The following is a 57,671-nucleotide window of genomic DNA, read 5'->3' on the forward strand; positions in this document are numbered from 1 at the left end:
CTTCGCCTTGGCAAGGCGACGCTCTACCAATTGAGCTACGTCCGCATGTTCAAATGAAATTTTTTTGGTGCGGTCGAGAGGACTTGAACCTCCACGGTGTTGCCACCACTAGAACCTGAATCTAGCGCGTCTGCCAATTCCGCCACGACCGCATTTAAAATTCAATCTCTCGTTTTTAAAAACTGGTGAGCCATGAAGGACTCGAACCTTCGACCCTCTGATTAAAAGTCAGATGCTCTACCAACTGAGCTAATGGCTCTCGAAAAATGGCTGGGGTACTAGGATTTGAACCTAGGAATGACGGAGTCAAAGTCCGTTGCCTTACCGCTTGGCTATACCCCAATAGCCATGAAGTAAAGATGGTGGGGAGAGACGGATTCGAACCGCCGAACCCGGAGGGAGCAGATTTACAGTCTGCCGTGTTTAGCCACTTCACTATCTCCCCAAGCTTGTCCTTCAAAAGTAAACCTTATTCAACTTTCAAAGAAAAAGTGGTGCCGGCAATAGGACTTGAACCCACAACCCCCTGATTACAAGTCAGGTGCTCTACCAATTGAGCTATACCGGCGTGTTTTGTATAAATGGTGGCTCGGGACGGAATCGAACCGCCGACACGAGGATTTTCAGTCCTCTGCTCTACCGACTGAGCTACCGAGCCTCAAGCGTAATTGTTTCGCCATCGCTTGAGAAAAATGGCGGAGCTGACGGGACTCGAACCCGCGACCTCCGGTGTGACAGACCGGCGTGAACTCCAACTTCACCACAGCTCCATGTAAAACATTCAGTTGTTAAAAGTGGTGGAGGCTGACGGGATCGAACCGCCGACCCTCTGCTTGTAAGGCAGATGCTCTCCCAGCTGAGCTAAGCCTCCAGGACCCCTGCGATTGCAGGGTGTTTTGCTAGGTGACCCGTAGGGGATTCGAACCCCTGTATGACAGCGTGAAAGGCTGCTGTGTTAAACCGCTTCACCAACGGGCCGTTTCAATGGCTCCTCGGGACGGACTCGAACCGCCGACCGATCGGTTAACAGCCGATTGCTCTACCAACTGAGCTACCGAGGAATAATCATATTTTAGAATGGTGGAGCTGAACGGGATCGAACCGATGACCTCCTGCTTGCAAGGCAGGCGCTCTCCCAACTGAGCTACAGCCCCATTCTAGCGCTTTCATGACTCGGTTGTCACATCAGCTATGTAGGTGGTGGGCCTAGGCTGACTCGAACAGCCGACCTCACGCTTATCAGGCGTGCGCTCTAACCAACTGAGCTATAGGCCCGTGATTACTTCCGGAACTTTAATCTATCACACTTTCAAATTCATTGCAATAGAAAATTTGATTTTTTTTATTGCGTGGGTGAACTTTTTTGTAAAATTCGAGTTTAACAAAAGCACAATCTATTATAAGTCATGTTCATCGTATATTTCAAATGTGTTTTCAGAATTTCATTAAGAAAAAGCTTGCCCGGTAGAGGACAAGCTTTTTCTTCGTTCCAAATTTAAATATCAAGATCGCGTACGTTTGCCGCGTATTGTTCAATAAACTCCCTGCGAGGCTCTACTTCGTCACCCATCAGTGTCTCAAACACCATATCGGCATCCATAGCATCCTCGAGATCAACCTGAAGCAACGTACGGACTTCTGGGTCCATCGTAGTCTCCCACAATTGATCCGCGTTCATCTCACCTAGTCCTTTATAGCGTTGGACGTTAGGTTTCGGTTGAGCCTTCAAGGTAGCGAGCACCTCATCACGCTGCTTGTCGGTATAAGCATAATGCAACGTCTTCCCTTGCTTGATGCTGTAGAGAGGCGGCTGCGCAATATAAATATACCCCGCTTCAATCAACTGTTTCATGTAACGGAAGAAGAACGTCAGCAGAAGCGTACGAATATGTGATCCGTCGACGTCGGCGTCCGTCATAATGACGACTTTGTGGTAGCGTGCTTTTGAAATATCAAAGTCTTCACCAACACCTGTTCCCAAAGCCGTAATAATGGCACGGATCTCGTTGTTGCCGAGAATTTTGTCCAGACGTGCTTTTTCTACGTTCAATACCTTCCCGCGAAGAGGAAGAATAGCTTGGAAATGACGATCGCGTCCCATCTTCGCAGAACCGCCCGCAGAGTCACCCTCTACAATGAACAGTTCAGATTCAGATGCGTCCTTGGAAGAGCAGTCCGCCAGTTTACCCGGCAAAGCACTTACTTCCAGCGCGCTCTTGCGGCGAGTCATTTCACGTGCTTTACGAGCTGCCTCACGGGCACGAGATGCCATGAGCGCTTTTTCCACAACTTTTTTGGCTACACCCGGGTTTTCTTCCATGAAGGTGTTAAAACGGTCACCGAAGACAGACTCGGTAATGCTACGCGCTTCCGAGTTGCCCAGCTTCGTTTTTGTTTGTCCTTCAAACTGAGGCTCTTGAATTTTTACGGAGATAATCGCGGTAATGCCTTCACGCACATCGTCCCCGGAAAGATTCGGATCCTTTTCCTTCAGGAAGTTAAACTTGCGGCTGTAGTCGTTGATAACACGTGTAAGAGCGGTTTTAAATCCGGTTTCGTGAGTACCACCCTCATGCGTGTTGATGTTATTGGCAAAAGAGTAAATGTTGCTCACATAGCTGTCGTTGTACTGAAGGGCAACCTCCACGACAAGACCTTCTTTTTCCCCTTCGCAATAAATCACATCATCATGCAGGGCTTCCCGGTTTTTATTCAAGTGTTCTACGAACTGGATGATACCGCCCTCGTAGTAGAAGGACTCTTCCTTCTGCTGATCTGGACGTGTATCTTTGAGCGTGATACGCAATCCTTTGTTCAGGAACGCCAGCTCGCGAATACGTTTTTGCAAAATATCGTACTCAAATACGGTTGTTTCGGTAAAAATAGTCGGGTCGGGCTTGAAGGTTACTTTTGTTCCCGTTTCATCGGTCTCGCCTACGACAGCAAGATCGGCATTCGGTGCGCCTACAGTAAAGCGCATGTAGTATACCTGATTATTTTGTTTAACCTCGACTTCCATCCATTCGGATAGCGCGTTCACTACCGAGCTACCTACCCCATGAAGACCGCCGGACACTTTGTATCCGCCGCCGCCGAATTTACCACCGGCGTGCAATACAGTCAAAACGGTTTCAACTGTGGATTTCCCGGTCTTTTCATGAATGCCAGTCGGGATTCCTCGACCGTTATCGGTTACAGATACGGAGTTGTCTGGATGAATGACCACCAAGATCTCGTCGCAATAACCGGCCAGCGCCTCGTCAATGGCATTGTCGACAATCTCCCATACCAGGTGATGCAAACCTCGGCTGCTGGTCGACCCGATGTACATGCCGGGACGTTTCCGAACTGCCTCTAACCCTTCCAGTACCTGAATCTGACTCGCATCGTAGTTTGTATCTTTCGTCGTCACTTGATCCACTACTCTGTCAACTCCTCCACTTCAGCTTGTACAAAGGGAAACTGATCCAAGCTGTCCACGAACTGAGCGCGTCGCTTCAGCGTCAGAGAAGAAATAGGTGAACAGTAAATGGCGTTCTGGGTGATTACATAAGACTTCGTTTCTTCCTCACTATGATCAACAACTGTCTTACTTTTTTCAAGCAAGAACGCTTTATTGATTTTTGAGGATTTCACAGTCTGATGATCGAGAATGGAAATGACTTCCTTCGTGCTCACCACAGTATCTCCACCAATGTGAATAAACATCCCTGTACCCCCTACCTTTCTCCGGAGATTTTCCCTTCCCTCACGTAAAAACGAGAGGCTTGCTGGAGAACCTGATGCTTTAAGCCTTCCACACCTGTGGTACTTACAAACGTCTGCACTCGATCCTGGATGGTTTCGAGCAGCAATGTTTGCCGATGTTCATCCAACTCTGACAAGACATCATCCAACAACAGAACGGGGTATTCTCCCACTTCTTCTTTAATCAGCTCAATTTCGGCTAATTTAATGGACAGCGCACTGGTGCGTTGCTGTCCCTGGGAACCATACGTTTGCACATCCATGTTGTTCACTTTAAGTGAAAAATCATCACGGTGTGGCCCAATTAGGGTGCTCCCCCGCATGATTTCCCGGTCGCGAACCTCTTCGTAGGCAGCAAGCATTTTATCTACAGCCTGATCTATCGTCATCTCTTCTGTAACGGGAGATGAGTTAACGTAATGCAAAGAAAGTCTTTCCCTGCCATCGGTAATGCCGGTGTGGATTTCCTGTGCCCACGTCTCCAGCTTCCGAATGAACTCAAAACGCTTACGTAACAATTTTACCGCTAAATCGGCTAATTGGGTATTCCAAATTGCCAGCATTTCCAGCGAGTTACTTTTTTTCATGGCCAAATCCTTTAAAAGCTGATTTCGCTGGGCCAGCACTTTGTTGTAATTGCTCAAATAATAAAGATACGTAGGTGAAACCTGACCGATTTCCATATCGATGAAGCGTCTGCGCTGGGCAGGTGCGCCTTTGACAATGGAAAGATCCTCGGGTGCAAACATGACGACATTCAATGCCCCCACATAAGCGCTCAGCTTCTGCTGTTCCATTCCGTTGATTTTGGCCCGCTTTCCCTTGGTTGTCAACTGCAGCTCTAAACGAACAGAACCGTAGCGACGAAGAACATCGCTACGGATCGTGGCATAATCGGCATCCCAGGAAATAAGCTCCTTGTCGCGGGGCGTTCGGTGGGATTTGGCGAGTGCCAAAACATAGATCGATTCGAGAGCATTCGTTTTCCCTTGAGCGTTGTTGCCAATAAACAACTGGATGGGACCGTCAAACGACAGAGACATCGTTTCGTAGTTGCGATAATTGGTTAGCGACAGGTTCTTGAGAAACAAGAATCACGCTCTCCTCTCAGGGGCGTACCACTTGATAGCGACCATAGCCTTCAATCGCCACTTCATCGCCAGGATATAGCTTGCGTCCACGTCTGTTGTCCAGCTCTCCATTGATCTGGATCGGAACCTCAGCCAAAAAAGCTTTGGCCATTCCCCCCGTGTCAATAATTTCAGCCAGCTTCAAAAATTGGCCGAGAGCAATATAGTCTGTGCTAATGGAAACCTCACGCATGGCTTGGCTCCTTTCTTTTACGTAAAAACAAATTAGTACGTACGAACCGGTAAAATCAAATGGAGCATCCAGTCATGATCGGTCGGACGAATCACAAATGGACTCATCGGGCCGCTAAAGCTCGCTTTGATTTCCGCGCTATCAATTGCTCGCAGCGCATCGATCATGTATTTGGCGTTGAAGGAGATTTTCAATTCTTCGCCATTCATTGCTTTTGGCATCAAAATGTCCGTTACTTTCCCGATCTCAGGTGCATTGGACGTAATTTCGACGGTTCCATCAGGCATCGTAACGAGCTTGACTACGTTCGATTTGCCTTCGCGGCTGAGCAGAGAAGCACGCTCGATGGATTGCAAAAACTCCTTGGTGCTAACGGTGATCTCCGTTTTGCTTCCTTGTGGAATAATTCTGGTCGTGTCCGGATAGGTTCCTTCCAAGAGACGGGAATAGAACAGGATATGCTTGGACTTCACCAAAATTTGATTGTCCGCAACAACGATATCCGCGAGGTTTTGGTCGTCATCTAATATTTTTACCAATTCATTGCAGCTTTTACCCGGAACAACCACGTTATGGAAAGAAAGATCCTCTGGGCATTCGACCATTGCGGTACGGCTAGCCAAGCGATGGCTGTCGGTTGCTACAAAACGCAATTTGCCTTGATCAAGCGACCACATCAAACCGGTCAAGATCGGACGCATTTCGGAAGTGGAAACACCAAAAACAGTCTGGCGAATCATTGCCTTCAGTAAATCACAGGGAACACTGAAGACTTTATCTTCTTCCAGATGCGGCAGTTGTGGATATTCGTTGGCATCCATTCCGTTAATGGTGAACTCAGCTTGTCCGGAACGAATTTTGGTTACGAGACGATCATCAACTTGAATGTCAATTTCATTGCTTGGCAGCTTGCGTACGATTTCGCTGAAAATACGTGCAGTTAATACAATGCTACCAGGTTGATGTACGGTTACTCCCCATTCTCCGGCTTCTTCTAGCGGGATTTGAACTTCAATAGACACATCAGAATCGCTTGCTGTCAGTGTCAAACCTTCATCGTCGGTTTTGATTTTAATCCCGGTCAAAATTGGAATCGTAGTTCTGCTAGAAACTGCTTTGCTAACATGCGATACGGCATTCGACAGCTTTTCACGCTGAACGGTAATATGCATCGACGTGAGCCTCCCTCTCCGGCGCCATTATTTTTGTTTGGAATCTGCATAATGGCTGCGCCTTTATCATAACTTATTAGGATAAATCTTTTTAACAGAAGTAGTAATAGGGCCTGTGGATTTGTGGATATGTGGGTCCATTACGTAAAAGAGAGCCTATACACATGTGGGTAAGTTGTGTATAGGCTTTTTGCGTTATGCACAGGTTTAATGGTTTGCTTTTAACTTTTCAATGAGCGATTGAATGGTTGTTTGCATATGAGGGTCATTTGCCAGCGCACGAGAGATTTTCTCATGGGCATGGATGACTGTCGTATGGTCACGGCCGCCAAATTCATCACCGATCTTCGGCAAGGAGGCATCCGTCAGCTCTCTGGAGAGATACATCGCAATCTGACGTGGGAAAGCGACGGTTTTTGTCCGTTTTTTCGCCTTGAAATCCTCTAGTTTCAGGCTGAACGCTTCTCCGACCGTTCGTTGGATGTCCATAATAGTAATCACGCGTGGGCGGGAGGAAGGAATGATGTCTTTCAGTGCTTCCGCTGCCAACTGCGTGTCGATATCGCGATTAATCAAGGAGGAGTAAGCAACGACACGAATCAGTGCGCCTTCCAGCTCGCGGATGTTGCTGTCGATCTGGTTGGCGATGTACGCCATTACCTCATTAGGGATATCGAGATTTTCTGCTTTCGCCTTTTTGCGCAAAATCGCAATCCGCGTTTCGAGGTCTGGCGGCTGAATATCAGTAATCAGTCCCCATTCGAAGCGTGAGCGGAGGCGATCCTCCAGTGTCGGGATCTCCTTAGGAGGTCGATCGGAGGAGATGATGATTTGTTTGCTTTCTTCATGCAAGGCATTGAACGTATGGAAAAACTCTTCTTGTGTCGATTCCTTGCCTGCCAAAAACTGAATGTCATCAATTAAAAGAACGTCAACACTCCGGTATTTATTGCGGAATTCGACGGCTTTGTTGTCACGAATAGAGTTGATGAATTCATTGGTAAATTTCTCAGACGACAAATAGACCACTTTCGCCGATGGGTTGTGTTGAATGACATAATGGCCAATTGCATGCATTAAGTGGGTTTTGCCAAGTCCGACTCCTCCGTAAATGAAGAGGGGATTGTAAGCTTTTGCAGGAGCTTCAGCAACCGCAAGCGATGCGGCGTGAGCGAATCGATTCCCTGAGCCGATGACAAACGTGTCAAAGGTGTATTTGGGATTTAAGATACTGGGTGGCTGGTCGTCCGCGACTGTTGGCGGTTCGCTCATTTTCACCCGTGGGGCAGGTTGTTCGTCCGCAAAAGCCGCATCAGGATTTTGCATCGCGACGAACTTTACTTTCATATTGATACCCGTCACTTCATATAGTGTATCGGTAATCAGTTGTGCGTACCTGGTTTCTAGCCAATCACGAGCAAAGTCGTTTGGTGCGACGACGATCAGTGCATCCTCTTCTAATGTAGTTGCCTTTGTCGCCTTCAGCCAGGTATCAAAACTGGGTTTGCTTAGCGATTTTTCTATCTTGGCGAGTACTTTGCGCCATAGTTCGCTAATCGCTGCATCCAACCAGAATCCCTCCCTCTGGACCATCCGAAAAATTGATGAAACACCGATCCATAATGATCGAGAAAAAGTGCAAAAACCTGCTATGTTGTGACTCAATTGTCAACACAGCCTTTTGGAGCGACTGTGGATAAAAAAAGTCGAAATATAGGGATTCCGCTCGTAGAAGTGAAAAAAAGCAGACGGTTATCCTCAATCCTGTGAGTAACGACATACACATAGGAAAGAATCTGTCCACAAACTTATCCACACCCTGTGGAAAAACCGATTTACGTATCGGAGTTATTCACGCTTCAAAACAAAAACATAATAACAGATATAAGGCATGGTATCAATGGTTTTTTCATACTTATCCACAAACACAACTTCTGGTACTTACCACATATTCACATCCCTATATTTTGTGTACAAGCTGTAGATAAACTTGTCGAAACCTGTTTTTGTGGATAAAATGATATCCACAGGTCTGGGAAATAGTTTTATGGGGATATTTGCCTTGGTAATGAATTTCCACTGTCACTTGACTTTTTAGGCATATGTTCTTATAATGCAAAAGAATGTCTTTGCAAGACGGAGGTGTATACGTAATGAAACCATCTTTCAATCCTAACAACCGCAAGCGCAAAAAGGATCATGGATTCCGTAAGCGCATGAGCACAAAAAATGGCCGTAAAATTTTGGCTGCTCGTCGTCAAAGAGGTAGAAAAGTTCTTTCCGCTTAGGCCACACTTTCAGTGGCCTTTTTGTTTGTCTACATGTGTCTGAAAATTCTTTGTTCTTATAAGAAGAGGAAGGCTTTCTCTGATGTGGGAACCTTTTGAGGGGTAATCGTTACCTAGCTACCGAAAATCCTACTATTTTATTGAAGAGACAGGAGGAGGGCGATGAAACAAAGCAAGGACTTCACCGACTTTTTTGTATCGTTGGCGCGCGAGTTTCTGGATGAATGGCCTCTCGCCAGCCTGGTATGTGCCTATGCTGGTGGATCTGTCGGGAGGGGAGAAGCGGACGCATATAGCGACCTCGATTTACACATCTTTGTGGAGGGAGAAGGTGATCCTTCCTGCGAAAATCGTCTGTTTAAAGGGCATGTGATACAGTTGCAGGTCCAATCTGCTCCTACAGATGAAGAAGTATACGAGAATCCGTGGGCATGGCGTTACTTAAAGGAAGCGAAGGTTGTGCTGGACCCAGGGGATCGTTTCACTTCCTGGATGAACAACATGTGCGTCTATATGGATTCCCCGGCTGGAAAAGCGAAAATGTTTGCACAGGCAAAAGCGGAGGTAGATTCGTTCCACGAAGAGGCGCAGGCTGCCTTAATGGAAGGCTTTCCTTACTCCGCTTATTTGGCTGCTTGGGCAGGATGGATCGGGGCGCTGCAAATGAGTGCTGTCTTCCAGGGACATTCATTGAGTGATGCACAGTTGTATCAGTTGGTTCAGACAGCAAGACGTTCAGATGGTATGGGTGGCTTTTTTCAGGAGACATACTTGCGTAATCAAGATGTACAGGATGCGCTCATGCTATTGACGGACTATCGGGCTCACCTACGGTCAATAAATGAGGGGATCGAGTTTGCTCTGGCGACTGAAAATGATTGGTTAGTAAAGAGGAAGGTTCAGAGATTGCAGGAGAGAAATCAGCTTGATATGGCCGGGTTTTTATTATTTTCAGAGGCGATCTGGTTATATCATAGCGTGGATTCTGATGAATGGCTGGAGAATCATTGGGCAGATCTGCCTGCCAAGCTTTCCTTGTCTCTTCCCAAATTGGGCTTTTTCCAAGCGGATGAGCAATTGCTCTCTGACCTGCGCTATGTCAGTGCAGAAATCATCGCGGAGCTCGGATAATCGCATGCATTTTTTCCACTGAATTTTTGATTTTGTTCTAAACCGAGTATACTTAGGGAAAAAAGTGGACGAAACAAGGATATACTGGTAGATGCTGTGTACGTTTTCTACTATAATTGTGATGTTAGGGGTTGTTTACCTTGCATCGTTCACACCGGCTCAAAAAAAATGAGCAATTCCAAGCTGTGTTTCAACGAGGAAGTTCTGCTGCTAATAAGCAGTTTGTCTTGTATTCAGCAAAGCAAGAGGGACAAGCGGCTTTTCGCGCTGGAATTTCCGTCAGTAAAAAAATTGGCAATGCTGTTGTCCGCAATAGAGTCAAGCGGCTTATACGCGAAGCAGTAGCTCGAATGGAGTCTGATATTCCAGTCGGTCTCGATCTCGTCATCATCGCCCGTCCGGGTGTGGAAGCGATGACGCTTGAAGCCATTGAGCAATCTCTGTTACATGTGATGAAGCGAGCCAAAGTGATCAAACAGGCACCCGTACATAATGGAAAAAGAGATGGAAAAAGAGGGTGAAACGATGATGGTGAAGATCATGGTTTGGTTGATTCGGGGATACCAACTGATGATTTCTCCGTATAAACCACCTTCATGCAGATTCGCGCCCACCTGCTCTCACTATGCAATCGAGTCGATTCGTCGATTTGGAGCGTGGAGGGGAGGATGGTTGGCCCTTCGCCGCATCTTGAAATGCCATCCGTTCCACCCGGGCGGGTATGATCCAGTCCCGGATCAGCACAAATAAGATTACCTCAATTGAAGCGGGGAAAAGGAGGATCACCCTTGAGTAGACGTACACTCAGCATTCTTATGCTGACTATGCTGGTTCTAGTTTTGTCGGGCTGTAACCCCCAAGCTGCTGCACCAATTGGCCCTGACGCAACCGGCATTTGGGACAAGTATTTTGTCTATCCACTGTCCTGGCTAATTAAAGAGAGCGCATTGATACTCGGAAACAACTATGGTCTGGGTATCCTGATTGCAACGATCATCATTCGAATCATTGTGCTTCCATTGATGGTCAAGCAAATCAAGAGCTCCAAGAAAATGCAAGAGATTCAACCGGAGATGCAAAAGATCCGTGACAAGTACAAAAATGATCCACAAAAAGCGCAAGCGGAAACGATGGCTTTGTTCCAGAAGAGCGGTGTCAATCCGTTGGCTGGATGCTTGCCAATGTTGGTACAAATGCCGATTTTGATCGCGTTCTACCATGCGATCATTCGTACGACCGAGATTAACTCGCAAACGTTCTTGTGGCTGACGTTGGGACAAAAGGACCCGTACTACATCTTGCCAATCATTGCTGCGATTACGACGTACCTGCAATCCAAGATGATGGGTCAGGCAACACAAGGAAATCCACAAATGCAAATGATGATCATCATGATGCCGCTGATGATTTTGGCGATTGCCGTTACATTGCCATCAGCGCTGTCTCTGTACTGGGTATACGGTAACCTGTTTACTATTGTACAAACTTACTTCCTGTATCGTGATAAAGGTAATATGCCTACTCCTAAGGGGGGAGCCTCCAAGTGAAAAAGGTGGTAGCTACGGCAAAAACGATCGACGATGCTGTGCAAAAAGCTTTGCTGGAATTGGGAGTGCCGCGTGAGCGGGCAACGATCCAAGTTCTAGAGGAACCAAGCAGAGGATTGTTTGGACTGATTGGGGCAAAGGACGCTAAAGTGCAAGTAGAATTTCACTTTGATCCGGTTGCACAGGGACGTGACTTTCTTCAAGACGTTTTGTCGAACATGAAGGTGAATGCCAAAGTGGAGACGCGTACAAATGAAGAGGGCATGCTGTTTGACATCCAGGGAACCAATCTGGGAATCATTATTGGCCGCAGGGGACAAACTCTTGATTCATTACAGTATCTCGTAAACGTCGTAGCGAACCGTCATGCGGACAAACATGTACGTATCACTCTGGATGCCGAAAATTACAGGCTTCGTCGCAAGGAAACATTGGAGCAGCTCGCAGATCGGGTGGCGAAAAAAGCGTTATCGACCAAACGGGATGTACGTCTGGAACCAATGTCTGCTGCGGAACGGAAAGTAATCCACGCCTTTTTACAAAAGAGAGCAGATGTGGTTACCTTCAGTGAAGGAGACGAGCCAAATCGTTATATCGTGATTGCACCGAAAGAAGCCTCTCGCTAGGCTTCTTTTTTTTGCCTGAATTCAAGTGAGCAAGCGACGACATTTTGAACAATCTCTTCAAAAAGTTGTCCACTGTGGATAATTGACCAAATGGTTGAGGATTTGCGAAAATGATTATACTGTGGATAACCAAAATGGACAGCAACCTTGGAGATAGGGTTGCTTTTTCCTATTAGGTGTTTAGTCAGACGGATTGGCTGCACTTTCTTTTGGAATTTTTCTAGACGATCTGTTATGCTAGTAAGTTAGTGGCTGACTTGTAAGAGTGGAAAGCTTGAGGTGAACAGCATGAAATTCGATACAATAGCGGCGGTCGCTACACCGATGGGTGAAGGCGGTATTGCCGTGATCCGAGTAAGCGGTACGGAAGCGATCGAAGTTGTGGATAAGATATATAAAGGAAAGCAGCGGTTGTCCACTGTGGATAGCCATACGATCCATTATGGGCACTTGTATGAGCCAAACACAGGTGAACGAGTGGAAGAGGTACTGGTTTCCGTAATGAAGGCTCCCCGTACTTTTACGAGGGAGGATGTAGTTGAGGTAAACTGTCACGGAGGAATCGTTTCCGTTGAAAAGGTTCTGGAGTTAATCTTGGATAATGGAGCAAGATTGGCGGAGCCAGGTGAGTTCACAAAGCGTGCGTTCTTAAACGGACGTGTCGATTTGTCTCAAGCCGAGGCCGTCATTGATTTGATCCGGGCGAAAACAGACAGAGCGATGAAGGTCGCATTGAATCAAGTAGAAGGGAAGCTGTCCAGGCTCATTCGGCAGTTACGACAAAACTTGATTGAAGCGATGGCCCATATAGAAGTAACATTGGACTATCCAGAGCATGACGTTGAGGAGTTTACACAAAATTTCTTGCGAGGAAAGTGCCTGGAGGTTAAAGGTGAAATCCAACGACTGTTGCAGACCGCACAGCAAGGGAAAATTTTGCGTGAAGGCTTGTCGACCGCGATTATTGGACGTCCGAATGTAGGGAAATCCTCTCTACTAAATAGTCTGGTCCAAGAGGAAAAGGCGATTGTGACTGACGTTGCGGGAACGACACGCGATGTCATCGAAGAGTATGTCAATGTGCGCGGGGTTCCTTTGCGACTCATCGATACCGCAGGAATTCGCGATACAGAGGACATCGTGGAGAAAATCGGGGTAGAGAAGTCCAGACAGCTGCTGCAAAAGGCTGACCTCGTGTTGCTCGTGATCAATTACAATGAGCCTCTCTCCGCTGATGATTATGCGATTTTTGAGGCGGCAAAAGGGTTTCATGTGATTGTGATTGTTAATAAATTCGACTTGCCGCAAAAAGTGGATTTGGAAGAGATCAAGCGTCATTTCCCTCAGCAGCCGTTGATTATGACGTCTGCGCGTGAGGAAACGGGGATCGATCTTCTGGAGCAGGCTATTGGGGAGATTTTCTTCAGTGGCCGTGTGCAGCAGGATGACCTGACCTACGTGAGTAACGCGAGACATATTCAACTGCTTCGTCAGGCAGAACGAGCCATAGATGAAGCGCTTGGTGGAATCGATGATTTAATGCCAGTAGACATGATTCAGATCGACATTAAAAAGTCGTGGGAGCTGCTTGGAGAAGTCATCGGAGAAAGCGTCGGCGAAGATTTGATTGACCAGATTTTCTCCCAGTTCTGTCTGGGTAAGTGATTAGGAGGACAAAAAATGAACGTTGTACCTGCATATGAAGCTGGCTCGTTTGACGTCATTGTCATTGGTGCGGGTCATGCCGGTGCGGAAGCGGCTTTGGCGGCTGCACGTATGGGCTGCAGTACATTACTGTTGACGATCAACCTGGATGCTGTGGCGTACATGCCATGTAATCCTTCCGTAGGTGGTCCGGCAAAAGGCCACGTCGTACGCGAATTGGACGCGCTCGGTGGAGAAATGGGACGCAATACCGATAAAACTCATATCCAGATGCGTATGCTGAATACAGGTAAAGGACCTGCTGTTCATGCTTTACGCGCACAAGCAGACAAATTTGCGTATCAGCATGAAATGAAGAAAACGATTGAAAATACTCCGAATTTGATCCTGCGTCAAGCGATGGTGGAAGAGCTGATCGTAAACGATGGGGTCTGTGAAGGGGTTATTACGCAAACTGGTGCGCGATACATGGCTAAATCCGTTGTATTGACGACCGGAACCTATTTGCGCGGAAAGATCATCCTCGGAGATCTCCAATACGAAAGTGGACCGAACAACATGCGCCCGTCCATTCGTCTGGCACATCATTTGAAGGAACTCGGTTTTGAAATGACACGCTTCAAGACAGGGACGCCTCCACGTGTTCATAGCAGCAGCGTGGATTTCTCCAAAATGGAGATTCAGCCTGGTGATCCGGTACCGCGTGCTTTTTCTTATGAAACAACGGAATTTATTATGGACCAGCTTCCTTGCTGGCTGACCTATACAAATGAAGAAACGCATGGACTCATCAATAGCAATCTGCATCGTGCACCTATGTATTCGGGAATGATCGAAGGAACGGGCCCGCGTTATTGCCCTTCGATTGAAGATAAGGTAGTTCGTTTTAATGATAAGCCGCGTCACCAAATTTTCTTGGAGCCAGAAGGACGCAATACCGAAGAAATGTATGTACAAGGCTTGTCGACCAGCTTGCCGGAGGATGTTCAGCTTTCCATGCTGCGCTCCATGGCTGGAATGGAAGAAGTCAAAATGATGCGCCCTGGCTATGCGATTGAGTATGATTCGATCGTGCCGACGCAGCTCTGGCCTTCTTTGGAAACCAAAACCTTGCCGGGCTTGTTCACAGCAGGACAAATCAATGGTACCTCTGGTTATGAGGAAGCTGCGGGTCAAGGTCTCATGGCAGGAATTAACGCAGCACGCCGCGTCCAAGGGAAACCACCCGTTATTTTGGGACGAGAAGAGGCGTACATCGGTGTCTTGATTGACGACCTTGTTACTAAAGGAACGCATGAGCCTTATCGTTTGCTTACTTCTCGTGCAGAATATCGGTTGCTGCTGCGTCATGACAATGCGGACTTGCGCCTGACGGATATCGGCCATGAAATTGGTCTGATTAGCGAAGAGCGCTACAATCGATTTAATCAAAAACGCGAGCTGATCGAGCAAGAAAAAGAACGTGTGGCAAACACACGCGTACGTCCTGAAATGGCACATGTCCAAGAGGTTTTGCGCAACGCAGGCTCTCCTGAACTGACAGATGTCATCGAGCTGGCTCAACTGCTGCGTCGTCCGGAAATCAACTACAGCCACATTGCTCAAATGGTCCCTGCACCAGAAGCACTGCCAGAGGATGTGACCGAACAGGTTGAAATCCAGATTAAATACGATGGCTACATCAAAAAGTCATTGCAACAAGTAGAGCGGATGAAAAAAATGGAGGAGCGCCGCATCCCAACGGATATTGACTACCACCAAATCTCCGGTTTGTCCAAGGAATCCCGCGACAATATGACCAAAATTCGTCCGTTGAATATCGGGCAGGCGGCTCGTATCGCAGGAGTTACTCCAGCAGACATTTCCGTGTTGATGGTATATTTGGAGTACAAACGCGTGGGAGTAGCCGAGTAAGGAGAAAAGCTATGACGAAAGAACAGTTTGCCGAGGTACTTGCAGCCCAGGGGATTTCTTTGACGGATCGTCAAAAGGATCAGTTTGATCATTTTTTCCGCCTGCTAGTCGAATGGAATGAGAAAATGAATCTAACGGGAATTACCGAAGAGGGGCAAGTGTACAACAAGCATTTTTATGATTCGATTACGCCAGCTTTTTACTTCCCATTTGACCAGGTGCAATCAGTTGTAGATATCGGTGGGGGCGCAGGCTTTCCGAGCATTCCTTTGAAAATTTGCTTCCCACATCTGAAAATGACGATCATTGATTCCCTGAACAAGCGTATGAGTTTTTTGCAGCATGTAGCACAGGAGCTGGGTCTGGAGAACGTGAATCCCGTACATGGGCGTGCTGAGGATCGTGGGCAAGAAGCGGTTTATCGGGAGAAATTTGATCTCGTAGTGGCACGTGCTGTTGCGAGACTCAATCTGTTATCGGAGTTCTGCCTTCCTTTTGCCAAAGTTGGAGGACACTTCGTCGCTCTCAAGGGAGCGGAGATTACTCCAGAGCTTGCAGAAGCGAAAAAGGCAATCAAGACGCTTGGTGGAAAGACGAGAAAGGTCGAGACATTCCAGCTTCTAGAGGAAGCGGGAGAGCGTAACATCGTCATCATGGAAAAAATAGAAGCGACTCCGAAAAGTTATCCGCGCAAGGCAGGAGTTCCTGCGAAAAAGCCATTAGTGTAGGAGTCAGTCATAAGAGAGGGTCGTAGCCACGTGCTGCGGCCTTTTTTTGTTTTGAAAGTAGTCTCTCAGGTTAGCTTCTTGGATCATGGAGTCTACAACTTGGCATATACATAGTACTAGCTCCTTCGAAAGAATGACATCGTATGAGAGGGTGATTAGACTATGCAAGCAGCAGTACTTTCGTCCTTTTTTTCGCCAGAACTCCCGACCATATTGCTTCAGCTCTTTCTTGCTTTTCTAGCAGGTGCCATCATGGGATGGGAGCGAGAGAGATTTATAAAGGATGTGAGTAGGCAAAGAGGTGCTGGTTTTCGAACGTATAGTCTCGTTTGCTTTGGTTCGTGTCTTTTTGGACTAGCTTCCATTTAACGTGAAAGAAAGTTTAAACTTTTTGGAGCGCATAACAAGGTACCTCAGCGTCCGCATCTGGCATAACCTCGGTAAAACTTTCCACAAAAACGCGGTCGCTCCTCCATGAATAGACTTCGATAGGAGTTTTTATATGGTTTTTCTTCGAGTGGCGTAAATCATGATCCTGGGAGGGTAGCTGCACAAGTCGTGACGGGCGTGGGATTTTTGGGAGCCGGAACTATTATCAAATTCAATGGTACGGTGAAAGGCTTGACGACAGCAGCAGGGATGTGGGTTGCTTCAGCCATTGGTCTAATGTTTAGTGCAGGGATGTATGTCGCTGCGATCGTTGCCGCGATTTTTTCGTACCTGACATTAGACTTTCATAGACTTTTTCCTCGATTGTTTTCTGTCACCAAGATTTCACATCCTACTGATGAGAGTATCGGAAGTGATGAGAGGCCAAAGCACCGTGACGATCGCGATTTTTATGTCGAAGATCATGATTGATGTTTCACGTGAAACGTTTTTCGTTAGCAGGAATTGGACGAATCTTGCAGAATTACATATATATAAATGAACCTGAAGAAAGCGTGTAGGGAAAGAAGATTAGGTCAAAGGCAATTTTACAAACCGACCGGATGGGCAAGAAGAGTCTGTTAAGCAGTATGTACGATAGGGCTTGTGAAGCTTTTTTAAAAGTAGACGCATGCTGTCTTTAACGATGTAAGAGGAGGACCTATGTAAAAAGAGTAGGACTGAACTCACTTACGACGCCAATATGCCATTTTTCCTTAGCAGCAACAATCAAAGAACATATTCAATCTGTCATATCCGGACAATGGATGGGCGAGGGATACAAAATGTTTCGAGGGAGATTCTGTCGTTGATTGGACAGGACCTTTTTCAGTTTCTAGGACGTATTCAAAAAGTTGTCTTTTCAGCACCAAGAAGGCGGCGAGAAGCTGAAGAAGGAGGAGCGGAATGTAGAGGAGCTACATGAGCACTGGGATTTCCAAGGTGAACACTTTCGTTGTTGCGCAATCTTTCAGGATTACTTCGTGATCAAAAATGACTTTTTGAACACCTCTTCAAAGACTTTAAAATAGCACGGATGGAACGGGTAGAAGTGGGGGATTTTTCTATGGCAGTTAAAGATTCATTTTCTCGGATTTTTGGCTTGACGGACAAGACAGATAATGAAGAAATCAAACAAATACCAGTTGAGGAGATTGTACCGAATCCATATCAGCCTCGTACTGTATTTGATGACGAGAAAATTGATGAGTTGTGTCAAACGATACGAACTCATGGGCTCATTCAACCGATTGTCGTGCGGGTTCGCGATGGTCGTTATGAATTGATTGCTGGGGAACGACGTTTGCGCGCAACTAGAAAATTGGGCATGGAGAGGATTCCTGCGATTGTCAAAGAGTTTAATGACTCGCAAACAGCCTCTATCGCATTGATTGAGAATTTGCAACGAGAAGGTTTGACAGCTATTGAAGAGGCAGTCGCATATCAAAAGCTGATTGATTTGCATAATTTGACGCAAGAGAGTCTTGCTCAACGTTTGGGCAAAGGACAATCGACAATCGCAAACAAACTGCGCTTGCTCCATTTACCGCAAGAAATTCAAGATGCATTATTGTCCAGACAAGTAACAGAGCGTCATGCAAGAGCTTTGATTCCGTTAAAAGATCCAGAATTACAAAATAAAGTCCTGCTGGAGATTTTGGAGCGGGAATGGAATGTGAAACAGACGGAAGTGCGCGTGAAGCAGCTTCTAGAATTGGCTGAGAATCCGAAATCGGAAAAAGATGCGAAGCCTCGTTGGAAAGCATTTTCAAGAGATACGCGGATTGCGATTAATACCGTTCGACAATCGATCGATATGGTGATCCAGACGGGCCTACCTGTAGAGACAGCGGAAGAAGACCTTGATGAATTCTATCAATTCACCATTCGTATTCCGAAAAACAAGGATACAGGGAAATAAATGATGGTAACAAAAAGGGCGACAAGGTCGCCTTTCTTTTTGGGCAAATGTTGATTATTTATAGGAAAATGAGGCTTTCGGTAGCTTTTAATTTCCAGAAATAAGCATCTTTCATAACAATCTGGGATAATCTGCATTTTTGAGACAAAAATAAGGCTTTTTTGTCCCACTGTCTAAAAAAAACAGCGTACGACCAAGCTGCAAATCTGATAACATGGAGAGTACCAACTTGTGCATACTTGCAGGTTTACTCGATAATAAATGAGGATAACTTTGTAGAGACTTTTTCGTCTTATCATGTACAGGCTATGTAAAGGTTGCTAAATGGCAGCGAACGAAGGAAATCGTATAAAAGATCATCGTTTTACAAGAATACGAGCAAATCGTAAATAGACTCGAATGACTAACTAGATGAGGATACAGAAGATGACTTTGAAAGACGTACTGGAGAGTGTACTGGTCAAGCCACAAGCTTTCCTACACGACAAAAAAGAGGTGGAGAAGTTGGGAAAAATCATTGCGGTTGCGAACCAGAAAGGCGGCGTCGGGAAAACGACTACGTCCGTCAATCTAAGCGCTTGTTTGGCCGCATTGGGGAAAAAGGTGCTGCTGGTTGATATTGATCCGCAAGGAAATGCAACCAGTGGGATCGGGGTAAATAAGGCAGATGTTAAGTACTGCATTTATGATGTCCTGATCAATGATATCAACCCTGTCGATGCGACTTTGCCAACTGAAATTGAAGGATTAATGATCATTCCTGCCACCATCCAATTGGCAGGTGCGGAAATCGAGTTGGTTCCTACGATTTCTCGTGAGGTTCGTCTGAAAAAGGCGCTGGAAGTAGTCAAGGACAAGTACGATTATGTCATCATCGATTGCCCGCCATCCTTAGGGATCTTGACTGTTAATTCTTTGACAGCATCTGATTCTGTCTTAATCCCAATCCAGTGTGAGTACTATGCGCTAGAGGGATTAAGCCAACTGTTGAACACCATTCGTTTGGTCCAAAAACACTTGAATTCACAGCTTGCCATCGAAGGTGTCGTGCTGACGATGCTCGATGCACGTACGAATCTCGGTTTGCAAGTGATTGAAGAAGTGAAAAAGTATTTTCAGGACAAAGTATACAAAACAATTATTCCTCGAAATGTTCGCTTGAGCGAAGCACCGTCACACGGACAAGCCATCATTACGTACGATCCACGCTCACGAGGAGCGGAAGTCTATACTGATTTGGCGAAGGAAGTGGTAGGGGTATGAGTAGAGGATTGGGAAAAGGGCTGAATGCGCTTATTACTTCCAATCTCATCGAAGAAGGGGAACAGGTAAAAGAGGTTTCCATCAATGAGATTCGTCCTAACCCTTATCAGCCCCGGAAAGAATTCGAGCAATCAGCTATCGAGGAACTAGCACAGTCGATCAAAGAGCATGGGATCATCCAACCGTTAATTGTTCGGAAAAGCATCAAAGGTTACGAGCTGGTAGCTGGGGAAAGACGATTGCGCGCTGCAAAGGTAGCGGGGTTAAAAGAGGTTCCGGTAGTAGTAAAGGCGTACACCGATCAGCAATTAATGGAGATTGCCCTGATTGAGAATTTGCAACGGGAAAATCTGAATCCTCTCGAAGAGGCCGAGGCTTACGACAAGCTGATTTCCCACCATGATTATACGCAAGAACAACTAGCACAAAAGATAGGGAAGAGTCGACCGCATGTAGCCAACATGCTGCGTTTGCTGCAACTTCCAGAGAAGATCCGAAAAATGGTCTCGGCAGCGGAACTATCTATGGGACATTCGCGAGCTTTGCTTGGGGTAACGGATAAGAAAGTACAACAACAGCTTGCAAATGACGTGGTGGAAAAAGGCTTGAGTGTTCGTCAATTGGAAGAGCTTGTGAAGCAGCTCAATGTTTCACGTGAAACAAAAAAGAAAAAGCCAGCGAAAAACGAGCCAGTTTTGATCGAGATGGAGGAACGGCTACGCAGTCGTTTTGGAACAGCGGTCAAGATTAAAAAAGGATCGAAGCGCGGCAAGATCGAAATTGACTTCTATTCACAGGAAGACTTGGAGCGAATCATCGAGATGTTGAATATAGAGAAGTAAGTCCAGGAGGTAGTCATGGCGATCATCTATTTAGATAACGCAGCTTCTACATGGCCGAAGCCACCAGCAGTCAAAGAAATGATGGCAGAGGTCATCGAGGATTTTGCTGCAAATCCTGGCCGAGGTGGACATGCACTGGCGATGAAAGCGAGTAAAGCTGTGTTTCGGACACGGGTGCAAGTGTCGCGGTTGTTTGGGATTCAAAACCCGAATAACCTCTTTTTTTATCTCAATGCTACTCAAGCGCTTAATCAGGCGATAAAAGGATTCTTACAAGCAGGCGATCATGTTATTTCTTCGTCTGTTGAGCATAATTCGGTAAGACGTCCCATTGAGTACATGCGCAAAAACAACCAAGTAGAAGCTACTTTTGTAGAGCCGAGAGAAGATCATCAATTCTATGTAGAGGATTTTGCCAAGGCAATTACGCCCGCGACGCGGTTAATCGTTGTGAGTCATGCTTCCAATCTGACAGGTGTCATCCTGCCTGTAGCCGAACTGGGAAAGCTGGCAAAAGAGCATGGAATTACGTTTTTGGTAGATGCTTCTCAGTCTGCGGGTGTTTTGCCTATCGATGTAGAGGCAATGAATATTGATATGCTTGCTTTTCCTGGGCACAAAGGGCTGTATGGTCCACAAGGTACAGGTGGTTTGTACGTGAGCAGTCATATTGATCTCGAGCCCTTGATTCATGGGGGGACAGGCAGTCAGTCTGAAGCGATCGATCAACCAACAACTCGTCCAGACCGATACGAAAGCGGGACACTCAATACGGTTGGTTTGGCAGGGCTGCAAGCAGGCGTTGATTTTGTTATGGAAAAAGGTGTGGACAACATTCGTCAGCACGAATGGGAACTGGTGAAGCAAGCGATCATGGGGTTGCAGCAAATCGAGGGAGTACATGTCTACGGACCGGGGCTTGAGACCGAACGTGTAGGCGTGGTTGCTTTTAATATCGGAGAGGTAGATGCAGCAGAGGTGTCGTTTATCCTGGATCAACAATACGGGATTGCGACCAGATCGGGTTTTCATTGCACGCCACTGGGTCATCAGACTGCGGGTACCGAACAACGTGGAGCGGTTCGAGCCAGCTTTGGAATTTTCAACTCAGAGAAAGATGTAGAAGCGCTTCATAACGCTGTTCGGGAAATAGCAGCGGCGTTTGTGTAAGGGCAAGGCATCTGTAGGGGGACAGCGCAAGTGATCTTGCTGGGAACATTGGTCAACGCCGGAGCAATCATCTTAGGGGCATTGTTAGGCAGAATGTTGAAGCGAATTCCGGAGTCGATGCGACAAACCGTCATGCAAGGAATTGCTCTGGCCGTATTCGTATTGGGCATTAAAATGTGCCTGGGTTCGGATAATTTTTTACTCGTGATTATCAGTATTGTGCTAGGAACAGTACTAGGTGAATGGATTGGGATTGAAAAAGGTCTAAACAATCTGGGGCACTGGCTGGAGAGGAAAGTCGGTGGGAGCCAAGGCAGTATCGCCACTGGTTTTATCACGGGGACGCTGGTGTACTGTATTGGTGCCATGGCTGTACTCGGTTCATTGGACAGTGGGTTGCGTAACAACCACGAAGTACTGTTTATGAAAGCAATGCTAGATGGATTCTCTGCGATCATTTTCGCATCAACGCTAGGAATCGGTGTCATCTTTTCGGCAGTGCCCGTGTTTATATATCAAGGCATGATTGCGTTATTATCTACGAGCATTTACAGTTTGGTGAGCGAAACGATGCTGGATGCCATCCTGGTAGAAGTAACGGCGGTAGGTGGCTTGATGATTATTGCCATTGGATTAAACGTTTTGGAGATCAAACAGATAAGGGTAGCCAACATGATGCCGGCATTAGTGATCGCAGCAGTCGGAGTTCCCTTTATAGATTGGATTTCAAAGCTGTTTTCATAGGTAGCATAGAGACTCTTCCTTCGGGAGGAGTCTCTTTTTATGAAAAATCAACTTTCATCGATAAAAATTGCATGCGATAATATGATACAAAAACTTGATTTGCGAGCAAGTAAGGATAAGTGGGACGGGACAGTACAAGTACGACAGCATGTTGGGGAGAGAATGATGATGTTTGGTGTAATCGTCAATCCTGTATCGGGCAATGGCACAGGGTTGAGCGTATGGAGGCAAATTGAGCCGACGCTACGACGTCTAGGAGCGCCTTTTCATGTCAGGTTGACATCAGGAGAGGGGGACGCCGAAAAATTATCAAAAGAGCTGATTCAAAAAGAGGGAGTAAAAAAAATCATTGCTGTCGGAGGGGATGGAACGGTCCGAGGCGTGATAAACGGAATATACGAATCGAATCAAGAATGCAGATTTGGATTGGTGCCGGCTGGTTCCGGGAATGATTTCGCTCGCGGGCATGGAATTCCGATGAAACCGTTACAGGCATTAGAGCGAATTCTGTCGGAAAAAGGGGAAAAGCGAATCGATCTGATTTTATTGAATGGAAAAGTAGCTGTGAATTCAATCGGAGCCGGATTCGATGCACAGGTAGCAAAGATAACGGATCAAGCTGTGTACAAAGCTTGGCTGAATCGGTACAAGCTCGGAGCGCTGGCCTACATTATATCGGTCATTCGCGTCGTACGTACGTATCAGCCACGTGACATCGTCCTGAACGTTGATGGTCATGAGGCTCGTTTAGAGGCTGTTTGGCTAGTTGTTGCTGCCAATATTCCGAATTATGGAGGCGGAATGCTGATCTGTCCCGATGCTAAACCGGACGACGGCATTGCGGACATTTGCGTAGTAAGTGGTATGAGTCGACTCGGATTGTTAGCTGCTTTTCCGAAAATATTCACAGGAGCTCACCGTCATCATCCGGGTGTCCGTTTTTATAGGGCCAAGCAGGTAACGATACAAGCAGCAGGGCAACTGCCTGTCCATGCAGATGGAGAAAGCGTAGCACCAACGCCGATTAGCGCCCAAGTGCTCGAAAAGCACCTGACGATTTTTGTATAAAAAAAATAGACCTGTCATCCGTTAAGGGAGAGAACAGATCGAAAAGCAAGTTTTCCAAAGAGGGATGGAACCTTTTGCAGGGAAAAACGGTCAATCATATAAGACACTATCGAATCGACTAGGCGTAGAAGCCAGTGTTACGGCTTTTGCCAGTCCGGAAGCTATGATATCTGCCATGTTCATGACGATGGAGAGGCGGGTATTTTGAAGGACAAAATACTCCATGAATCCTCCTACGTTGACAATTCCGGTAATGTGGAAGCAACCAACAGGAGGCAGCTCTTTTTTTACACCAGCCCCTGGTTTTAGTGGACCATTAATTACATTGATGTTTCCGACGTGGCTAAATTGACCTAAACAGGCATCGACTGCAATGAGTGTAGCTGTCGGATGATTCGCGTGGATGAGCTCTAATTTTTCCTTAAGATTCATGGCGTGTACAGGGTCCTCAAGCGTTCCGTACACCTGCAAAAAACGAGGTGACTGTGCGATGAGCTTGGTTCCTACTAATGGGCCTAGAGCATCACCAGTAGAACGGTCTGTCCCAATACATACAATGACAAGGTCGTCATCGAACCGATTTAAGCGAAAGCGCTGCGCAAGGTGACCGGCGAGGTGCTCGTCTGCGTTTTCACTGCGGTATTCCACTTTAAAAGGTGGCAAAGAATAATCCTTGCGATTATCGGATGTACTCATGGAAACCCCCACTCTTGCCGACTTGGCTGAAACCAACCTGTAAAAGGTTATATAAAAGTATTCACAGTATCGTACCGATATGACATTTTTATACCTGCTAATGGGAAAGTTACGTAGGTTTTGAAAACTCAGCGAGGCTGGCATGCATGAAAGCGAACAGGTAAAATAAGAGGAGCCTATAGCAGTTTGTGTGAAAAAGATAAGGGGGAGTGAAATGGGAGGAGAGACAGTTCTGATCGCGTTTGATTCCACGCAGCAAGCCTTGCGGGCAGAAATGCTGCTGGAGTACGAAGATATTGAGATCGATACAAGACCAACGCCGAAAGAAATAACGGCAGGCTGCGCCCTTTCCATTGAGTTCCCACTGTCGGATTACTCACGAGCAAAAGCGATCATGATGGAGCAACAAGTGGTAATACGAGGATACTTCCGTCAGTTTTTTGGCCAGTATAGCGAGGTCGACCAAAACGGGGAGCAGAAGGAGCGGGAGGAATGAATCAGGCTGGTTTTTTTGAGAGAATTTATGCCCAAGTATATGCGTATGTGACCGATGCAGATATGTGGGTAAATATAGGGATGGCTGTACTGAAAATCGTAGCGATTATCCTGTTATCGCGAATTGTCGTTTCCGTTGTGCAATCAGGTGTAAATAAAGTGTTCCAGCACCGCCATGGAAGCAAGATTCAAATGGATCAACGCCGAGTAGACACGATGCGGGTTCTTGTCAACAATGTCGTGCAGTATGGCATTTACTTTTTGGCGATTCTCATGATCTTGCAGCTGTTGGGCATTGATTTGCGTCCTGTTTTGGTAAGCGCAGGAGTACTGGGGCTGGCAGTCGGTTTCGGGGCGCAGAGTCTCGTGCGTGATATCATTACGGGATTCTTCATTATTTTTGAGGACCAATTTGCTGTCGGAGACGTCGTAACGATCAACAATTTGACGGGCACGGTGCAGGAGATTGGTCTGCGCATTACAAAGGTGCGAAGCTGGACGGGTGAGGTGCACATCTTTCCAAATGGTACGATTAATCAAGTGACCAACTTTTCTTTGCAAAATACGTTAGCGGTTGTTGACGTATCTGTAGCGTATGAAGAAGATCTGAACCAAGTTGAGTCTGTGCTCAAAGAAGTGTTGGCATCGGCTCAAACAGAATTGACGGATATCGTAGCTGAGCCGCAAATTTTGGGAGTACATGCACTGGGACCTTCCGAAGTCATCATCCGGGTTACGGCTGAGTGCAAGCCGAACACACATCACGGGGTCAATCGAAATTTGCGTGCGAAGATCAGAACGGAATTAACCAACCGAGGCATTCAAATTCCGTATCCAAAAATCGTCGCGGTGTCTGGAAAGGGAACAGTGTAGAGAGGAGAAAGAGAAATGGAACGCAAGCAATTTGGACTGGGGGATGTCGTACAGATGAAAAAGCCACATCCATGTGGCACGAATGCGTGGAAGGTCATACGCATGGGCATGGATGTGCGAATCAAATGTACGGGGTGCGATCATAGTGTGATGATTGGGCGACTAGAATTTGAACGCAAGCTGAAAAAGATACTGATTCGCGCGGAGGAAGAACCGCAAGCATAGACCATATTTCTTTGATCAACCCATCTGTCTTTTTCTACAATGCCTGTAAACGATGAAGCGACGCGTTTATATGCTTCCGGAAGCGGCTTTGTCGTTTTAGACGGGAGGGGTTCGATGAAAAAGATGAGTGTTCGGTGGTTGCAATGGGTAGTAGTGCTTGCGCTTTTCCTACTTCCATCACAGGGAGCGTGGGCAAAGTCGGCAAACGAATGGGGAGTGAGAATATCCCCGGCTAACAAATCGGCGGAAATTGACCCGGATCAAATCATTACACTGACGTTTTCGGGGCCAGTTTCGTTAAAAAGTGGGCAAGAGCTCTCTGATAAGTCTGGTCTCTCGATCATTTCGCTCACGGATGCGAAAAAAAAGAAGGTTCGTTTTACGGCAAAATGGAACCAAACAGATCGAAGCATGACGATTGATCCGGTAGGAAATCTGGAAGCAGGGGCGTCCTACCGAGTAAGCTTGTTGGCCAAAAAACTGAAGGATCGGCGAGGCAATTTGAATCCAGAGCTAACCAGCACGTTTCAAACGAAAAAACCTGTGGATAATATTGCTCCACAAGCAGTCATATTGCCCGGTCACGGGGCCAAAAATGTAAAGCTCCAGGATAAAGTGACACTCCAGTTTGCAGAAGAGATTGCTTTGGTTGGTGGTGGTGTCCTCTCCAGCAAAACGGCCGGGCCATTAGTTCGTGTGACAGATGAAAAAGGTGCTATCGTTCCGCATACCATTACGTGGAACAAAAGCAAGCGGATGCTGTCTGTGAAGCCAAAAGGAAAATGGCAGCCACATACGAGATATCAGGTAAGTCTCATTGCGGGTTTGGTTAAGGACATAGCAGGTAATGTAAATCAAGTGCAGTGGATAACTTTTCAGACCGGGTCGAAATAGTCCAAGTATGTGGGTAAAAAAAAGGATGCGCCTCTATTGGCTGCATCCTTTTTTCCTTTTGTACGATCAAATGTATCTCCCGGTGATGGTACTTAGGTTATGACTGATCATTATCCCTAGGCTGCATTGCCTTGGCTATGATCTATGTGGAATTGGAGAAGGTAAGGATGCTGAGGAAGCAAGCTTACCTTCAGATAGGCTGGATGGCAGCGGAGTAGGTTAGTCGCAGTCGCAACCTACGATAACGAGAAGGATGAACAGAACCAAGATCAGCGCGAAATCGTCGAAGCCGTTAAAGATACCCACTTGCTAACACCTCCTACCGTAGTTTCAATACTCATGCTATGTAGGAACCCACAACGGGGTATAGGCGGATGCCCCAGTTCCAAGAAAATAAGTTATACACAGCATATCCACAGAAAATGTGGACAACTTTTTACGAAGAGAAGGAGTGTCTGCAAACGTTGCAGGGAATAAAAAGTTGTTAGCAAATACTTATCCACAGGTTTATCCACAAAAGAGGATTTTCTCTGGATAAATTGACGGTTGTTATTGAATATTTGAAAAATTTTTATTAGTAAGAAGGAATTTGGCAGGTGAAAATATAATTACACACTTATAAATTTGGCAAAAATAGATAGAAGAAAAGGGGCGATTGAGATTTGAAGAAGCAAGTATTTGCATCAGTTACGGCTTTGGCCATTGCATTGTCGACAGTATCCGTACCATTCATTCCTTACAGCACGCAGGCGGTAGCTCTTGCTGCTGAAAAGCCTTCTTATCAAACTCGCGCTGAGATCCCAGATGCGTACAAGTGGAAGCTGGATCATATTTATCCGACTGTTAAGGAATGGGAAAAGGATGTTGCTAAAGTTGAATCTTTGGCAAACGCTTTCACAAAGCACCAAGGCAAGCTGGGTACTTCTTCTGCTGCAATGCAGGCGGCATTTGATGACTATGTTGAATTGATGCGCTTAAATGACAAAGCATACGTGTATGCAAACATGTCTCTCGATGTAAACTCCGCGAACCCTGATCTGCAAAAGCTGGGAGACCGCGCTGAGAAAATGTACACGCTTGTCACGGAAAAAACCTCTTGGGTACAGCCTGAAATCGTTGCGATTTCCGATGACAAAATAAAGAGCTTGCTGTCCGAAAAGGAACTGGAGCCTTACAAGCTGTTTATTGAAGACATGCTGAGAACGAAGCCGTACTCACTCTCTGCGGATATGGAACAGCTCTTGGCAAAATCGTCTCCGTTGGGCGGTGCACCGACTAATATTTACAGCATGCTGTCCAAAGACGTGAGGTTCCCTAAAATCAAAGATGAGACAGGCAAGGAAGTTCAGTTGACTCGTGCCAATTTTATTTCCTATATGGAAAGTAAAGATCAAAATGTGCGTAGAGAAGCGTTCAAAGCGTACTATGGCGCTCTGATCGATTTCCAAGACTCGTTTGCATCGACGTTGGCTGCCAAAGTAAAGGGTGATAATTTCTACGCAGCGGTACGCAATTACGATTCTGCGCTGGAAGCTAGCCTGACACCGAACAACGTACCGACGAAGGTGTATGATGAGCTGATTGACACGGTGAATGACAATTTGCCATTGCTGCATCGCTACATTTCCTTGAAAAAGAAAATGCTTGGCGTGAAGGAATTGCACATGTACGACATTTACGTGCCGATCGTTCCATCTGATGACAAATATATTTCCTTCGACGAAGGAAAGAAAATTGTAGTTGACGGGTTAGAGGTAATGGGTGATGACTATGTGAAGGCAATGTCTGACGGCCTGGATGGCGGCTGGGTAGATGTCTACTCCACAGATGACAAGCGCACGGGTGCTTACCAATGGGGTGCTTATGATACACATCCGTATGTACTGTTGAATCACCAAGGTACGCTCGATGATGTGTATACCATCGCCCATGAGATGGGACATGCCATGCAGTCCTATTACACGAACAAAAACCAGCCTTACATTTCATCCAACTATCCAATCTTCACGGCAGAAGTGGCTTCTACCATGAATGAAACCTTGCTGTTCAAGAGCATGTACGCGAAGGCGAAGACGAAGGAAGAGAAGATGTATCTCTTGAATCACTATCTGGAAAACTTCCGTTCCACGCTGTTCCGTCAGACGCAGTTCGCGGAGTTTGAGAGAGCGATTCACGAGAAGGAGCAAGCTGGGGAATCTCTGAATGCGGAAGCGATCAAGAAAATCTACCTCGATATCAACAAAAAGTACTACGGAAAAGACATGGTTTCCGATGAGGAAATCGGTATGGAATGGGCACGTGTGAGCCATTTCTACAACTATAAATACTACGTCTATCAATACTCGACGAGCTTTGCCGCTGCACAAGCATTAGCGAAGCAAATCATGGATGAAGGTCAGCCAGCAGTGGATCGAGTTCGCAAAAACTTCCTCGAAGCGGGTAACTCTGCTCCGCCAATCGAGGTGCTGAAAGCTGCAGGTGTGGACATGTCCACGTCCCAGCCAATCGAGCAAGCCATGGAAATTTTCGAAGAGACATTGAATGAGCTGGAAAAGCTGGTAAACGAGAAATAAAGACACGACAGAAGCAAAACAGGCTCCCTTCCATTAAGGATAGGAGCCTGTTTTTTCTTGTATGGATCAATAGGCAATGCCGACTCGCGACTGTATGTATTCAAAACTAGAAAGCTGCTGATACGTAAACTCTGCCGTATCGGGCACGGAAATTTGCATCCCATCTACAGGCAACTGGTGGGCTTCGACCCGGTAAATCCCCGTATACTCGCCATCAGGCAAATAAGTCGGACATACAATGGTCCAATCGAGCTCAGACTGTTCCAAGAGCGAGTATGCCTTGTGATGTTCCTCGGCAGCACGCGTTAATTTTTGTCTGGACTCACTGGATTGATAGCGGAGCAGGTCAGGAGAAACTCTGCTTTGCAAGATGCCGGCGGTGCCCACTGTAATAATGCGTGAAACGCCTTCTCGCTTCATTGCTTCAATAATATAGGGAGTTCCTTCAGATAACGTCGTCGCTTTATCTGTCCCAAGTGCGCTAATGACCGCGTCAACTTCACACATGGCGGAAGCAACATCTTTTTGATCGAGGACATTTCCGGTCAAAACGTGCAGATTTTCAGCAGCCAGATGAAGAAGCTTGTCTGCGGAGCGAACGAGAACGGTTATTTCATGCCCATCTTTTAATGCATAGTCGAGGATATGGCTTCCTACACGACCAGTGGCACCGAGAAGTAAGAGCTTCATTTTTGTAGTCACCTCGTTACCTTTCCTTTTACCGTAGCAAACAGATTCTGTTTGTCTAGTCTAGCATTTCTTTTTTTGTCCCACCACATGGAGCTAAGATGAGTACAGGAGGAGACAAGTAAAAAAAGCTTCCACAAGGAGACAATTGTAATCTGAAAACCAAATCTATATACTTAAAAGGATATCAGGATGATGATAAGGGAGTGTATATAGATGGGTGCTTCTTGCGGGATCGTCGGTCTTCCAAACGTAGGGAAATCGACATTGTTTAATGCCATTACACAAGCGGGTGCTGAATCGGCGAACTATCCGTTCTGTACGATTGACCCTAACGTAGGTATTGTGGAGGTGCCAGACGAGCGTCTGGAAAAGCTGACACAGATCGTCGTTCCGAACAAGGTAGTTCCGACAGCGTTTGAATTCGTGGACATTGCTGGCTTGGTAAAAGGTGCGAGCAGAGGCGAGGGTCTTGGTAACCAGTTCCTCGGACACATCCGTGAAGTGGACGCGATTGCACATGTTGTACGTTGCTTTGAAGATGAGAACATCACGCACGTAGCAGGTCGTGTCGATCCTTTGAGCGATATCGAGACAATCAACCTGGAGCTGATTTTTGCTGACCTGGACTCTGTTGATCGTCGTATTGATCGCATTGCACGCAAAGTGAAATCCGGCGACAAGGAATCCAAGCAAGAGTTGGACGTGCTGGAGAAGTTGAAAGCCGCATTTGAAGAGGGTCAATCTGCTCGCAGTGTTGAACTCGATGACGAAGAGCGCAAATGGATTCGCGATTTGCATCTGCTGACAATCAAGCCAATGCTGTACGTGTGCAACGTAGCGGAAGACGGCATTAACGATGCAGATAACAACCCGCATGTGCAGACAGTTCGTCAGCATGCAGCGAGTGAAGGTGCAGAAGTGGTTGTGATCAGCGCGAAAGTAGAAGCAGAAATCGCTGAGCTCGAGGGCGAGGACAAAGAAATGTTCTTGGAAGAGCTCGGACTTACTGAGTCTGGTCTCGATCGCTTGATTCGTGCAGCTTACAAACTGTTGGGATTAGTAACTTATTTCACTGCAGGTGTACAAGAAGTTCGCGCATGGACTATCCGTCAGGGTACAAAGGCTCCAGGTGCGGCAGGCGTGATTCATACCGATTTCGAACGCGGATTCATTCGTGCCGAAGTGATTGCTTATGATCATCTGGTAGATGCTGGTTCCGTAGCGGTAGCCAGAGAACGTGGGAAGTACCGTCTTGAAGGGAAAGAGTACGTAGTGGCAGATGGAGATGTTATGCATTTCCGCTTCAACGTTTAGTACGAAATTCTTGATTCGTTATAGGCGTTTTGCTATAATACGATAATGCGAGTATTTATGGAGTGCATGATTTGTGCGTTTCGTTTTAGCACTCGCTCCTTGCCCGAACAGGGCCGCTAAAGTCCATAAGGAGGTGAAAAGGTATGCGCCAATACGAAGTAATGTATGTATTGCGTCCAGACCTTGAAGAAGAGAAAGTAAAATCCAATGTAGCTCGTTACAGCGATGTTGTAACTAACTATGGTGGCGAAATCTCTAAGCTTCAAGAAATGGGTAAACGTCGTCTTGCGTACGAAATCAACAAGTTCCGTGAAGGTTACTACGTTTTGATGAACTTCAAAGCGAACTCCGATGCTGTTGCGGAAGCTGAGCGTCTGATGAAAATCAATGACGACGTAATCCGCTTTATGTTTGTTCGTGATGAGAAGTAATCATTGTCGCGATCAGAGGGGGAACCAAGATGAATAAAGTCATTCTCATCGGCAACCTGACGAAAGATCCTGAACTTCGCTACACGCCAAATGGCGTTGCCGTTGCTACTTTTACTGTGGCCGTGAATCGTCCCCGCACCAATCAAGCGGGAGAGAGAGAAACGGACTTCATTAACATTGTCGCTTGGCAAAAACTTGCCGACCTGTGCGCAAGCTATTTGCGTAAAGGTAGACAAGCAGCCATCGAAGGACGTATGCAAACACGCTCCTATGATAATAAAGAAGGTAAAAAGGTATACGTGACGGAAGTCGTTGCGGAGAACGTTCAATTTTTGGGCGGTCGAGGTAATGAATCCGGCGGAGACAATTCAGGATACGATCCAGGACCGGGCATCGGTGGCGGTAACAAACCATCCGGTCAACGAAATAATGACTATGATCCGTTTGGTGATCCTTTCGCGAGTGCAGGCAAGCCGATCAACATTTCAGATGATGACTTGCCGTTCTAGTATCGTATAACTTTCACATTCCTAAGAGGGAGGGACTATCATGGCACGCAAAGGACGTCCTAATAAGCGTCGTAAAGTATGCTTCTTTAAAGTGAACAAAATCAAGCACATCGATTATAAAGATGTTGACTTGCTGAAAAAGTTCATCAGCGAACGCGGCAAAATCTTGCCACGTCGTGTAACTGGTACTTCTGCGAAGTATCAACGTGCACTGACAATCGCGATCAAGCGATCCCGTCAAGTAGCACTGTTGCCTTACACTGCTGAATAAGTTGCAAAAGCTATAAAAAGGGGGGCACAATTGCGTGGCCCTCTTTTTTCCATAGTTTTCTATGGAGAGTGTACATGAGACATGAATAATGAGGTGCTGACATGCCGTCCAAAACGAAACACTTGGCTGAAAATGCCCTTATACTGGGTATCGCACTGGTGCTGCTGTTTCTCAGTACATATACGGTACTGGGAGGACTGGTCAGTTTCTTGATACCTCTGCCTTTTATCCTTTTGGCAGTAAATCGAACAGTACCTAACATGGTTTGGATCACCCTTGCTTTTACGTTTTTGGGCTGGATCGTTACTGGTCCGTTTGCGGCAACACTTGCTTTTTCGAGTGCGGTTTGGGGTTCAGTCATGGGGATTGTTTATGCGAAAAAAGGAGCGGCTCTTCCGGCGATTGTGGCAGGGGCAGGCGTTGCCTTTTTGAGTGTCGTTTCCATGCTGGCATTCATGGCATTCGGGATGAACGTTGATTTTAATGCCATGATTCAAGAGGTTGCTAAGCTGCGTCCAGCAATGATGCCAAAAGAGCAGTTTGATCAGCTCCTTGAACTGGGTAAAATCGTCTTGCCTACGAGTTTTGTCATGTTCAGCTTTTTATCGACCGCCATTATTCATGGATTGGCGAGTCTGATTGGACGACGTCTGCGCAGACCGATTCCAGCATTGAAGCCAATTCGGGAATGGAACTTCCCGCGTTCGTTGATTTATTACTACTTCATTGCGATGATCAGTCTATTGTTGTTTGCTGAAAGCATGCAGGGAACGTTTTGGGAAATCGCCCTGATGAACCTGAAAGTCATGCTGGATGTTATTTTTGTTTTGCAGGGCTTGAGTTTTTGTCTATTTGCTGCCTATTTGTACGGCTGGAAGAGATTGACTCCCGTGCTCATTGTCTGTCTATTTATTTTTCCACCCCTAAGTACTATACTTAGTCTAGTATGGATATTTGACCTAGGAATTCGTTTGCGTGAAAAACTGGAAACAAGAGTGAAGAGGGGCTGAGGAAATGCCCAAGTTCCTGTTAAAGCGTTGGTACGGGATGCATATGGTCCTGGCACTCAGCTTTAGCTTGCTGTTGTTGGGGATTTTGACCTTGTTCCATTGGATGTACGGGGCGATCGGCATGATTTGCTTGATTGGCTTGGTTCTTTACGCTCTTCAAGCAGAAAAGGGGTTCCAAAGAGACTTGCGCCTTTATTTGGCAACGGTCACCCATCGCGTGAAGAAGGCGGGAGAAGGCGTTATCCAGGAACTGCCGATCGGAATTCTTTTATACAACGAGGAAAAGGCAATTGAGTGGGTAAACCCGTATATGACGCATATGTCCGGGGATGAATCCATGATCGGGAAAGGCCTTCAAGAGGTATTCCCCCAACTGGTTTGGAAGCCGGAGCAAAGACGGCTGGAGTTTACTTATAACGAGCGGGTATACGAGGTCATTGTGCGGTCCGATGAGCGTCTTTTGTATTTCAAGGACATTACGGACTTCAAAGAATTGACGACTCGTTACCATCGAGAAAAGGCTGCACTTGCCATTATTCACCTCGACAATTTGGACGAGGTCGGACAAGTCATGGATGATCAGAGCCGTACGCTGCTCTCTACAAGCGTGGCTGGTGTGATTACAGAGTGGGCCAACAAACATGGCATATATCTTCGCCGAATCACGGCCGACAAGTTTTTGGCTCTGATGGAACGGGAAGCACTTGATAAATTGGAAGAATCGCGATTTGACATTCTTGATGTAGTTCGGGAGATGACGGCTGACAACAAAATTCCGATTACGCTCAGTATCGGGGTTGGAGCGGCCGCTACCACTTACATTGAGCTGGGACAAATGGCGCAATCAAGCTTGGATATCGCTTTGGGGCGCGGTGGCGACCAGTGCGCTGTCAAGATTGGCAACAAGCTCACTTTCTACGGTGGGAAATCGAATGCGGTGGAAAAGCGGACACGTGTCCGGGCTCGTGTTATTGCACATGCTTTGCGTGATCTCATTCATGAGGCGGAGCACGTCATCGTCATGGGGCATAAACAGCCTGACATGGATTCCATCGGGGCATCACTTGGTGTATTGAAGGCTGTGCAGTTGCACAACAAAACGGCTTATATCGTCATGGACGAAGGCAATCATTCTGTCGAGCGTCTGATGAAAGAGATTTATGCCAACGAAGAGTTGGCTGAGACCTTTATCACGCCAGAACAGGCGATCCGACTCATCTCTGGCCGCACATTGCTGGTAGTCGTCGATACACATCGACCATCGCTGGTGATTGAGCCGAAGCTGTTGACAGAAACGAGCCGAATTGTGGTGATTGACCACCATCGACGTTCGGAGGAGTTCATTGAGCCAGTACTCTTGTATCTGGAACCATATGCTTCTTCTACAGCCGAGCTGGTTACGGAGCTCTTGCAATATCAGAGCGAGCGATTGAATATCGACAATCTGATTGCAACGGCACTGTTAGCTGGGATTGTGGTGGATACCAAAAGCTTTGCCTTCCGTACAGGTTCGCGGACCTTTGAAGCGGCGTCTTTCCTTCGCCGTAACGGGGCCGATACCGCGGCTGTCCAGCGTCTGTTGAAGGAAGATCTGGGGCAGTATGTGAAGCGGGCAAAAATCATCATGAACACGGAAACGTACCGCGACAACATGGCGATTGCCGTAGGCGACCCGTCTGAGGATTACACTCAGGTACAGGTGGCGCAAGCTGCTGAGCAGCTACTCACTTTGTCAGGTATCCAGGCGTCGTTTGTTGTTGCAGAGCGATCCGATGATACGATCTTGATCAGTGGACGTTCTCTGGGCGACATCAATGTTCAGTCCATCATGGAACTGCTGGGTGGAGGCGGTCACCTTACGGGTGCTGCCACACAAATTCAAGGCATATCAATTAAAGAAGCTACACGTCGTTTGAAAGAAGCGATTGACTCGGTCGTATAGGCCAAAATATAAAGGGGGAAACGATGATGAAAGTCATTTTTCTTCAAGATGTAAAAGGCCAAGGGAAAAAAGGCGAAGTGAAGGATTTGTCAGAGGGCTATGTACGCAACTTCTTGTTGCCAAAGAAGCTGGTAAAAGAAGCGACAGATAGCAACGTGAAAACGCTCGACGCTCAAAAGCGCAGCGAAGATAAGCGCAAGGAGCAAGAAAAGCTGGATGCTCAGGAGCTGGGCAAAAAGCTGGAAGAGCTGACAGTGAAAGTAGTAGGAAAAGCAGGCGAAGGTGGTCGCTTGTTCGGTGCAATTTCCAGCAAACAAGTAGCGCAAGCGCTGGAAGATCAGTATAAAATCAAAGTAGACAAGCGTAAGCTCGAAATGGATGCAATCCGTGCTTTGGGCGTGACGCAAATCAAAGTAAAACTGCACAACGAAGTAACCGTGACTCTGAAAGTACACGTTGTGGAAGAATAATGTCTCAATTGTGGGGGGTGTGACGTGAGCGACCTGTTTTTGGATCGTGTGCCGCCACAGAACAAGGAAGCGGAACAATCGGTACTGGGTGCCGTGTTCTTGTCTAAGGAAGCTTTAATCACGGCCATTGAGATTCTCCGTCCGGAGGATTTTTACAAGACAGCGCATCAGCGCATCTTTCAAACGATGGTGGACCTGTATGAAAAAGGCGAACCGGTCGATCTGGTTACGGTTACAGCGGATCTACAGGACCACAAGCTGCTGGATGAGGTCGGCGGGGTTACGTATCTCACGGAAATCGCCAGTTCAGTTCCAACGGCTGCCAATATCGAATACTACGCAAAAATTGTAGAAGAAAAATCGCTGCTTCGGCGATTGATTCATACAGCTACCAAGATTGCCAATGACGGATACTCCCGTGAGGATGATGTCACGCAGATCATCGCGGATGCGGAGAAGTATATCATGGAGATCGGCCAAAATCGCAACAGTGGCGGTTTTACACCGATTCGTGATGCCCTTCTGGAAACGTACGAGCGAATTGAGTTTTTGAGTCAGCGACGCGGTGATATTACGGGGATTTCTACGGGTTATACGGATTTGGACAAGATGACAGCAGGATTGCAGCGCAGTGACCTGATTATCTTGGCAGCCCGTCCTTCCGTAGGGAAGACGGCTTTTGCCTTGAATCTCGCGCAAAACGTAGCAGCCCGTGCAGGTGAGACCGTAGCCATCTTCTCCTTGGAGATGGGTGCTTCTCAGCTAGTTCAGCGTATGATTTGTGCGGAGGGCAATCTGGATGCGTCCCGGATGCGTTCCGGTACACTGGAGGAAGACGATTGGCAAAAGCTGACGATGGCAATCGGTACGCTGGCGAAAGCGCCGATTTACATCGACGATTCACCTGGGGTTACTGTACAGGACATCCGGGCGAAATGCCGTCGCCTTCAAACAGAGAAGGGCTTGGGCTTGATCCTGATCGATTACCTTCAGTTGATTCATGGACGAGGCAAAGGAGATAACCGTCAGCAGGAAGTATCTGAGATCTCTCGTACACTAAAAGGGATCGCGCGTGAGCTGAACGTGCCGGTTATCGCCCTGTCGCAGTTGAGCCGTGGTGTAGAGCAACGGCAGGACAAGCGACCGATGATGTCCGATATCCGTGAGTCAGGGTCGATTGAGCAGGACGCCGATATCGTGGCCTTCTTGTACCGTGATGACTACTATGACAAGGAATCAGAAAACAAGAATGTCATCGAAGTCATTATCGCCAAACAGCGTAACGGCCCGACCGGAACGGTGGAGTTGGCGTTTCTGAAAGAATTCAACAAATTCGTTAACTTGGATCATCGCTTTCGGAATCAAGCAGGTTAATAGTTCGAATGGAAGAAAAGCCGGAGAAATTCCGGCTTTTTTTTCTATATTGAATTGCCGAACATATTAAGAACTAACTATATGAATGTTCGTATTTAGCGTTGACATGGGGAGTCTCGTTTAGTAAACTTAGATTGTTTCAGGCCCGAAAAGACATGATAATATCAGGAGGTGTTTTTCGATGTCAACAGTCGTTGTCGTCGGAACCCAGTGGGGCGATGAAGGTAAAGGTAAAATTACAGACTATCTAGCTGAAAGTGCAGAGGTAGTGGCTCGTTATCAAGGCGGTAACAACGCAGGCCATACCATTATTTTTGATGGTAACAAGTATAAGCTGCATTTGATTCCATCCGGAATTTTTTATAGTGACAAGACCTGCGTAATCGGAAACGGTATGGTAATCGATCCGAAAGCATTGGTAAAAGAGCTGGAGTACATTCACAGCTTCGGTTTTTCGACAAGCAATTTGAAAATCAGTGATCGCGCGCATGTGATTCTGCCTTACCACATCAAGCTGGATGGCGTAGAGGAAGATAGCCGCGGTGCTAACAAAATCGGTACGACCCGTAAAGGTATCGGACCTGCTTACATGGATAAAGCAGCGCGTATCGGTATTCGTATCGCTGATTTGTTGGATCGCGAAGAGTTTGCTCGCAAGCTGGAGCGCAACCTGGCAGAGAAAAACATGCTGCTGGAGAAGCTGTACAACACAACTGGCTTTGAGCTTCAAGAAATTCTGGATGAATACTTGGCTCTGGCAGAAATCATTCGTCCTTACGTAACCGATACATCTGTTGTCCTCAATGATTCCATTGATAGCGGCAACCGCGTATTGTTTGAAGGTGCACAAGGCGTATTGCTCGATATTGACCAAGGTACGTATCCTTACGTAACGTCCTCCAACCCAATTGCGGGTGGTGTGACTATCGGTTCTGGTGTTGGACCAACCAAGATCCACCAAGTAATCGGGGTGGCAAAAGCTTACACCACGCGTGTAGGTGACGGTCCGTTCCTGACTGAGCTGACTGATGCAACTGGTGACCATATTCGTGAGGTTGGCTTCGAATATGGTACAACAACAGGTCGTCCTCGCCGTGTAGGCTGGTTCGACAGTGTAGTTGTTCGTCATGCTCGTCGTGTCAGCGGTATTACCGGTTTGGCGATCACCAAGTTGGATACATTGTCTGGCATTGAGACACTGCGTATTTGCACAGCGTACAAATACAATGGAGAAGTTATCGAGTCGTTCCCGGCGAACCTCAACCTGCTGGCGAAATGTGAGCCAGTTTATGAGGAGCTGCCAGGTTGGACTGAGGATATCACCGGTGTTCGCAATCTGAACGACTTGCCAGAAAACGCTCGTCACTACATTGAGCGCATCACACAACTGACTGGTATCCCAATGTCGATCTTCTCCGTAGGACCAGATCGTGAGCAAACGGTTGTTGTTCGTGGCATTTACGGATAAGCTATCGACTATATAATAGAAGAAAGCTGTCGAGCATTCGGCAGCTTTCTTTTTTTTGCAAGGGACAGACACGAAACGACACCCTCTGGGCATATGGATAGACATAGGGAGAAATGGAGAGGTGAAAAGTGATGATGGGTTTTGGATTTGACCAAAAGGCCATGAAGCTGCTGGGCAAAAATGTACAGGTAAAGATGATCAATGGCGTCGTCATCAAGGGAACCATGACTCATTTCAACAATGGCTACCTATGCTTTATCACCACATACAAACAACCAAATGACGCCGAGAAAACGAAAATACGCAGACTTGCGTTAAAAGACGTTACCTCGATGCAAGAGGTGTGAGTCACAGATGTCCATAACGAAATAAGCCATCTTTCCTAGTCATTTAGGAAGATGGCTATATTTATTTTAGATCGTGCCTCCATACGATCGGATGATCTCAGTCGCAAGGTCACCTTGTTCCTCTGGTACGACTGCCGTTAACAAGACACTGCGATTCAAATTGTCATCGCCCCGATCAGCCATGCCGCTGGCGTCTGGATCTACTGCGGCCATGACGCTTGCATCCCTGCCGCTTGGGAAGTCACCTGCCAGGGTAAGGTTGCCCAAGCTGGGAAAATCTCCGGATATAGGGTTCAGGATTTGTTCATTCCCGTCACCTGGGAATTGTCCGATTCTGTCGATCTGAATGATAGAAAAACCAGCTTGTCGAAGTGCTTGTTCTGCTTTTTCGGCATCATCTTCGGTGCGAAATCCTGCAAGAATATTACGTTCCTTCACGTATATCAGCCTCCAGATATGATAAATGCTACCAATTGTTTGTACATATAGTGACTCTGTGTCTATTTTTTTATTCGACAGCAATTTACACTTGATGTTGTCGTTATTCTTATGGTAAAGTCGACATAGTTGGTTTCTTTAGGCAATTTGGCAGATTAATGGAAACTAAATTATGGGATTTACGACCTAGTCAATAAATTAAAAATTTTCAGGAAATGGAACGAGCAAGTTGTATCTGTTTTCAGGAGGGACAAGTTATGCATTGGTCGGAATGGAAGGCCAAGCTGCAAGAACGGTCATCACGAATCGTTCGGGATTGCAGTGATCTGGCGAAACGTACAATGAAACGTACAAGCTCTTATATCCAGTCGCATAAAAAACAATCGCTTTCAATTGCGGCAGGTCTAGTTTTGACGATTGCTGCTGGAGCATCTGCACAATACTATTACACAAGCAATGTCAATTCTGTCTACCATGTCAGTGTGAACGGCAAAGAGATTGGCGTGGTAAATGATCCAAATGTGATACATAACTGGACAGCATCCAAGCTGGAAGAGGAAAAGGCAAAAACAGGCCTCAACTTGCAATTGGCTGACTATATCACATTCGAAGAAGAGCGTGAATTCAAGGCACCGTTCAATAATGATGCCGCTGTACAAGCTCTTGCGTCCGTAGCGGATATCAAGGTTCAGGGCGTTAAGCTGACGATTGACGGCAAAGTGGTAGGTTACATGCCAGACCAGCAATCGGCTGATCAAGTACTGGCTGAAGTGAAGCAAAGATATTCCGGAGTTCCTGCAACGACGGGGAAAAAGGCTGTTGTAGCAGCAGCATCCACAGTCCCAGTCAAACCAAATCCGGTAAAAGAAGTTGCATTTAAAGAAAATGTAGAGATGCAAACCGAAACAGTCGATGCATCTCAAATTTTGTCTGCCGATAAACTGGAGGAGTTGCTGGTAAAAGGCACCTTCAAGGATATGAAGCACACGGTCGTAGAAGGCGATTGCATCGGTTGCATTGCGAAGAAATACGGCATTACGTCAAAAGATATTTACGCGAACAACCCAGGTGTTACGGAAAATACCGTCCTTCAATTGGGACAAGAAATCAATGTAACTGCGGTGCGTCCGCTGGTTACAGTACAAGTCAAAGAAGAAGTAGATCAACAAGAGGTTATTGCTTTTAATACCCAAATTAAAAACAATGACAAGGTTCCTAAAGGCGAAACCAAGGTCGTACAAGAAGGTAAAAACGGCAGTAAAACAGTTAAGTACGAAGTTGTGAAAGAAAATGGACAAGTAGTGAATCGCAAAGTCATCAAACAAGATGTAACTGTGCAGCCTGTAACCAAAATTATGGAGCGCGGTACAAAAGTAATTCCATCGCGCGGGACAGGCCGTTTGAGCTGGCCTGCTAGTGGGTATATCAGCAGCGGCTTCGGCAAACGCTGGGGTAGCATGCACAAAGGAATTGATATTGCCGGTGCTGGTTCTGTCATGGCGGCAGACAATGGACGTGTCACATTCGCTGGTTGGAATGGTGACTATGGAAAATCGGTTATCATCGACCACGGCAATGGAATGAAGACATTGTACGGTCACATGAGCAGCATTAATGTGAAAGTCGGCGATGTCGTTAGCCAAGGAAAGAAAATCGGCGTAAAGGGTTCTACTGGACAATCGACCGGCGTCCACCTGCATTTTGAGGTTCTACAAAATGGACGAAATCAAAACCCGATTCGTTACTTAAAATAGACAAGTAATTTCTGGAAAGGAAAGGGCAACTCTTAGGAGGGGGGCCCTTTTTTTTGTTGGCAGGGATTGAATGCCAAGCCCTTCTTTACACGGCGTACATGGTGTATTGTAGAGGAATAGTGACAGTCAAAGTGGAATCCTTGATCAGGAAGTTCAAAAAGTCGTCTTTTGAGGTTCTCGCCATTTTCTCGGTGCTGAAAAGCCGACTTTTTGAATGAACTATTTTTGGAAAAAGGAGGGCGCAGGATGGCAAAACTCCTCGTAGTTGACGATGAAAAACCGATTGCAGATATTTTGAAATTCACGTTTGAAAAAGAAGGGTATCAGGTCGTATGCGCCTACGATGGTGATGAGGCACTTGTCGTGGTTAAGGATGAGCGACCGGATCTGATTTTACTGGATGTTATGCTTCCAGGCAGAGACGGGATGGACGTATGCCGAACCGTTCGTCAAACGTATGATGTTCCGATCATCATGCTGACTGCCAAAGACTCTGAACTGGATAAAGTACTCGGGCTGGAATTGGGTGCGGACGATTACGTGACGAAGCCATTTAGTACGCGGGAGCTGGTAGCCCGTGTAAAGGCCCATTTGCGCCGTAACCGCTCGAAAGTGGAAGAGAAGGATAGCCAGCATGTACTGCGCGTGCATGAGCTGGAAATCGATTTGCACTCGTATACCGTCGAAAAGGTGGGAGAAGCATTAGAGCTGACGCACCGTGAGTTTGAGCTGCTGGTGTACCTCGCTCGCCATCAGGGACAAGTATTGACGCGAGAGCATCTCCTGCAGTCGGTCTGGGGATTTGACTATTTTGGCGATGTGCGAACGGTAGATGTGACCATCCGTCGTTTGCGAGAAAAAATAGAGGATGATCCTAGCCAGCCGAAGTACATTATTACGCGGCGTGGTTTGGGCTATACATTACGCAATCCCGGCATGGGAGGCCAGCCTGGATGAGGCGGCTGTTCAAAACCGTTCAGTGGAAAATGGTCATCATTTACATGCTGTTGATTTTGCTTGCGATGCAATTTATTAGCGCCTATTTTGCCCGGGAAGTCGAGAGCTACTACATCAACAACTTTTCCGAGGCATTGAATGGACAAGCTAGTTTGTTAGCGAGTTTGCTGGAAAGCGATTTGCGTCCGCATGACGGGAAGGAATCCAACGCCGAACAAAACCGCCAGGACATCGACAACCTGATCAACAACCTGGTAAAAATCAACGGAGCGAATGTGCAGGTCATTGACCAGACAAGAACCGTGGTTGCGACGACGGAGGACAAAAATACAATTGGACAGCGGACCTCGCAGCCTGAAGTGACGGTTGCCTTGCTCGGGACGCGCAGTGAATCGATGCGGATCGACCCGAAGACGGGGGCGCGGGTAAAAGTATTGGCGCTACCTGTTAAGGGCGACCAGATCGTATACGGTGCGGTCTACATGATTGCTTCGATGGAAGGCACTTATGCGACGATTGGTAAAATGAACGGCATCTTGGGGACAGGTACGATGATCGCAATGGTCATTACGGCGGTGCTCGGGGTCGTGCTGGCCCGTACCATCACCAAGCCTGTGAAGGAGATGACCCGTCAGGCACGATTGGTGGCAGACGGGGATTTTAACAGTAGTGTACGTGTCTATAGCGATGATGAAATTGGCCAGCTCGGTATGGCTTTTAATCATATGACCTTGCGTTTGCAGGAAGCGATTTTGCAGCAAGAGGAAGAGCGTGAGAAGCTCGCGGGAATTTTGAGCAACATGACGGACGGTGTTATTGCCGCTAACCGGAATGGACAGATCATCCTATTTAATCGGGCAGCAGAAGATATGTTACAGGTGACGATGGCTGACGTCCTTCTCAAGAGACGCACCTTGTATGATCTGTTGGGCCTGCCGCCAGAAGATGAGATGTCGCTCTATGCGCAGGAAGAGCCACTTTTCATTGAGATGACGCTGCCGAATAAGGAAGAAGTGATCCTGCGTGTGACGTTTACTCCTTTGCAGCACGATAGCAAAAAAATGGGCGGGATCATTGCTGTCGTGGCTGATGTGACGGAGCAGCAGCGACTGGAGCAGCAGCGCCGCGAATTCGTGGCGAATGTATCACATGAGCTGCGAACACCACTGACGACCATTAAAAGCTACGTGGAAGCGCTGCTGGATGGCGCAGTGGAAGAGCCAGAGCTGTCCCAACGGTTCTTGAAGGTTACGTCGTCGGAGACAGAACGCATGATTCGCTTGGTAAACGATTTGTTGCAGCTATCGCGTTTTGATTCGCAGGGGGTTCGTCTGCATTGCAAGGAAGCGGACATCAATCGATTGCTTCGCTATGCTGCCGATCGTTTTTCCATGTTCAGTGAGCAACAGGAGGTTCAGCTCAGTCTGGATATGCCGAGCAAGCTTCCGCCGGTTTATATTGATTTGGATGCAATCAATCAAGTGTTGGATAATCTTTTGTCCAATGCGATCAAGTATACGCCTCAAGGAGGCACTGTGGTTCTCATGGCAAAAGAGAACCACAAGCAAAAGCGGGTACAAATCTCCATCACCGACACAGGAATCGGTATTCCCAGCCGCGATTTGAAGCGAATCTTTGAGCGCTTCTACCGCGTAGACAAGGCGCGTTCGCGCGGTCAGGGTGGAACAGGTCTGGGATTGGCGATTGCCCGTGAATTAGTACAGGCACACGGTGCAGATATCGAGATTACAAGCGAATGGAACGTGGGAACGACAGTCACGTTCTGGGTGCCATTTGCCCAAGGAGGAAAAACGGGATGAAGCGGATGCTAGAGCCTGCCAAGACCGTCTTACTCAATTTGCTAGTGCTTGCCAGCTTTGTTTTGACAGCGATGTTGTGGTCGAATCAACCTAACCTTCAATTTATTGAACCGGCAGAGTACACGCAGTCAAAGCCAGTTCAGGAAAAACAACTCGAACAGCTCGTTACCCCGGAATCCGTTGTTTTTCATTATGGGGAAGATCGCCACACGAAAGCATCCGCGACCGATGCTCCTTACAGTTTGATCGTGCGAGAAATGTCGAAATGGATCTTTCTCGATTTTTCTCCGCTCACCATCTCCAATGAGAAATGGGAAGATATTGCCCGGGAAAAGATGGGTTTGGAAGTGCGCTTTCGGAGCACGGTTCCCTTGTCAATTGTAGGTCGGCTGGTAACCTTTCGGGATGAGTTTGACAACCGAATGAAAGGGATTGACCGATTGTGGTTGTACTACGAAAAGGACGAGGATGTCGTCTACGCGTTATTTTTGTCGACTGAGGAAGGTCGAATGATGCGTTCTCGAACATCGATCAGCCCAAAGGATTTGCGAGAATCGTATTTGGCTTCTGGTGATTTAATGCCTGAGCAAATCATGAAAATCGTCAAACCAGAGCGAAGCTTCGTTGATTTGGAAGGACCTGCGCTCACGTGGAGCACGTACTATTTGCCCAAGAATCAGATGCGCATGCAGCAATTCCGCTACAGCTACGTACCTGTTACAAATGAAAGATTGATCGAGTCCTACTTTATCGATCAATCGCTCGTCAGACAGATCATGGAGCGGGACAAAACGGTTATTTTTACAGATGGCAGCAGATCGATTCAATTGAGGTCAGAGCAGCAGGCGTTCACGTTTACTGATCCGGCGTACCAACAGCGGGATCAGGAGCTGTCTGATGAAGAAAAAGTGCAGAGTGCCGTTACCTTCATGAATCAACACTTAGGCTGGCTGGATGAGTACCATTTTGAACGAATCAAAAAGAGCTACAATGAAAAGGACTTGATCACGTTCCGCCAGTACTTGGGGGCGTATCCCTTGATCAGCGAAGGGGAGGCCAAGCAGATCGATACGATCCAAATTACTTCAGAGGCAGGCCAGGTTGTGACGATGAGCCGATCGCTGCTGGATTTGGACAAGTATATCGATAACAAAGAGTGGACGGTTATGTCTGGTCCGGAGCTGTATCAATATATCCGCGACAAAAAGCTGGCGGACACAGAAAAAATCACGAACGCTTATTTGGCTTACCATACCAAAGTAGGTGAAGGATACGTGGACCTGATGCCAATCTGGGTTGTGGAATTGGCGAATCAGGCGAACCTGTATATTTCTGCGCACACCAAGCAGGGAGGAGGGAAAGCGCATGGATTGGAGTAGGACGAAAACGATTCTGATCTGGGCCTTTCTTCTCCTCGATTTATTTCTCCTGTATCAGGTGTATGTGACGCGCATTAGCCTGTGGAATGACAAGGAAGTCGCGCAGAGCGAGAAATGGAATACAGAGCTGTACTTGAATCAGCAAAATATCACATTGGATACAGAAGTGCCGCAGGATACACCGGAAATGTCCAATTTGGATGCGGAGTATATCGGAATTAATCCGATTTCCTTGCATGAGATATCAGGACTTCAGGCGACGGTAGAAAAGATGGCGCTGGCTGCCAAGCTGGACCCACCAATGCAGATTCGTGGTCAACTGAATCCTCAGGAGCTCTTGCGTCAAATTGGTCCGAGGCTGGTTTATTCCGATCAATACGTGGCCGATCCGTATCAATCGAATCAAGCGCGCCTCTTGTATTGGCAGGTCTATGATAAAATGCCAGTATTCGTCGCGCCGTTGGAAATGTATTTGGACAATGGAACGATACTCGGATACAGGCAAACCTTTTTCCACCTTCGCAAGCAGCAGGGGGAACGACAGGTGATCTCTGGTTATGCGGCACTACGCTCTCTGGTGGACAAGCAAATCATTTCACCAGGGGAACGGATTGAGAATGTCAGCCTGGGTTATTACGGTTCTTACGATGCGGATATTCAGACGCTGGTGCCTGTATGGCGCGTGGTTCACGATGGCAAATGGCATTTTGTCAACGCGATTACAGGGGCTCTGGAGCGTCCGATGGTAACGCAGCGCTGAATAGATAGACAACCTGGGAAAGATACGGGAAGAGGGATGTTCGGTGAGATTTAGTGTGTTGGCAAGCGGGAGTACGGGCAACGCCATTTACGTGGCGACAGACCGTGTTTCCGTATTGATCGATGTAGGCATTACAGGAAAGCAGGCAGAAGCGGCACTGGAGACCATTGGTGTCAATCCAGCAGAGCTCAGCGCTATCCTCGTTACCCATGAGCACGTCGACCACATTAAAGGAGTCGGCGTCATGGCGAGACGATATGGATTGCCGATTTACGCCAATGATAAGACGTGGTCGGAGCTGGATGGGCAAATCGGGACGATCAAGGAAGATCAGCGACGCTTCTTTTCTGTGGGGGAAAAGAAAGAGTTGGAGGATTTGGGCATCGAGTCATTCGGAATCTCGCACGATGCCGCCGAGCCGATGGGCTTCTGTTTTTATCATGGCAAGAAAAAGCTCAGTGTCGCGACAGATTTGGGGTATGTCAGCGATCGGATCAAGGAGACGATTCGTGGAGCAGATGCGTATGTGTTCGAGTCCAATCATGACGTTGAGCTGCTGCGCATGTCCCAGTATCCTTGGAGCATCAAGCGACGTATCTTGAGTGATGTCGGGCACTTGTCCAATGAAGCGGCGGGCGATGCTTTGCTCGATTGTCTAACAGGTGGGGCAGAACGTGTATACCTCGCCCACTTGAGTAAGGAAAACAACATGATTGATTTGGCCCGACTGACGGTCAAAAACATCCTGGAGGAGCGGGGGCTGTCTGTTGGTAACGATGTGCATCTGCGTGATACGTACCCGGATCGACCTACCAAGCTGGAAGAGCTATAAGATCGGTTTGATCCCCGCTTGACGACTGGTGATGCGCTCTGTGAGCTTCGCGTACGTATCGATATGGAAAGTTAACTGTGTATCGAGCTCATTCACTTTCGAAGTCAGCTCGTCATGTGTCAGCAGTCCTTTGGCTACGAGCAGCTCGATCAAGGCATGCAGGACAAGCGTATTGTGGTAGTCTACTTCCTGAAGGTCAGCCAGTTTGGCGATGAGATGGACTTCTTTCAAGTCTATCAATCCTTTCTATTTGGTCTGGCAGGAAAAAGCTCTTAATCTATCATATCCGTGCTCTCGGAGAAATATTCCGGGAGCTTTTTTCTATTCCACAACCTTTCCATAATTCTCACGCCATTTTGCCGAAAGCGGGTCGTATACTAAGGGTGTCAAAAGGAAACAGACATCAACGAAATTAATCATGCAAACCAAATATGGAGCATGTCATTGTGTATACGAGCATGAAAAACCTGCAAAGCTAGTAATGGTAGAAGATAGAAAGGAGAGTATGAATCATGGGGTTTTATGATGATTTGACTCACGTGGAGCGAAAGAAACAACGCGGTTCAAGTATTGGACGTATGGTCGTGACGTCGGTAACGTCCGCGGTAATTGGGGGGATGGTCGTCCTGCTCACGCTGCCGACTCTCTCCAATGCGGGATATATTAATATGGTTAAGCCTGGAACAGAAAATGCGCTAAGCAGCAATGCCTCTTCTTCTTCTAACCTGTTTGCCAAGCCAGTATCTGTAAGTGTCGGCTCTGGTACAGTAGATGCGGTGAAAAAAGTGGAGAATGCGATTGTTGGTGTAATCAACATCGGTCAGCGCAGAAACAGTTGGATGCAGAACTCGATGGATGTAGAGCAGGGCCAAGGCTCTGGTGTCATCTTTGAGAAAAAAGGCGGAAAAGCCTACATCGTTACCAACTACCACGTAATCGATAAGGCGCAAAAACTAGAGGTCGCCCTGCCAACAGGTGAAAAAGTACCGGCAAAAGTGGTCGGAGCCGATGGTTATACCGATCTGGCGGTACTGGAAATCGACGCTGCCAAGGTTACGGACGTTGCTGAGTTTGGTGATTCCTCTACCTTACAGGTGGGCGAACCGGCCATTGCCATCGGGAATCCGCTGGGCATGCAATTCTCCCGGACCGTCACACAAGGCATCATCAGTTCCAAAGAACGCTCCATGCCAATGGACTTTAACGAAGATGGCCAGGACGACTGGGAGCTGGATGTCATTCAAACAGACGCAGCGATCAACCCTGGTAACAGCGGTGGTGCCCTCGTGAACATCGAGGGTCAGGTCATCGGAATTAACACCTTGAAAATTTCCAAAGCAGGGGTAGAAGGATTAGGTTTTGCCCTCCCGATCAATGATGTCAAAGTGATCGTGGACCAGTTGATGGAAAAAGGAACACTGGAACGTTCTTACCTCGGTGTGCAGCCACTCGACTTGGCCAATGTGCCTCGCTACGAATGGAAAGAAACCTTGAATCTGCCTGACAATGTGAAAGCCGGCGTCGTCGTGCAAACAGAGGTAGGCAAATTCTCTCCTGCGGGTGAAGCAGGCTTGAGACAATTCGATGTCATCGTCAAGCTGGATAACAAGGACATTTCCAACAGTGCTCAGCTACGCAAGTACTTGACGATGAGCAAAAAGCCGGGCGATACGATGAACGTTACGTACTATCGTGATGGTATCCAGAAGACTGCCAAAGTGAAGCTGACCGCTCCGCCACAGCAGTAAGAAGCATTGACCAAGCCGTTTTGAAGGCAGGCAGTGAAGGAAACAAACTTTGACGGGCAATTCCGGGATGCATTTTATCCCGTTTGCATATATGCAGTATCTGAAGTTCCCCCCTCTATCTATTTTTTAATAGATCCCTTCTTAAGAGCGCCGAGCTGATACGGCGCTCTCTTTTTTTGTTCGTTGGTCGTTGAGCTTTAGGTGGAGGAGAGAAAAAAGAAGAAAACGCTCAAGTTCTTGGGATACCTGCTGGGAGGCGGTTCTGCCCAGCTCCATGTAAAAAAAGAAACCCGCGTCCAAAGTCGCGCAGCTACGCAGTGTATCAGAGGTGGACGCTAAAGGCAGGTTTCTTTTTTTCCATTGCGCTTCGGTTGGTATCCCAAAGACTTTCGCTTTTTTCTTCTTTTTTCTCTCTACAGCTTTTAATTGTCCGTCGGAAGTTAAAAAACAAAAGCTATAAAATACAAAGGCGTATGATTGTAAACTCATCGATGTCTTTTTGGCGGATTCATTTGTTTTGTTGCGGTTCTGGGGTAGAATAGGAAGCGACATTATTGAACGGAAAAGAGGCATTCGATATGGACATGAAGATGAAAAGCTTACAAATAGAAGGCAAAGAAGTTGAGCTGTTGGCGGAATATCCGGTGCGGTTTGCTTGCATGGAGCATTTGGAGCAGGAGTTGGATGATTACGTAAATGATTTTGAGGCGGCGCCGGATACGTATGCGGCACAGGCGATTGAGGGCGATGGAGTAGACAAGCGTTGCCGGGAATGTGGAGAGCCTGGGCAGATTGCGCTTTTGAAAGAGAAGGGAATGTAGGATCATGCAAATTTCGATTATTACAGTAGGGAAGCTGAAGGAGAAATATTTGCGTGAGGGCATTGATGAATACAGCAAGCGTCTATCTGCTTATTGCAAGCTGCAAGTGATCGAGGTCAATGATGAAAAGGCGCCGGAAGAGATGAGCGCGGCGGAGATGGAGCAGGTGAAGCGCAAGGAAGGCGAGCGCATCCTGGCGCAGATCAAGCAGGATCAGTATGTAATTGCGCTGGCGATTGATGGGCAGATGTGGTCGTCGGAGAAGCTGTCTGCGGAGATGGACAAGCTGGCTTTGCATGGGCGTAGTCAGGTGGCGTTTGTGATTGGCGGGTCGCTGGGGTTGGCTGATCAGGTGTTGAAGCGGGCGGATACGTTGCTGTCGTTTTCGAAGATGACGTTTCCTCATCAGTTGGTGCGGTTGGTGCTGCTGGAGCAGGTTTATCGGGGGTTTCGGATTAGTCGGGGGGAGCCTTATCATAAGTGATGGTAAACAGAAAAATTGAATTTACAGTACATATGGATAAACTAAGGAAATTTAGGCATAAATATTCTAGTTAAGCTGTATTGAGAAGACAGTTCAAAGAGAGCTTGTCTTTAGCACCGATTCTTTAGACTCTATCGCTTGTACTTCTCTAAAAAATCCAGAAATTGAATGATTCAAAACTTGCTCTAGAGTGTGTAATCTATCAGGTAGTTTGTTTTTCTTATGGTTTAGAAAAATCCAGTATTCTTCCCAGTAACTAATCCAGTGTTTAAGTAATTGGGGAAAATTTACAGAAGTCTGATGCAGAATCTGAATCATGGCATGTTTCAGATCTACGCTGTGACTATCAACTACAGTACACTTAAAACGTAACTCTGGATCGTTAAAACTAGTTCCATGTAAAATTCAAATTTAGAAGGGGATATATTCCTCCCCTTTATTTCACCGTAAGGCGATGTTTCTATTTTAATTTTTTATATCTTTACAACTATCAATATAATAGTTTCACCTCATTTTGATTAATCCATTTTTCATTTCTGAAGTCCATTTATTTGGTAATTGATTGTGATAAAATAAATAATGTGTTAATAGGACAAGTTCTGATACTGTAGCACTGTATCGATTAGTGAAAAAATATTTTTGAAAAAAATAAAAAATATGTTGAATATAAAGAAGAGATTAGGAGATTTTTAATATGCCAACACTTGAATGGATAGGAAAAGATAAGGTCATAAACCATCATCAGGAAGTACCTTTTAAAGTACTTGAGAATGAATATAGCTACAGTGAAGATGGCGTTAAAGATGGGGAGAGCACTAGTGGAAATAAAATAATACGTGGGGATAACTTGGAGGCATTAAAGTCATTACTGCCACTTTATATGGGGAAGATCAAATGTATTTACATTGATCCACCATACAATACTGGTAATGAAAAATGGGTTTATAATGACAACGTGAACCATCCTAAGATTAAAAAGTGGTTAGGAGATGTTGTTGGTAAAGAAGGAGAAGATTTATCTCGGCACGACAAATGGCTATGTATGATTTATCCTAGATTAAAGTTGCTCAATAAACTACTTCACCCCCAAAATGGAGTAATTTTTATTTCAATAGATGACAATGAATATTCAAATCTGAAGCTAATTTGTGACGAAATTTTTGGTTCGAACTGCTACGTTTCTACAATTGCTTGGCAAAAACGATATTCCCGAGAAAATAGAGAGGCAATTGGAGATGTGCATGAATATATTCTTGTTTATGCAAAAGATAAAAAGGTTTTTAAAGAAACTAGAAATTTAATAGAAATGAATGAAAAACAGGCAAAAGTTTATAAAAATCCTAATAATGATCCAAAAGGGCGATGGAGACCTATACCAATGACTGCTCAAGCTGGACATGCAACAAAAGATCAATTTTATCCTATTACTGCTCCGGGAGGAAAAGTCTTTTACCCACCTGAGGGAAGATGTTGGAGTATTGTTGAAAGCACCTTTAAAGACCTATTAAAAGAAGGAAGAATTTATTTTGGTAAGAACAATAATTCTCAACCTAATACAATTAGGTACTTATCCGAAGTAGATGGGGTAGTACCATGGACATGGTGGCCTCATGAGGAAGTAGGAAACACTGATTCTGCAAAAAAGGAAATTTATTCAATACTAGGAAAAGGTACGAAGTTTGAAACTCCAAAACCAACGCAATTAATTGAAAGAATAATAAGAATTGCAACTTCAAAGGATAATAACGATATTATACTAGATTCTTTCGCTGGAACAGGTACAACAGCTCATGCAGTATTAAATTTAAATAAAAAAGATGGTGGTAATCGTAAATTTATTCTTGTAGAAATGGAAGACTATGCTGATACGATTACTGCTGAAAGGGTAAAACGTGTTATAGACGGATACTCCAATGTAGAAGCTACGGGTGGAGACTTTAATTTTTATAGTTTAGGTGAGCCTCTTTTAATTGAAAATCAATATTTAAATGAAAATGTAGAAGTTAAGAAAATACGAGAGTATGTTTTTTACACTGAAACTAATAAGACATTAAATTTAAGTGAAGACATGGGAAATGAATATTATTTAGGTGAAAAAAATGGTAGGGCTTATTATTTTTATTATAAAAAGGATGAATCTACAACATTAGATTATAAGTTCCTTTCAACTATTACTGTTTCAGCAGAAAGTTATGTCATTTATGCGGATACCAATTTATTAAGTAAAGATGAATTAGAGAAGTTTAATATTGTATTCAAAAAGATACCGCGCGATATTGCAAGGATATAAAGGGGGATTGATATTATGGAACTTAAGTCATATCAAAAAAAGGTAATAAAACAGCTAACCCGTTTTTTAGAGTTAATGAATGAAACGAATAGCACACAATTAGCTTATAACGCTTTTTGGAATGAACAAGATGTTCCTGTAGGTCATGGCGGTGTAGAACCTTATAAAAATAATATAAAAAACACTCCTCATATCTGTTTTAAAGTACCTACAGGTGGAGGGAAGACTTTTATAGCTAGTAGCTCAATAAAGCCTATTTTTGAAGCTATGGTTTTTACAAAAACTAAGGCTGTAGTATGGCTAGTACCCTCTAATTCAATATTGGAACAAACAATCAAAAATCTGAGTGATCCGGAACACCCATATAGACAAAAGTTAGATGTTGACTTTAATGGTAGGGTAGAGGTTTATACTAAAGAGCAACTATTAAATGGACAAAATTTTAATCCTACTGCTGTTAGTGAACAGCTTAGCATCTTTATCTTGAGTTATGATACATTAAGAAGTCGTAAAAAAGAAGACAGGAAAATTTATCAAGAGAATGGGAATCTAAATCAATTTACTAAATTTTATAGTTCACCTGAAACTTTAGTTAAAGGAATTGATGATACAGCTCTTATCCAAGTAATTAATCAATTATCTCCAGTCATCATAGTTGATGAAAGTCACAATGCGACTACAGACCTAAGTATAGAGATGCTTGTTAATTTAAACCCTTCATTTGTTCTAGACTTGACAGCAACTCCTAAAAAAGATAGTAATATTATTTCATATGTGGATGCCATCGAACTTAAAAAAGAGAACATGGTTAAATTACCAGTAATTGTTTACAACAGAAATAACCATAGAGATGTAATATTAGATGCAATTGATCTTAGAAATAAATTAGAAGTACAGGCATTAGAGGAACAACCCAAGACAGGAAAATATATACGACCAATTGTATTATTTCAAGCTCAACCTAAAGGAAATGAAAATAATGAGACTTTTGAAAAGTTAAAAGAAGAACTTATTAACATTGGAATTCCATCAGAGCATGTTGCAATAAAGACCTCAGAGATCAACGAATTAAAAGGTGTTGATCTATTAAGTTCAGACTGCTCGATAAGATATATTATTACTATAAATGCACTAAAAGAGGGCTGGGATTGTCCTTTTGCCTATGTATTAGCTACTTTAGCTAATAAAAGCTCCCAAGTTGACGTTGAACAGATTTTAGGAAGAATTTTAAGACAACCATATGCAAAAAAGACTGAGAATCCTTTTCTGAATATGTCTTATGTACTATCTTCCTCAAATAATTTCAGAGATACCTTGGATAATATAGTTACTGGATTAAACAGAGCTGGATTTAGTAAAAATGATTATAGGGCTCCTGAAAGTGAGTATAAAGATATTAATCAAGAAGAAAAGTCTATCCAAACAGATTTTTTTAATAGTAAAGTTATTAAAGAAAGCAGGTTATCCCAAGTTCAGGAAAAACAAGAAAAGGATTCTGATTCCATAGGTGATTTTTTTGATATTGATTTTAATGAAGTTAAGAAAATGCTAGAGGATAGAAAGACAAACGATAGAAAGACAAACGATAGAGATTCATTAGAAGATGAGATTAGCAGTATGTTTGCTTCTGCAATGGTAGAAAGCAAAGAATATTCTAAAAGGATAGATGAATTTGAGACAAATGATAATTTTATTCAACCACCGGAAATTAGGAATAAAATGAAATATTTTACTATCGAAGAAAAGTATAAAAAAGATATAAAGGATATTAATCTTCCTCAATTCTTTATCCAATCAGAGCCAAGTCTGTTTATAGAAGATGGATTATCACTTCTTACAAAAGAAAGACTTGCTGATGGATTTTCGCTAAAAGATAAAGATACCGCTATTGATTTTGATACATTGGAAAATGATCTGGTTAAAGTAGATATTGAAGGTTCAGGAGAAACTACACCTAAATATTCAAAGTTATCAAAAGCTGACAGCTTTTACTTTAAGGAGTATTTTTCAAAATTACCTCTGGAAAGTAAAGTGAGAAACTGCGAAGATATAATCTATAAACAGATAAACAAGTTAGATACTGTTGATGATAAGGAATTAAGAACATATATCAATAGAGTGATTGAAAATATGACGAAGGATCAAATAGATAACTTAGAAAACTTTGTCCACTCATATGCTGATAAGATTAAAAAGAAGATAAAAAAATTCGAAGAAGACTACCTGGAACAAAATTTTGATCAACTTATTGAACAAGGTAGTATAGTTTGTAAAGGTAATTACATATTTAAGGAAGAAATTGCTCCGATAAAGACTATTTCTACAATACCCAAATCTTTATATAAAGAAGAAGAAAATGTGAATAATTTTGAATACAAGGTAATAAATGAATTAGTTGCTCTAGATAATGTAAAATGGTGGCACCGTAATATTGATAGAAGAGGCTTTAATATCAACGGTTACCTAAATCACTATCCAGATTTTATTTTAATGACTAAAAGTGGAAAAATAATATTAGTTGAAACTAAAGGGGACCATTTAGAAAATACTGAGAGTAAGAGAAAAGTTAAACTAGGACGATCATGGCAACATCAAGCAGGTAACCTATATCGTTACTATATGGTGTTTGAACATAAAGATCTAAAACTTGAAGGTGCTTATCATTTTGATAAATTTATAGAGATATTTAAAGGATTATAAAATAGATATTTAAAAAGGAAATATTGCTTTTTGTTAAAAAGAACTTCCATAGTGAAGTTCTTTTTTTATACTATTAATTACACAAATTGAAACACTACTGGAATCCCTACGTTCATCTTCGGTTAGGGCAATTGTATTACGAACAGGAAAACCTTGATAAAGCGGCAGACGAGCTGGCCCGGGCTTATATGGGTGCCGGGATTGCGATCTTTATGGAAGATGACCCAAAGTACCTTGAGTTTCTGGAGACAAAAATAGAGATTTGAAGTTCCGGGATTAGAACAATAGGGATAAAGGTTCCCGCGGAGTTAGGGAAGTCTAAGCTGGCGGGGAAGACGGAAGAAAGGGGCTGGTTGTGCCAGCCCCTCTTTCATTTCTTTTTCTCCAACTCCGCCTTTAATCTTGCATTCTCTTCCAATAGCTTTTGAACGTCCGGGACATCCTTGCCGGAAACCCAGCCATATAAATCGTCTCTTGCTGCATACTCCGGCAATAGATCACGAAGTACCATTTTAATGTGCCGTACATCTTCAACATAATAGATAGGGATTTGTTCCATGACCGATTGCTTAAACTCTAGAAACTTCTGATAGTATTCTATTGCTGCGAAGTCGTATGGCTTTTGTCTTAATGCTTCATCTGTGACAACAAAAGCAAATCTAGGTTTGCCTGCTTCTCCGGCATACTCATATTCCCAATGCGTATAGCTCTTGGATTCATCAGGAAGCGTTAAACCATAGAATCCTCCGAGAATCAGGATATATACATCGGACTCGTCGATCCATCTCTTCCTAATTTTCATAGGACTTTCCTTGAAAAATTGCTCGATTCCAGCAGGGATATGACCGGCTTGAAGTACGGCTTCAACAGCGGTATGTCTTTCTTCAATAAGATCGTTGAAAGTAGACGATATGTAAATTTGTAATTTTTTTCTCATAGGCCCACCCAAATGAAAGAATTGTATAAAAAGAATCTACCACTCACTCACTTTATTTGTCAAAATTGACTGTGTTTTCATGCGACAAGCAAGTGATTGTCCAGTTCTCTCACCTGGATTTTTATGAATAACACCGAAGCATTGGCGGCAAATAGCCAAGCGCGTGACCAAATTTTCGCTGATAGCCCCGTCAAGCTGAGCCTTATCACAAGGTAAAGGCAAGTTTTTACAGAGTTTGGGGAGAATTTGTCTCGCCAGCACATATCGTTGAACGAAAAAGGCCCGATAGTAGCAAGGGGCCTTAGAGTTGTTTATTGGTGCCTACTTTGTCTTCGTAGTATCAGAAGCTCTCTAAAACAATTTTCCCAATGGTCCGTCCAGATTCCAGCTTCTCATGGGCGAAACGTAGGTTTGCTGCATTGATAGGCTCGAGTCGTTCAGTCAGCGTAGTTTTTATTTTTCCATCATCGATTAAGTCCGCCAGTTTATTCAACAATTCGTGTTGTTTGATCATGTCATTGGTATGAAACAAGGATCGTGTAAACATGAACTCCCATACAAACGTTACACTTTTAGAAAATAGCAAGTCCATTTTCAAGCTCCCTGCCCAAGTCGTTTTATTTGTAGGAACGATAGAGCAAATTTTACCTTGGGGGACAATGACTTCCGCCATATTTTCAAGATGTTGAACCGTATCATTCAAGCAAAGGATATAATCGACGGCGTCAATACCAACTTCCTTGAGTTGAGGGAGAAAAGGGGTGTTGTGGTTTATGATAAAATCTGCGCCGAGACCTTTAGCCCATTGAATTGACTCTGGACGTGAAGCAGTACCGATGACGGTCAAACCTGCTAATTTTGCAAGTTGAATAGCAATCGATCCTACTCCTCCGGCTGCACCGATAATCAGTATGTTCTTGTTTTCACCTGTATTTACGTTAATTCCTAGACGATCAAAAAGGCCCTCCCATGCAGTTATCGAGGTGAGCGGTAATGCGGCCGCGGCGGCGAAATCCAAGCTTCTTGGCATATTTCCCACAATTCGTTCATCAACTAAGTGAAATTCACTGTTACTGCCAGGTCGAGACACACTGCCTGCATAATAGACATTGTCCCCAGGTTTAAACATTTGGCAGTCAGGACCAACTTGTTCTACGATTCCAGCGGCATCCCAACCAAGAATTTTCGGTGAATCGGCTTCGTAGTTATGGCTTTCGCGGACGCCTACGTCTGCAGGGTTGACGGAGATTGCTTTCACACTTACAAGCAAATCACGGCCTGTAGGTTCCGGTTTATCCAAGTGCAGATCAATAAGGCTTTCCGGATTGGATATGGGGAGGTATCGGTAAGCACCGACAGCTTTCATCTTTTGGTGAGTATTCATGGGTATTCATCCTCTCAAATAGGAAATGTTGTACAGTTGCATTGTAAATCGATTCAATTACTTTAAGTAAGTACGCATATTTTTATGGTATAGTATTAAAAATCAAACCATTGGGGGATAAGCTGATGGGAGACCGAAGAAAGAAATATGGAGCGAGTCCAGATATGCAAGCATGTCCAGTTGAAACAACGCTGGATGTGATTGGTG

58 protein-coding genes, 12 tRNA genes and 1 pseudogene (1 of these 71 running past the window's edge) are annotated in these 57,671 nt (G+C 45.5%); 45 read left to right on the plus strand and 26 right to left on the minus strand.

Annotation, left to right across the window (positions count from 1 at the left end; genetic code table 11):
* Window positions 1-65: 65 nt before the first annotated feature.
* The 18 genes from HP568_RS18485 to dnaA form a co-directional block, all read right to left on the minus strand.
* Window positions 66-152 (minus strand) — tRNA-Leu (locus HP568_RS18485).
* Between the two features lie 31 nt (window positions 153-183).
* Window positions 184-259 (minus strand) — tRNA-Lys (locus tag HP568_RS18490).
* Window positions 260-267: 8 nt separating this feature from the next.
* A tRNA-Gln gene (locus tag HP568_RS18495) sits at window positions 268-342 on the minus strand.
* A gap of 18 nt (window positions 343-360) precedes the next feature.
* A tRNA-Tyr gene (locus HP568_RS18500) sits at window positions 361-445 on the minus strand.
* A gap of 47 nt (window positions 446-492) precedes the next feature.
* Window positions 493-568 (minus strand) — tRNA-Thr (locus HP568_RS18505).
* Between the two features lie 14 nt (window positions 569-582).
* Window positions 583-658 (minus strand) — tRNA-Phe (locus HP568_RS18510).
* A gap of 35 nt (window positions 659-693) precedes the next feature.
* Window positions 694-770: transfer RNA gene (locus tag HP568_RS18515), tRNA-Asp, on the minus strand.
* Between the two features lie 25 nt (window positions 771-795).
* Window positions 796-871: transfer RNA gene (locus tag HP568_RS18520), tRNA-Val, on the minus strand.
* Window positions 872-904: 33 nt separating this feature from the next.
* A tRNA-Glu gene (locus tag HP568_RS18525) sits at window positions 905-978 on the minus strand.
* Window positions 979-985: 7 nt separating this feature from the next.
* Window positions 986-1,061, minus strand: a tRNA-Asn gene (locus tag HP568_RS18530).
* A gap of 17 nt (window positions 1,062-1,078) precedes the next feature.
* A tRNA-Ala gene (locus HP568_RS18535) sits at window positions 1,079-1,154 on the minus strand.
* Between the two features lie 44 nt (window positions 1,155-1,198).
* Window positions 1,199-1,275: transfer RNA gene (locus HP568_RS18540), tRNA-Ile, on the minus strand.
* A gap of 220 nt (window positions 1,276-1,495) precedes the next feature.
* Window positions 1,496-3,421, minus strand: a complete 1,926-nt coding sequence (gene gyrB, locus HP568_RS18545) for a DNA topoisomerase (ATP-hydrolyzing) subunit B (protein ID WP_048035488.1) — start codon at window positions 3,419-3,421, stop codon at window positions 1,496-1,498.
* Window positions 3,421-3,708 (minus strand): extracellular matrix regulator RemB, encoded by a 288-nt coding sequence (gene remB / locus HP568_RS18550; RefSeq protein ID WP_007720118.1) that lies wholly within the window; start codon window positions 3,706-3,708, stop codon window positions 3,421-3,423. Before remB ends, gyrB begins: the two co-directional genes overlap by 1 nt.
* 11 nt (window positions 3,709-3,719) lie before the next feature.
* A complete protein-coding gene (gene recF / locus HP568_RS18555) occupies window positions 3,720-4,838 on the minus strand; it encodes a DNA replication/repair protein RecF (RefSeq protein ID WP_012683787.1) in 1,119 nt (372 codons plus the stop codon).
* A gap of 16 nt (window positions 4,839-4,854) precedes the next feature.
* Window positions 4,855-5,070, minus strand: a complete 216-nt coding sequence (gene yaaA / locus HP568_RS18560) for a S4 domain-containing protein YaaA (protein ID WP_012683786.1) — start codon at window positions 5,068-5,070, stop codon at window positions 4,855-4,857.
* Window positions 5,071-5,102: 32 nt separating this feature from the next.
* The gene (gene dnaN / locus HP568_RS18565; protein ID WP_048035487.1) at window positions 5,103-6,242 is read right to left on the minus strand and encodes a DNA polymerase III subunit beta; all 1,140 of its coding nucleotides are present in this window, start codon (window positions 6,240-6,242) and stop codon (window positions 5,103-5,105) included.
* A 207-nt stretch (window positions 6,243-6,449) separates the two neighbouring features.
* Entirely contained in the window at window positions 6,450-7,811 is a 1,362-nt protein-coding gene (gene dnaA, locus HP568_RS18570) for a chromosomal replication initiator protein DnaA (RefSeq protein ID WP_017246844.1), read from the minus strand.
* Between the two features lie 584 nt (window positions 7,812-8,395).
* On the opposite strand from dnaA, the gene rpmH reads away from it, so the two are divergent.
* The 17 genes from rpmH to HP568_RS18655 all read left to right on the plus strand — a co-directional run bounded on the left by rpmH (window position 8,396) and on the right by HP568_RS18655 (window position 23,578).
* Entirely contained in the window at window positions 8,396-8,530 is a 135-nt protein-coding gene (gene rpmH, locus HP568_RS18575; RefSeq protein WP_007720125.1) for a 50S ribosomal protein L34, read from the plus strand.
* 162 nt (window positions 8,531-8,692) lie between these two features.
* On the plus strand, window positions 8,693-9,661 hold the full coding sequence (locus tag HP568_RS18580) for a nucleotidyltransferase family protein (protein ID WP_173629887.1): 969 nt from the start codon (window positions 8,693-8,695) through the stop codon (window positions 9,659-9,661).
* A gap of 140 nt (window positions 9,662-9,801) precedes the next feature.
* Window positions 9,802-10,182, plus strand: a complete 381-nt coding sequence (rnpA, locus tag HP568_RS18585; protein WP_015894104.1) for a ribonuclease P protein component — start codon at window positions 9,802-9,804, stop codon at window positions 10,180-10,182.
* Between the two features lie 4 nt (window positions 10,183-10,186).
* Window positions 10,187-10,411, plus strand: coding sequence for a membrane protein insertion efficiency factor YidD (yidD, locus tag HP568_RS18590; RefSeq protein ID WP_205669431.1), 225 nt, complete (start codon window positions 10,187-10,189; stop codon window positions 10,409-10,411).
* A 38-nt stretch (window positions 10,412-10,449) separates the two neighbouring features.
* Window positions 10,450-11,208, plus strand: coding sequence for a membrane protein insertase YidC (gene yidC, locus HP568_RS18595; RefSeq protein ID WP_048035485.1), 759 nt, complete (start codon window positions 10,450-10,452; stop codon window positions 11,206-11,208).
* Window positions 11,205-11,834: an RNA-binding cell elongation regulator Jag/EloR gene (gene jag, locus HP568_RS18600; protein ID WP_007720132.1), complete on the plus strand. Its 630-nt coding sequence runs from the start codon at window positions 11,205-11,207 to the stop codon at window positions 11,832-11,834. The genes yidC and jag overlap by 4 nt, the downstream gene beginning before the upstream one ends.
* A gap of 288 nt (window positions 11,835-12,122) precedes the next feature.
* The gene (gene mnmE, locus HP568_RS18605; protein ID WP_047070294.1) at window positions 12,123-13,499 is read left to right on the plus strand and encodes a tRNA uridine-5-carboxymethylaminomethyl(34) synthesis GTPase MnmE; all 1,377 of its coding nucleotides are present in this window, start codon (window positions 12,123-12,125) and stop codon (window positions 13,497-13,499) included.
* Between the two features lie 15 nt (window positions 13,500-13,514).
* Window positions 13,515-15,413 carry a tRNA uridine-5-carboxymethylaminomethyl(34) synthesis enzyme MnmG gene (mnmG, locus tag HP568_RS18610; protein ID WP_048035484.1) on the plus strand — a complete coding sequence of 633 codons (1,899 nt, stop codon included), beginning with the start codon at window positions 13,515-13,517 and terminating at the stop codon, window positions 15,411-15,413.
* A gap of 11 nt (window positions 15,414-15,424) precedes the next feature.
* The gene (gene rsmG, locus HP568_RS18615) at window positions 15,425-16,141 is read left to right on the plus strand and encodes a 16S rRNA (guanine(527)-N(7))-methyltransferase RsmG (protein WP_048035483.1); all 717 of its coding nucleotides are present in this window, start codon (window positions 15,425-15,427) and stop codon (window positions 16,139-16,141) included.
* Between the two features lie 162 nt (window positions 16,142-16,303).
* A complete protein-coding gene (locus HP568_RS30070; RefSeq protein WP_256434944.1) occupies window positions 16,304-16,510 on the plus strand; it encodes an MgtC/SapB family protein in 207 nt (68 codons plus the stop codon).
* 189 nt (window positions 16,511-16,699) lie between these two features.
* Window positions 16,700-17,002 (plus strand): MgtC/SapB family protein, encoded by a 303-nt coding sequence (locus HP568_RS18625; RefSeq protein ID WP_235617585.1) that lies wholly within the window; start codon window positions 16,700-16,702, stop codon window positions 17,000-17,002.
* A 634-nt stretch (window positions 17,003-17,636) separates the two neighbouring features.
* A complete protein-coding gene (noc, locus tag HP568_RS18630; protein ID WP_048035481.1) occupies window positions 17,637-18,491 on the plus strand; it encodes a nucleoid occlusion protein in 855 nt (284 codons plus the stop codon).
* A gap of 504 nt (window positions 18,492-18,995) precedes the next feature.
* Complete coding sequence (locus tag HP568_RS18635) at window positions 18,996-19,754, plus strand: ParA family protein (RefSeq protein ID WP_015894094.1); 759 nt, start codon at window positions 18,996-18,998, stop codon at window positions 19,752-19,754.
* Window positions 19,751-20,596 carry a ParB/RepB/Spo0J family partition protein gene (locus tag HP568_RS18640; RefSeq protein WP_048035480.1) on the plus strand — a complete coding sequence of 282 codons (846 nt, stop codon included), beginning with the start codon at window positions 19,751-19,753 and terminating at the stop codon, window positions 20,594-20,596. The genes HP568_RS18635 and HP568_RS18640 overlap by 4 nt, the downstream gene beginning before the upstream one ends.
* Window positions 20,597-20,611: 15 nt before the next feature.
* A complete protein-coding gene (locus HP568_RS18645) occupies window positions 20,612-21,766 on the plus strand; it encodes an aminotransferase class V-fold PLP-dependent enzyme (RefSeq protein ID WP_173629888.1) in 1,155 nt (384 codons plus the stop codon).
* Between the two features lie 30 nt (window positions 21,767-21,796).
* The gene (locus HP568_RS18650; RefSeq protein WP_173629889.1) at window positions 21,797-22,510 is read left to right on the plus strand and encodes a DUF554 domain-containing protein; all 714 of its coding nucleotides are present in this window, start codon (window positions 21,797-21,799) and stop codon (window positions 22,508-22,510) included.
* Window positions 22,511-22,678: 168 nt separating this feature from the next.
* Complete coding sequence (locus HP568_RS18655; protein WP_173629890.1) at window positions 22,679-23,578, plus strand: diacylglycerol/lipid kinase family protein; 900 nt, start codon at window positions 22,679-22,681, stop codon at window positions 23,576-23,578.
* A 90-nt stretch (window positions 23,579-23,668) separates the two neighbouring features.
* Here the strand turns inward: HP568_RS18655 and yyaC are convergent, their stop codons facing one another.
* The gene (gene yyaC / locus HP568_RS18660) at window positions 23,669-24,274 is read right to left on the minus strand and encodes a spore protease YyaC (protein WP_048035477.1); all 606 of its coding nucleotides are present in this window, start codon (window positions 24,272-24,274) and stop codon (window positions 23,669-23,671) included.
* Window positions 24,275-24,488: 214 nt separating this feature from the next.
* On the opposite strand from yyaC, the gene HP568_RS18665 reads away from it, so the two are divergent.
* From HP568_RS18665 to HP568_RS18680, 4 genes are all read left to right on the plus strand, one after another.
* Window positions 24,489-24,770 (plus strand): putative Se/S carrier protein, encoded by a 282-nt coding sequence (locus HP568_RS18665; protein WP_056495748.1) that lies wholly within the window; start codon window positions 24,489-24,491, stop codon window positions 24,768-24,770.
* The gene (locus HP568_RS18670) at window positions 24,767-25,642 is read left to right on the plus strand and encodes a mechanosensitive ion channel family protein (RefSeq protein ID WP_048035475.1); all 876 of its coding nucleotides are present in this window, start codon (window positions 24,767-24,769) and stop codon (window positions 25,640-25,642) included. Before HP568_RS18665 ends, HP568_RS18670 begins: the two co-directional genes overlap by 4 nt.
* A gap of 15 nt (window positions 25,643-25,657) precedes the next feature.
* Window positions 25,658-25,867, plus strand: coding sequence for a DUF951 domain-containing protein (locus HP568_RS18675; RefSeq protein WP_007720174.1), 210 nt, complete (start codon window positions 25,658-25,660; stop codon window positions 25,865-25,867).
* Between the two features lie 114 nt (window positions 25,868-25,981).
* Window positions 25,982-26,761 carry an Ig-like domain-containing domain gene (locus HP568_RS18680; protein ID WP_173629891.1) on the plus strand — a complete coding sequence of 260 codons (780 nt, stop codon included), beginning with the start codon at window positions 25,982-25,984 and terminating at the stop codon, window positions 26,759-26,761.
* Window positions 26,762-26,980: 219 nt separating this feature from the next.
* Here the strand turns inward: HP568_RS18680 and HP568_RS30175 are convergent, their stop codons facing one another.
* Entirely contained in the window at window positions 26,981-27,067 is an 87-nt protein-coding gene (locus tag HP568_RS30175; RefSeq protein ID WP_017246824.1) for a YjcZ family sporulation protein, read from the minus strand.
* 356 nt (window positions 27,068-27,423) lie between these two features.
* Here HP568_RS30175 and pepF point away from each other — a divergent pair, with 356 nt between their 5' ends.
* Window positions 27,424-29,334, plus strand: coding sequence for an oligoendopeptidase F (gene pepF / locus HP568_RS18690; RefSeq protein WP_048035473.1), 1,911 nt, complete (start codon window positions 27,424-27,426; stop codon window positions 29,332-29,334).
* 66 nt (window positions 29,335-29,400) lie between these two features.
* Here pepF and HP568_RS18695 read toward each other — a convergent pair whose 3' ends face one another.
* Window positions 29,401-30,024 (minus strand): NAD(P)-dependent oxidoreductase, encoded by a 624-nt coding sequence (locus HP568_RS18695; RefSeq protein ID WP_173629892.1) that lies wholly within the window; start codon window positions 30,022-30,024, stop codon window positions 29,401-29,403.
* A 213-nt stretch (window positions 30,025-30,237) separates the two neighbouring features.
* On the opposite strand from HP568_RS18695, the gene ychF reads away from it, so the two are divergent.
* The 10 genes from ychF (at window position 30,238) to HP568_RS18745 (ending at window position 39,160) form a co-directional block, all read left to right on the plus strand.
* Window positions 30,238-31,338 (plus strand): redox-regulated ATPase YchF, encoded by a 1,101-nt coding sequence (gene ychF, locus HP568_RS18700; protein ID WP_015894083.1) that lies wholly within the window; start codon window positions 30,238-30,240, stop codon window positions 31,336-31,338.
* A 143-nt stretch (window positions 31,339-31,481) separates the two neighbouring features.
* Window positions 31,482-31,769, plus strand: a complete 288-nt coding sequence (gene rpsF / locus HP568_RS18705) for a 30S ribosomal protein S6 (protein ID WP_007720183.1) — start codon at window positions 31,482-31,484, stop codon at window positions 31,767-31,769.
* 29 nt (window positions 31,770-31,798) lie between these two features.
* Window positions 31,799-32,278, plus strand: coding sequence for a single-stranded DNA-binding protein (locus tag HP568_RS18710; protein ID WP_173629893.1), 480 nt, complete (start codon window positions 31,799-31,801; stop codon window positions 32,276-32,278).
* A 40-nt stretch (window positions 32,279-32,318) separates the two neighbouring features.
* Entirely contained in the window at window positions 32,319-32,549 is a 231-nt protein-coding gene (gene rpsR, locus HP568_RS18715; protein ID WP_016739387.1) for a 30S ribosomal protein S18, read from the plus strand.
* A 101-nt stretch (window positions 32,550-32,650) separates the two neighbouring features.
* A complete protein-coding gene (locus HP568_RS18720) occupies window positions 32,651-33,559 on the plus strand; it encodes a DUF2232 domain-containing protein (protein ID WP_173629894.1) in 909 nt (302 codons plus the stop codon).
* 4 nt (window positions 33,560-33,563) lie between these two features.
* Window positions 33,564-35,501, plus strand: coding sequence for a DHH family phosphoesterase (locus HP568_RS18725; protein WP_173629895.1), 1,938 nt, complete (start codon window positions 33,564-33,566; stop codon window positions 35,499-35,501).
* Between the two features lie 26 nt (window positions 35,502-35,527).
* Window positions 35,528-35,971, plus strand: a complete 444-nt coding sequence (gene rplI / locus HP568_RS18730; protein WP_017246819.1) for a 50S ribosomal protein L9 — start codon at window positions 35,528-35,530, stop codon at window positions 35,969-35,971.
* 24 nt (window positions 35,972-35,995) lie between these two features.
* Window positions 35,996-37,345 carry a replicative DNA helicase gene (gene dnaB, locus HP568_RS18735; protein ID WP_048035469.1) on the plus strand — a complete coding sequence of 450 codons (1,350 nt, stop codon included), beginning with the start codon at window positions 35,996-35,998 and terminating at the stop codon, window positions 37,343-37,345.
* Between the two features lie 181 nt (window positions 37,346-37,526).
* Window positions 37,527-38,813, plus strand: a complete 1,287-nt coding sequence (locus HP568_RS18740) for an adenylosuccinate synthase (protein WP_048035468.1) — start codon at window positions 37,527-37,529, stop codon at window positions 38,811-38,813.
* A 131-nt stretch (window positions 38,814-38,944) separates the two neighbouring features.
* Window positions 38,945-39,160: a hypothetical protein gene (locus HP568_RS18745; RefSeq protein WP_007720197.1), complete on the plus strand. Its 216-nt coding sequence runs from the start codon at window positions 38,945-38,947 to the stop codon at window positions 39,158-39,160.
* Window positions 39,161-39,226: 66 nt separating this feature from the next.
* Here the strand turns inward: HP568_RS18745 and HP568_RS18750 are convergent, their stop codons facing one another.
* The gene (locus HP568_RS18750) at window positions 39,227-39,682 is read right to left on the minus strand and encodes a hypothetical protein (protein WP_082196027.1); all 456 of its coding nucleotides are present in this window, start codon (window positions 39,680-39,682) and stop codon (window positions 39,227-39,229) included.
* Window positions 39,683-39,855: 173 nt separating this feature from the next.
* Here HP568_RS18750 and HP568_RS18755 point away from each other — a divergent pair, with 173 nt between their 5' ends.
* The 6 genes from HP568_RS18755 to HP568_RS18780 all read left to right on the plus strand — a co-directional run bounded on the left by HP568_RS18755 (window position 39,856) and on the right by HP568_RS18780 (window position 47,100).
* The gene (locus tag HP568_RS18755; RefSeq protein ID WP_048035466.1) at window positions 39,856-41,352 is read left to right on the plus strand and encodes a LysM peptidoglycan-binding domain-containing M23 family metallopeptidase; all 1,497 of its coding nucleotides are present in this window, start codon (window positions 39,856-39,858) and stop codon (window positions 41,350-41,352) included.
* 246 nt (window positions 41,353-41,598) lie between these two features.
* A complete protein-coding gene (yycF, locus tag HP568_RS18760) occupies window positions 41,599-42,309 on the plus strand; it encodes a response regulator YycF (protein WP_048035465.1) in 711 nt (236 codons plus the stop codon).
* Window positions 42,306-44,129, plus strand: coding sequence for a cell wall metabolism sensor histidine kinase WalK (gene walK / locus HP568_RS18765; RefSeq protein WP_048035464.1), 1,824 nt, complete (start codon window positions 42,306-42,308; stop codon window positions 44,127-44,129). The genes yycF and walK overlap by 4 nt, the downstream gene beginning before the upstream one ends.
* A complete protein-coding gene (locus HP568_RS18770; RefSeq protein WP_048035463.1) occupies window positions 44,126-45,508 on the plus strand; it encodes a YycH family regulatory protein in 1,383 nt (460 codons plus the stop codon). The genes walK and HP568_RS18770 overlap by 4 nt, the downstream gene beginning before the upstream one ends.
* The gene (locus HP568_RS18775; protein WP_048035462.1) at window positions 45,495-46,268 is read left to right on the plus strand and encodes a two-component system regulatory protein YycI; all 774 of its coding nucleotides are present in this window, start codon (window positions 45,495-45,497) and stop codon (window positions 46,266-46,268) included. Before HP568_RS18770 ends, HP568_RS18775 begins: the two co-directional genes overlap by 14 nt.
* Before the next feature lie 43 nt (window positions 46,269-46,311).
* A complete protein-coding gene (locus HP568_RS18780; protein WP_048035461.1) occupies window positions 46,312-47,100 on the plus strand; it encodes an MBL fold metallo-hydrolase in 789 nt (262 codons plus the stop codon).
* Here HP568_RS18780 and HP568_RS18785 read toward each other — a convergent pair.
* Complete coding sequence (locus tag HP568_RS18785; RefSeq protein WP_048035460.1) at window positions 47,095-47,331, minus strand: hypothetical protein; 237 nt, start codon at window positions 47,329-47,331, stop codon at window positions 47,095-47,097. The two genes, HP568_RS18780 and HP568_RS18785, sit on opposite strands and share 6 nt — an antisense overlap.
* Before the next feature lie 281 nt (window positions 47,332-47,612).
* On the opposite strand from HP568_RS18785, the gene HP568_RS18790 reads away from it, so the two are divergent.
* Window positions 47,613-48,848, plus strand: a complete 1,236-nt coding sequence (locus tag HP568_RS18790; RefSeq protein ID WP_173629896.1) for a S1C family serine protease — start codon at window positions 47,613-47,615, stop codon at window positions 48,846-48,848.
* A 141-nt stretch (window positions 48,849-48,989) separates the two neighbouring features.
* Here HP568_RS18790 and HP568_RS18795 read toward each other — a convergent pair whose 3' ends face one another.
* Entirely contained in the window at window positions 48,990-49,337 is a 348-nt protein-coding gene (locus tag HP568_RS18795; RefSeq protein WP_173629897.1) for a hypothetical protein, read from the minus strand.
* 65 nt (window positions 49,338-49,402) lie between these two features.
* Between HP568_RS18795 and HP568_RS18800 the strand changes: the two genes are divergently transcribed.
* The 5 genes and pseudogenes from HP568_RS18800 to HP568_RS18820 form a co-directional block, all read left to right on the plus strand.
* Window positions 49,403-49,669: a CxxH/CxxC protein gene (locus HP568_RS18800; protein WP_232773731.1), complete on the plus strand. Its 267-nt coding sequence runs from the start codon at window positions 49,403-49,405 to the stop codon at window positions 49,667-49,669.
* 4 nt (window positions 49,670-49,673) lie between these two features.
* Window positions 49,674-50,153, plus strand: a complete 480-nt coding sequence (gene rlmH / locus HP568_RS18805) for a 23S rRNA (pseudouridine(1915)-N(3))-methyltransferase RlmH (protein ID WP_173629898.1) — start codon at window positions 49,674-49,676, stop codon at window positions 50,151-50,153.
* Window positions 50,154-50,847: 694 nt separating this feature from the next.
* Window positions 50,848-52,443, plus strand: coding sequence for a site-specific DNA-methyltransferase (locus HP568_RS18810; RefSeq protein WP_173629899.1), 1,596 nt, complete (start codon window positions 50,848-50,850; stop codon window positions 52,441-52,443).
* Window positions 52,444-52,458: 15 nt separating this feature from the next.
* Window positions 52,459-55,143 (plus strand): DEAD/DEAH box helicase, encoded by a 2,685-nt coding sequence (locus tag HP568_RS18815; protein ID WP_173629900.1) that lies wholly within the window; start codon window positions 52,459-52,461, stop codon window positions 55,141-55,143.
* Window positions 55,144-55,244: 101 nt separating this feature from the next.
* Window positions 55,245-55,409: pseudogene (locus tag HP568_RS18820) on the plus strand (tetratricopeptide repeat protein); the annotation flags it as partial.
* Between the two features lie 104 nt (window positions 55,410-55,513).
* On the opposite strand, the gene HP568_RS18825 reads toward HP568_RS18820, so the two are convergent.
* Both HP568_RS18825 and HP568_RS18830 read right to left on the minus strand, forming a co-directional pair.
* On the minus strand, window positions 55,514-56,080 hold the full coding sequence (locus tag HP568_RS18825; protein ID WP_173629901.1) for a DUF4062 domain-containing protein: 567 nt from the start codon (window positions 56,078-56,080) through the stop codon (window positions 55,514-55,516).
* A gap of 340 nt (window positions 56,081-56,420) precedes the next feature.
* On the minus strand, window positions 56,421-57,464 hold the full coding sequence (locus tag HP568_RS18830; protein WP_173629902.1) for a zinc-binding alcohol dehydrogenase family protein: 1,044 nt from the start codon (window positions 57,462-57,464) through the stop codon (window positions 56,421-56,423).
* A gap of 125 nt (window positions 57,465-57,589) precedes the next feature.
* Here HP568_RS18830 and HP568_RS18835 point away from each other — a divergent pair, with 125 nt between their 5' ends.
* Window positions 57,590-57,671, plus strand: the beginning of a protein-coding gene (locus tag HP568_RS18835) for a winged helix-turn-helix transcriptional regulator (protein ID WP_048035439.1). 296 nt of this gene lie beyond the right edge of the window; 82 of the gene's 378 nt are visible here — the first part of the coding sequence; its start codon is at window positions 57,590-57,592; its stop codon lies off the right edge, out of view.

It is taken from the genome of Brevibacillus sp. MS2.2 (genome assembly GCF_013284345.1).
Lineage (GTDB): Bacteria > Bacillota > Bacilli > Brevibacillales > Brevibacillaceae > Brevibacillus > Brevibacillus brevis_C.

Excerpts from the sequence above, each read along its gene's own strand:
- HP568_RS18695 (WP_173629892.1), bottom strand. The coding sequence starts at position 30,024 with ATGAAGCTCTTACTTCTCGGTGCCACTGGTCGTGTAGGAAGCCATATC.
- yycF (WP_048035465.1), top strand. The coding sequence starts at position 41,599 with ATGGCAAAACTCCTCGTAGTTGACGATGAAAAACCGATTGCAGATATT.
- HP568_RS18725 (WP_173629895.1), top strand. The coding sequence starts at position 33,564 with ATGCCCAAGTTCCTGTTAAAGCGTTGGTACGGGATGCATATGGTCCTG.
- HP568_RS18640 (WP_048035480.1), top strand. The coding sequence starts at position 19,751 with ATGAGTAGAGGATTGGGAAAAGGGCTGAATGCGCTTATTACTTCCAAT.
- dnaN (WP_048035487.1), bottom strand. The coding sequence starts at position 6,242 with ATGCATATTACCGTTCAGCGTGAAAAGCTGTCGAATGCCGTATCGCAT.
- walK (WP_048035464.1), top strand. The coding sequence starts at position 42,306 with ATGAGGCGGCTGTTCAAAACCGTTCAGTGGAAAATGGTCATCATTTAC.
- HP568_RS18720 (WP_173629894.1), top strand. The coding sequence starts at position 32,651 with ATGCCGTCCAAAACGAAACACTTGGCTGAAAATGCCCTTATACTGGGT.
- yidD (WP_205669431.1), top strand. The coding sequence starts at position 10,187 with ATGATGGTGAAGATCATGGTTTGGTTGATTCGGGGATACCAACTGATG.
- ychF (WP_015894083.1), top strand. The coding sequence starts at position 30,238 with ATGGGTGCTTCTTGCGGGATCGTCGGTCTTCCAAACGTAGGGAAATCG.
- HP568_RS18795 (WP_173629897.1), bottom strand. The coding sequence starts at position 49,337 with ATGAGTTTACAATCATACGCCTTTGTATTTTATAGCTTTTGTTTTTTA.
- HP568_RS18790 (WP_173629896.1), top strand. The coding sequence starts at position 47,613 with ATGGGGTTTTATGATGATTTGACTCACGTGGAGCGAAAGAAACAACGC.
- HP568_RS18745 (WP_007720197.1), top strand. The coding sequence starts at position 38,945 with ATGATGGGTTTTGGATTTGACCAAAAGGCCATGAAGCTGCTGGGCAAA.
- HP568_RS18670 (WP_048035475.1), top strand. The coding sequence starts at position 24,767 with ATGAATCAGGCTGGTTTTTTTGAGAGAATTTATGCCCAAGTATATGCG.
- yaaA (WP_012683786.1), bottom strand. The coding sequence starts at position 5,070 with ATGCGTGAGGTTTCCATTAGCACAGACTATATTGCTCTCGGCCAATTT.
- HP568_RS18665 (WP_056495748.1), top strand. The coding sequence starts at position 24,489 with ATGGGAGGAGAGACAGTTCTGATCGCGTTTGATTCCACGCAGCAAGCC.
- rpsF (WP_007720183.1), top strand. The coding sequence starts at position 31,482 with ATGCGCCAATACGAAGTAATGTATGTATTGCGTCCAGACCTTGAAGAA.
- mnmG (WP_048035484.1), top strand. The coding sequence starts at position 13,515 with ATGAACGTTGTACCTGCATATGAAGCTGGCTCGTTTGACGTCATTGTC.
- HP568_RS18710 (WP_173629893.1), top strand. The coding sequence starts at position 31,799 with ATGAATAAAGTCATTCTCATCGGCAACCTGACGAAAGATCCTGAACTT.
- HP568_RS18675 (WP_007720174.1), top strand. The coding sequence starts at position 25,658 with ATGGAACGCAAGCAATTTGGACTGGGGGATGTCGTACAGATGAAAAAG.
- HP568_RS18680 (WP_173629891.1), top strand. The coding sequence starts at position 25,982 with ATGAAAAAGATGAGTGTTCGGTGGTTGCAATGGGTAGTAGTGCTTGCG.
- rpmH (WP_007720125.1), top strand. The coding sequence starts at position 8,396 with ATGAAACCATCTTTCAATCCTAACAACCGCAAGCGCAAAAAGGATCAT.
- HP568_RS18830 (WP_173629902.1), bottom strand. The coding sequence starts at position 57,464 with ATGAATACTCACCAAAAGATGAAAGCTGTCGGTGCTTACCGATACCTC.
- remB (WP_007720118.1), bottom strand. The coding sequence starts at position 3,708 with ATGTTTATTCACATTGGTGGAGATACTGTGGTGAGCACGAAGGAAGTC.
- rlmH (WP_173629898.1), top strand. The coding sequence starts at position 49,674 with ATGCAAATTTCGATTATTACAGTAGGGAAGCTGAAGGAGAAATATTTG.
- HP568_RS18755 (WP_048035466.1), top strand. The coding sequence starts at position 39,856 with ATGCATTGGTCGGAATGGAAGGCCAAGCTGCAAGAACGGTCATCACGA.
- HP568_RS18775 (WP_048035462.1), top strand. The coding sequence starts at position 45,495 with ATGGATTGGAGTAGGACGAAAACGATTCTGATCTGGGCCTTTCTTCTC.
- HP568_RS30070 (WP_256434944.1), top strand. The coding sequence starts at position 16,304 with ATGCAAGCAGCAGTACTTTCGTCCTTTTTTTCGCCAGAACTCCCGACC.
- yyaC (WP_048035477.1), bottom strand. The coding sequence starts at position 24,274 with ATGAGTACATCCGATAATCGCAAGGATTATTCTTTGCCACCTTTTAAA.
- HP568_RS18815 (WP_173629900.1), top strand. The coding sequence starts at position 52,459 with ATGGAACTTAAGTCATATCAAAAAAAGGTAATAAAACAGCTAACCCGT.
- rplI (WP_017246819.1), top strand. The coding sequence starts at position 35,528 with ATGAAAGTCATTTTTCTTCAAGATGTAAAAGGCCAAGGGAAAAAAGGC.
- HP568_RS18740 (WP_048035468.1), top strand. The coding sequence starts at position 37,527 with ATGTCAACAGTCGTTGTCGTCGGAACCCAGTGGGGCGATGAAGGTAAA.
- HP568_RS18655 (WP_173629890.1), top strand. The coding sequence starts at position 22,679 with ATGTTTGGTGTAATCGTCAATCCTGTATCGGGCAATGGCACAGGGTTG.
- HP568_RS18645 (WP_173629888.1), top strand. The coding sequence starts at position 20,612 with ATGGCGATCATCTATTTAGATAACGCAGCTTCTACATGGCCGAAGCCA.
- HP568_RS18580 (WP_173629887.1), top strand. The coding sequence starts at position 8,693 with ATGAAACAAAGCAAGGACTTCACCGACTTTTTTGTATCGTTGGCGCGC.
- HP568_RS18825 (WP_173629901.1), bottom strand. The coding sequence starts at position 56,080 with ATGAGAAAAAAATTACAAATTTACATATCGTCTACTTTCAACGATCTT.
- HP568_RS18810 (WP_173629899.1), top strand. The coding sequence starts at position 50,848 with ATGCCAACACTTGAATGGATAGGAAAAGATAAGGTCATAAACCATCAT.
- HP568_RS18770 (WP_048035463.1), top strand. The coding sequence starts at position 44,126 with ATGAAGCGGATGCTAGAGCCTGCCAAGACCGTCTTACTCAATTTGCTA.
- noc (WP_048035481.1), top strand. The coding sequence starts at position 17,637 with ATGGCAGTTAAAGATTCATTTTCTCGGATTTTTGGCTTGACGGACAAG.
- rpsR (WP_016739387.1), top strand. The coding sequence starts at position 32,319 with ATGGCACGCAAAGGACGTCCTAATAAGCGTCGTAAAGTATGCTTCTTT.
- rsmG (WP_048035483.1), top strand. The coding sequence starts at position 15,425 with ATGACGAAAGAACAGTTTGCCGAGGTACTTGCAGCCCAGGGGATTTCT.
- mnmE (WP_047070294.1), top strand. The coding sequence starts at position 12,123 with ATGAAATTCGATACAATAGCGGCGGTCGCTACACCGATGGGTGAAGGC.